The 57,671-nt window shown below is 35.7% G+C and carries 42 protein-coding genes, 1 pseudogene and 1 riboswitch (1 of these 44 cut by a window edge); of the genes and pseudogenes, 13 read left to right on the top strand and 30 right to left on the bottom strand.

The genetic code is table 11. From position 1 onward, the window contains the following. A pseudogene (locus FEU33_RS19010) lies at positions 1-260 on the bottom strand (hypothetical protein); the annotation flags it as partial. 85 nt (positions 261-345) lie between these two features. After that, the gene (locus FEU33_RS09410) at positions 346-894 is read right to left on the bottom strand and encodes a hypothetical protein (protein ID WP_146549121.1); all 549 of its coding nucleotides are present in this window, start codon (positions 892-894) and stop codon (positions 346-348) included. 184 nt (positions 895-1,078) lie between these two features. Between FEU33_RS09410 and istA the strand changes: the two genes are divergently transcribed. After that, the gene (gene istA, locus FEU33_RS09415; protein ID WP_146548493.1) at positions 1,079-2,578 is read left to right on the top strand and encodes an IS21 family transposase; all 1,500 of its coding nucleotides are present in this window, start codon (positions 1,079-1,081) and stop codon (positions 2,576-2,578) included. Next, positions 2,578-3,315, top strand: a complete 738-nt coding sequence (gene istB / locus FEU33_RS09420; RefSeq protein WP_370467591.1) for an IS21-like element helper ATPase IstB — start codon at positions 2,578-2,580, stop codon at positions 3,313-3,315. The genes istA and istB overlap by 1 nt, the downstream gene beginning before the upstream one ends. Here istB and FEU33_RS09425 read toward each other — a convergent pair. From FEU33_RS09425 to FEU33_RS09455, 7 genes are all read right to left on the bottom strand, one after another. Beyond that, on the bottom strand, positions 3,251-9,292 hold the full coding sequence (locus FEU33_RS09425; RefSeq protein ID WP_146549122.1) for a DNRLRE domain-containing protein: 6,042 nt from the start codon (positions 9,290-9,292) through the stop codon (positions 3,251-3,253). The genes istB and FEU33_RS09425 overlap by 65 nt on opposite strands. 782 nt (positions 9,293-10,074) lie before the next feature. Continuing rightward, positions 10,075-11,214: a cation:proton antiporter gene (locus FEU33_RS09430; RefSeq protein ID WP_146549123.1), complete on the bottom strand. Its 1,140-nt coding sequence runs from the start codon at positions 11,212-11,214 to the stop codon at positions 10,075-10,077. 562 nt (positions 11,215-11,776) lie between these two features. Continuing rightward, positions 11,777-15,001, bottom strand: coding sequence for an SMC family protein (locus tag FEU33_RS09435; protein ID WP_146549124.1), 3,225 nt, complete (start codon positions 14,999-15,001; stop codon positions 11,777-11,779). Further along, entirely contained in the window at positions 14,998-15,687 is a 690-nt protein-coding gene (locus FEU33_RS09440; RefSeq protein ID WP_146549125.1) for a hypothetical protein, read from the bottom strand. Before FEU33_RS09440 ends, FEU33_RS09435 begins: the two co-directional genes overlap by 4 nt. Beyond that, the gene (locus FEU33_RS09445; protein ID WP_146549126.1) at positions 15,614-17,056 is read right to left on the bottom strand and encodes a hypothetical protein; all 1,443 of its coding nucleotides are present in this window, start codon (positions 17,054-17,056) and stop codon (positions 15,614-15,616) included. The genes FEU33_RS09440 and FEU33_RS09445 overlap by 74 nt, the downstream gene beginning before the upstream one ends. A gap of 120 nt (positions 17,057-17,176) precedes the next feature. Further along, the gene (locus tag FEU33_RS09450) at positions 17,177-17,422 is read right to left on the bottom strand and encodes a hypothetical protein (RefSeq protein WP_146549127.1); all 246 of its coding nucleotides are present in this window, start codon (positions 17,420-17,422) and stop codon (positions 17,177-17,179) included. A gap of 80 nt (positions 17,423-17,502) precedes the next feature. Continuing rightward, the gene (locus FEU33_RS09455) at positions 17,503-18,099 is read right to left on the bottom strand and encodes a DJ-1/PfpI family protein (RefSeq protein ID WP_146549128.1); all 597 of its coding nucleotides are present in this window, start codon (positions 18,097-18,099) and stop codon (positions 17,503-17,505) included. A 142-nt stretch (positions 18,100-18,241) separates the two neighbouring features. Then, positions 18,242-18,356, top strand: a riboswitch (TPP riboswitch). Positions 18,357-18,493: 137 nt separating this feature from the next. Here FEU33_RS09455 and thiC point away from each other — a divergent pair. Then, positions 18,494-20,272, top strand: coding sequence for a phosphomethylpyrimidine synthase ThiC (gene thiC, locus FEU33_RS09460; protein WP_146549129.1), 1,779 nt, complete (start codon positions 18,494-18,496; stop codon positions 20,270-20,272). Positions 20,273-20,572: 300 nt separating this feature from the next. Here the strand turns inward: thiC and FEU33_RS09465 are convergent, their stop codons facing one another. Both FEU33_RS09465 and FEU33_RS09470 read right to left on the bottom strand, forming a co-directional pair. Beyond that, positions 20,573-21,763 carry an SET domain-containing protein gene (locus FEU33_RS09465; RefSeq protein ID WP_146549130.1) on the bottom strand — a complete coding sequence of 397 codons (1,191 nt, stop codon included), beginning with the start codon at positions 21,761-21,763 and terminating at the stop codon, positions 20,573-20,575. 441 nt (positions 21,764-22,204) lie between these two features. Continuing rightward, positions 22,205-22,768: a GNAT family N-acetyltransferase gene (locus FEU33_RS09470; RefSeq protein WP_146549131.1), complete on the bottom strand. Its 564-nt coding sequence runs from the start codon at positions 22,766-22,768 to the stop codon at positions 22,205-22,207. A 246-nt stretch (positions 22,769-23,014) separates the two neighbouring features. Here FEU33_RS09470 and FEU33_RS09475 point away from each other — a divergent pair, with 246 nt between their 5' ends. Next, a complete protein-coding gene (locus FEU33_RS09475; protein WP_146549132.1) occupies positions 23,015-23,203 on the top strand; it encodes a hypothetical protein in 189 nt (62 codons plus the stop codon). A 263-nt stretch (positions 23,204-23,466) separates the two neighbouring features. Here FEU33_RS09475 and FEU33_RS09480 read toward each other — a convergent pair whose 3' ends face one another. The 4 genes from FEU33_RS09480 to FEU33_RS09495 all read right to left on the bottom strand — a co-directional run bounded on the left by FEU33_RS09480 (position 23,467) and on the right by FEU33_RS09495 (position 28,982). Then, complete coding sequence (locus FEU33_RS09480) at positions 23,467-23,754, bottom strand: hypothetical protein (protein ID WP_146549133.1); 288 nt, start codon at positions 23,752-23,754, stop codon at positions 23,467-23,469. 247 nt (positions 23,755-24,001) lie between these two features. Continuing rightward, positions 24,002-25,129 carry a conserved virulence factor C family protein gene (locus FEU33_RS09485; RefSeq protein WP_146549134.1) on the bottom strand — a complete coding sequence of 376 codons (1,128 nt, stop codon included), beginning with the start codon at positions 25,127-25,129 and terminating at the stop codon, positions 24,002-24,004. Positions 25,130-25,147: 18 nt separating this feature from the next. Then, on the bottom strand, positions 25,148-27,031 hold the full coding sequence (locus FEU33_RS09490; RefSeq protein ID WP_146549135.1) for an ABC-F family ATP-binding cassette domain-containing protein: 1,884 nt from the start codon (positions 27,029-27,031) through the stop codon (positions 25,148-25,150). Between the two features lie 271 nt (positions 27,032-27,302). Next, positions 27,303-28,982, bottom strand: a complete 1,680-nt coding sequence (locus tag FEU33_RS09495) for a formate--tetrahydrofolate ligase (RefSeq protein ID WP_280524842.1) — start codon at positions 28,980-28,982, stop codon at positions 27,303-27,305. A gap of 559 nt (positions 28,983-29,541) precedes the next feature. On the opposite strand from FEU33_RS09495, the gene FEU33_RS09500 reads away from it, so the two are divergent. Further along, positions 29,542-29,742, top strand: coding sequence for a cold-shock protein (locus tag FEU33_RS09500; RefSeq protein WP_146549137.1), 201 nt, complete (start codon positions 29,542-29,544; stop codon positions 29,740-29,742). 271 nt (positions 29,743-30,013) lie between these two features. Here FEU33_RS09500 and FEU33_RS09505 read toward each other — a convergent pair whose 3' ends face one another. From FEU33_RS09505 to FEU33_RS09515, 3 genes are all read right to left on the bottom strand, one after another. Next, positions 30,014-31,321 carry a hemolysin family protein gene (locus FEU33_RS09505; protein ID WP_146549138.1) on the bottom strand — a complete coding sequence of 436 codons (1,308 nt, stop codon included), beginning with the start codon at positions 31,319-31,321 and terminating at the stop codon, positions 30,014-30,016. Between the two features lie 666 nt (positions 31,322-31,987). Then, positions 31,988-33,355 (bottom strand): aspartate kinase, encoded by a 1,368-nt coding sequence (locus tag FEU33_RS09510; RefSeq protein WP_146549139.1) that lies wholly within the window; start codon positions 33,353-33,355, stop codon positions 31,988-31,990. Positions 33,356-33,896: 541 nt separating this feature from the next. Beyond that, positions 33,897-34,091, bottom strand: a complete 195-nt coding sequence (locus FEU33_RS09515) for a zinc-finger domain-containing protein (RefSeq protein ID WP_146549957.1) — start codon at positions 34,089-34,091, stop codon at positions 33,897-33,899. A 547-nt stretch (positions 34,092-34,638) separates the two neighbouring features. On the opposite strand from FEU33_RS09515, the gene FEU33_RS09520 reads away from it, so the two are divergent. Next, the gene (locus FEU33_RS09520; RefSeq protein WP_146549140.1) at positions 34,639-35,040 is read left to right on the top strand and encodes a ribonuclease HI family protein; all 402 of its coding nucleotides are present in this window, start codon (positions 34,639-34,641) and stop codon (positions 35,038-35,040) included. A 287-nt stretch (positions 35,041-35,327) separates the two neighbouring features. Here FEU33_RS09520 and coaW read toward each other — a convergent pair whose 3' ends face one another. Next, the gene (gene coaW, locus FEU33_RS09525) at positions 35,328-36,155 is read right to left on the bottom strand and encodes a type II pantothenate kinase (RefSeq protein WP_146549141.1); all 828 of its coding nucleotides are present in this window, start codon (positions 36,153-36,155) and stop codon (positions 35,328-35,330) included. A 502-nt stretch (positions 36,156-36,657) separates the two neighbouring features. Between coaW and FEU33_RS09530 the strand changes: the two genes are divergently transcribed. Both FEU33_RS09530 and FEU33_RS09535 read left to right on the top strand, forming a co-directional pair. Then, a complete protein-coding gene (locus FEU33_RS09530; protein WP_146549142.1) occupies positions 36,658-37,074 on the top strand; it encodes a hypothetical protein in 417 nt (138 codons plus the stop codon). Positions 37,075-37,485: 411 nt separating this feature from the next. Then, positions 37,486-38,304 carry a squalene/phytoene synthase family protein gene (locus FEU33_RS09535; RefSeq protein WP_186731373.1) on the top strand — a complete coding sequence of 273 codons (819 nt, stop codon included), beginning with the start codon at positions 37,486-37,488 and terminating at the stop codon, positions 38,302-38,304. A gap of 229 nt (positions 38,305-38,533) precedes the next feature. Here FEU33_RS09535 and FEU33_RS09540 read toward each other — a convergent pair whose 3' ends face one another. Further along, positions 38,534-39,004, bottom strand: a complete 471-nt coding sequence (locus FEU33_RS09540) for a YaiI/YqxD family protein (protein WP_146549144.1) — start codon at positions 39,002-39,004, stop codon at positions 38,534-38,536. Positions 39,005-39,586: 582 nt separating this feature from the next. On the opposite strand from FEU33_RS09540, the gene gdhA reads away from it, so the two are divergent. Beyond that, positions 39,587-40,960 (top strand): NADP-specific glutamate dehydrogenase, encoded by a 1,374-nt coding sequence (gene gdhA, locus FEU33_RS09545; RefSeq protein ID WP_186731374.1) that lies wholly within the window; start codon positions 39,587-39,589, stop codon positions 40,958-40,960. 913 nt (positions 40,961-41,873) lie between these two features. Next, positions 41,874-43,688, top strand: a complete 1,815-nt coding sequence (gene pepF, locus FEU33_RS09550) for an oligoendopeptidase F (RefSeq protein ID WP_425328591.1) — start codon at positions 41,874-41,876, stop codon at positions 43,686-43,688. A 134-nt stretch (positions 43,689-43,822) separates the two neighbouring features. Here the strand turns inward: pepF and FEU33_RS09555 are convergent, their stop codons facing one another. Further along, positions 43,823-44,500 (bottom strand): TerC family protein, encoded by a 678-nt coding sequence (locus FEU33_RS09555; RefSeq protein ID WP_146549145.1) that lies wholly within the window; start codon positions 44,498-44,500, stop codon positions 43,823-43,825. Between the two features lie 1,164 nt (positions 44,501-45,664). Here FEU33_RS09555 and FEU33_RS09560 point away from each other — a divergent pair. After that, positions 45,665-46,633, top strand: coding sequence for a 2-hydroxyacid dehydrogenase (locus FEU33_RS09560; RefSeq protein ID WP_146549146.1), 969 nt, complete (start codon positions 45,665-45,667; stop codon positions 46,631-46,633). Here the strand turns inward: FEU33_RS09560 and FEU33_RS09565 are convergent. After that, positions 46,566-46,781: a hypothetical protein gene (locus FEU33_RS09565; protein WP_146549147.1), complete on the bottom strand. Its 216-nt coding sequence runs from the start codon at positions 46,779-46,781 to the stop codon at positions 46,566-46,568. The genes FEU33_RS09560 and FEU33_RS09565 overlap by 68 nt on opposite strands. A 199-nt stretch (positions 46,782-46,980) precedes the next feature. On the opposite strand from FEU33_RS09565, the gene FEU33_RS09570 reads away from it, so the two are divergent. Next, positions 46,981-47,220 (top strand): hypothetical protein, encoded by a 240-nt coding sequence (locus FEU33_RS09570; RefSeq protein ID WP_146549148.1) that lies wholly within the window; start codon positions 46,981-46,983, stop codon positions 47,218-47,220. A gap of 332 nt (positions 47,221-47,552) precedes the next feature. Here FEU33_RS09570 and FEU33_RS09575 read toward each other — a convergent pair whose 3' ends face one another. The 6 genes from FEU33_RS09575 to FEU33_RS09600 all read right to left on the bottom strand — a co-directional run bounded on the left by FEU33_RS09575 (position 47,553) and on the right by FEU33_RS09600 (position 55,662). Continuing rightward, positions 47,553-48,197, bottom strand: a complete 645-nt coding sequence (locus tag FEU33_RS09575; protein WP_146549149.1) for a Yip1 family protein — start codon at positions 48,195-48,197, stop codon at positions 47,553-47,555. 78 nt (positions 48,198-48,275) lie between these two features. Further along, on the bottom strand, positions 48,276-48,569 hold the full coding sequence (locus FEU33_RS09580; RefSeq protein WP_146549150.1) for a hypothetical protein: 294 nt from the start codon (positions 48,567-48,569) through the stop codon (positions 48,276-48,278). Between the two features lie 217 nt (positions 48,570-48,786). Then, positions 48,787-49,998: a hypothetical protein gene (locus FEU33_RS09585; protein ID WP_146549151.1), complete on the bottom strand. Its 1,212-nt coding sequence runs from the start codon at positions 49,996-49,998 to the stop codon at positions 48,787-48,789. Between the two features lie 266 nt (positions 49,999-50,264). Further along, positions 50,265-51,197 carry a C39 family peptidase gene (locus FEU33_RS09590; RefSeq protein ID WP_146549152.1) on the bottom strand — a complete coding sequence of 311 codons (933 nt, stop codon included), beginning with the start codon at positions 51,195-51,197 and terminating at the stop codon, positions 50,265-50,267. A 23-nt stretch (positions 51,198-51,220) separates the two neighbouring features. After that, a complete protein-coding gene (locus FEU33_RS09595; protein WP_146549153.1) occupies positions 51,221-52,036 on the bottom strand; it encodes a sulfurtransferase in 816 nt (271 codons plus the stop codon). Further along, positions 52,036-55,662, bottom strand: coding sequence for a dynamin family protein (locus FEU33_RS09600; protein ID WP_146549154.1), 3,627 nt, complete (start codon positions 55,660-55,662; stop codon positions 52,036-52,038). Before FEU33_RS09600 ends, FEU33_RS09595 begins: the two co-directional genes overlap by 1 nt. Before the next feature lie 359 nt (positions 55,663-56,021). On the opposite strand from FEU33_RS09600, the gene FEU33_RS09605 reads away from it, so the two are divergent. Next, positions 56,022-56,483, top strand: a complete 462-nt coding sequence (locus FEU33_RS09605) for a chemotaxis protein CheX (RefSeq protein ID WP_146549155.1) — start codon at positions 56,022-56,024, stop codon at positions 56,481-56,483. Positions 56,484-56,692: 209 nt separating this feature from the next. Here the strand turns inward: FEU33_RS09605 and FEU33_RS09610 are convergent, their stop codons facing one another. Next, the gene (locus FEU33_RS09610; RefSeq protein ID WP_146549156.1) at positions 56,693-57,625 is read right to left on the bottom strand and encodes an ABC transporter permease; all 933 of its coding nucleotides are present in this window, start codon (positions 57,623-57,625) and stop codon (positions 56,693-56,695) included. Continuing rightward, positions 57,603-57,671 carry the 3' portion of an ABC transporter ATP-binding protein gene (locus FEU33_RS09615; RefSeq protein WP_244951006.1) on the bottom strand. The gene runs 846 nt beyond the window's last position, so 69 of the gene's 915 nt are visible here — the last part of the coding sequence; its start codon lies off the right edge, out of view; the stop codon is at positions 57,603-57,605. The genes FEU33_RS09610 and FEU33_RS09615 overlap by 23 nt, the downstream gene beginning before the upstream one ends.

Here is a 57,671-nt window from a genome sequence, read left to right on the forward strand (position 1 = left end):
TATTCATGGGTTGTATCGCCCACTGTTTTCATGAGGCGAAGTCCATTTTCATCATAGGTATAAGAGGCTACTGTGTTGCCTTCTAATGTTTGAACACTTGTTAAGCGCTGTGCTTCATTATAGGTGTACTTAAAATGTTCATCCTGTAATAGGTTTCCATCTGCATCATATTGGTAGTCCGTATCGTTTTTCTTTTCAATTTGATTGGCATCGTTAAATTGTGCGACTTGTTTTAACTCTATCCACCTGATATGATACACATTTAGATATTTCTATAGGATATATGATCTTTCTTCTATAACTGCCACCCATTTATATTTCACATACATGATTAGACTTTTATTTTCATAAGTCCATTTCATTTTTAATAGGTAATTCATTATAAGGATAATCGGTAAAGTTAGCGATAAAATCCCAGCCTATTCCATCAAAACCAATCCACAGATAAAATCTTTCTTCTAAATGATTCATCCTATAATCAAAAATGAAACGATACTGACCAACTTCACCGTTTGGATCAATTTCTACATATTTTTCGGAAGATAGTAAAACATTTTCGTTATTAAAGGCATCTAAATAAATCTTTTGAAAATGTTGAACTAATTCCACTTCATTTTCTATTTTTGCAAAATGATAAAATTTCCCTGGACCAACTTTTTTCATTTCGGCTATTTCTGAGATATTGATGTCATTTGATTCATCAAGTACATGTATATATAGTGGATATCTATCTAATTTTCTCAAAAACTGTTGTAAAAACACCTTATATCTCTCACATAAATGGTCTTCAGTAGGAGAAATAATAAAAGAAAATTCAACCAATCCTCTTTTTTCATTTTTGAAAATATAAGAAAAGTCATCACCTATTAAAAAGTTGCTTAAAAAAAATTTCATTTACCACACCACCTTATATTTGGAGGATGTCTTTATAAACACGTTTGTTTATTGCAAAATAAAAGTACAGAGGTTTGCGAGAAATTTGTGCAGAACTCAACTGCATAAAAAAAGGCTTGCCAGCCCCATAATAATTCCCTACTGTATTGATTGAGAGACCACAACAGTAGGAGGACATGAAAGGATGCTAGCGATGCCTGAAGTAAATTATATCAAACATTTAAGAGAAGAAGAAGATTTATCTATAAACGAGATTGCAAGAAAAACTGGTTGTAATTGGAGGACTGTTAAAAAATACGCAGATGGAGAAAGTTTTCAAGAAACACTCAAGTTCACTAAAAGAGGAATGATGTATGAGGAGGGGTTCGGAGAAATTGTTGACTGTTGGCTTGAGGAGGACATGAAACTCAAGAGAAAAAACCGAAGAACTAGCAAGAAGATCCATGAAGAACTTAGAAACAACCATGATTTTAAAGGTTCGTATCGGACCGTATGCGAATATATCCAACACCGAAAGCCCCAACTCAAAGCAGCCAAGGTTGAAAGACATGAGCGTTTAGAACACCCTCCGGGTGAAGCACAAGTGGACTTCGGAAACATGACTGTGGTAAAAGACGGAGCGTATAAAGATGTCAAAGCCCTAATCTTGAGTTTTCCACATAGTAATGCTGGATTTAGCTACCCTCTTCCAAGCGAAAATACGGAGTGTTTCCTTGAAGGGCTAAAGGAGTTGTTTCACCAGGCTGGAGGGGTCCCAACCTATCTACGTATTGATAACTTGTCTGCGGCAGTAATTTCAATTGGCAAAGGGGACAAACGGACCTACACTGACGCATTTTTGAGATTCAAGTGCCATTATGGTTTTGAAGTGCAGCCATGTAATCCGTCAAGCGGGCATGAGAAAGGAAATGTGGAAAAGAAGGTTGGTTATACAAGGAATAATCTATTTACAACAGCACCGATAATGAAGAGTTTTCCACAATTAGCGGACTGGTTGAAGGAGGGAATGGAAAAGGATCGGCAACGCCTCCACTATGAAAAAAATGTGTTGATTGATGAGTTGTGGAAAGAGGATAAAAAACATTTGAAAGCCTTGCCTTTAACGGATCTTCCGATTTATTCTGTAAAATCCACAAAGGTTAATAAATATGGGGAAATTGAAGTTGACGGTGAAAAAATTGTTATCCACAAAGCGAAAATGAAACAAGGATTGGTCCTCAAAATGGAATGGGATCGATTCACCTGTTTTACGAATGGCGGAGAAATTGTTTACCAGGAAGACCGCCCTTATATGAATACAACAAGAGCGATACCATGGAATGATATTTTAATAGATTGGGAGAAGAAGCCTCGGTCTGTCAAGTATTCACGATTCTTTAAATATTTGCCTGAGAGGGTTCAAGCGTATCTGACGATACACCCGGAAGAAACCCGAGCAAGGGTTAAAGGTATAAAGAAACTATTAGAGAAGCATACACTAGATGATATTCACTCCTCTCTGGAAACAGAAGAACGGCTTGAAAGAGCTCCACATGAACTGGGATATATCCTAGAAGCTAAGGAGGCTGCTTATCCAGAAAAATTAACCGAAGTACACACACCTGAGATTTTGCTTAACTACGAAACAGATTTGCACACTTATGATAAAAAACTTTGTCCTTCCTTGGAAGGAGGTGTTTCCTGATGAACGATTTAAAGGCCATTTGTAAAACACTCCACCTTGCCCATATTATCGAGGAATTTGAGGAGATACCTTTTGAAAGCAAAGAACAGTTTTTACGTGATATTCTATCGATTGAAGTCAATTCCAGACAAACCACCAAAATCGCTAGACTGATAAAAAAGGCTAAATTTAGAGAGCTTAAATGGCTTAGGGATTATGAATGGTCCGACCAGCTGCACTTACCAGCAACAACCTCGAAAGAGGAAATCTGTGACCTCCGTTTTATAAAGAAAAAACAGAATCTTCTACTTTTAGGAACGCCAGGCACTGGGAAAACTCATCTAGGAACGGCTTTAGGTGTGAAGGCATGTGAACTGGGATTTGAGGTCCGTTTCTTTAGGGTGGCTGATTTGGTGGGACAATTAGAAGAAGCGATGAAAGAAGGCACCTTGCAGAGATTAAAACGACAGATTGAGAAGTGCGATTTGCTTATACTGGATGAATTGGGATACGTTCCTTTTCAAAAGCAAGGATCGGAATTATTGTTTCACATTATTGCAGACTGTTACGAGCATAAAAGTGTGATTGTAACCTCCAATTTGGAGTTTGGTCAGTGGAATCGGGTTTTTGGGGATAACCGTCTAACTTCCGCCCTTGTGGACAGACTAGTTCACCACGCGCATGTCATAGCGTTCACAGGGGAAAGCTACCGGTTGAAAAATGCCTTATCCTCCGTAAAAACGGATACTGGGATTTAATGTAAAAGAAAAGCTGCAAGCCTATGTAAATTTCTCTGCAATTTTCTGCACTTTTTGCTTGCAAAAAACACACGTTTTTAGGAATTAACTCAGCAATAATGTAATGGGTATCACTTTTAAAGTGATAATGCCATATACCTTTACTATATTGTTTCTTTGTTTTCTTACCGTACTTTTTAATATATGCAATTCCAGGCAACCTATGAAAATCTATGGAGAATACACGTCCTTTTCCTTTTTCTATAATTTTTAATAATACCCCACCATTCGACTCAATCCTATACTTTGAACCCCATTTTTTTAAATATTTTCGAGCCTTTTTCACCATATACTTACGAGCTTTATTAAGAGCTTTACCTCCATATTTTCTTATTAAAGGTTTCGCTAAAAATAACAAAACTTGTGCAATATATTTTGCAATACGTCCATTCGGATCCACATGCATCACTGGATCATTATTCGCATACGTATACCCATTCTGCGACAACGGTTCATCGTCATCTCCAGGATGTGGATCTAACGCTAGAAATGCACCGTTCTCTGGATTATAGTACCGAGCTTGTAAATAATAATTTTTGGTTTCCTCATCGTAATAGTAACCTGCATAGCGGATAGGGTTGTCTTTTGCCACATCGCCTTCTACGGATAAGACATTTCCATAAGCATCGTAACGATAAGAACCTACTTCTTGGTCCTCTTGATCACGAATGCTTAACACATCTCCTCGTTGATTGGTAATGTATTGGTACGTTTTGGTTTGGTAGTTTCCGGATGCCTCTTTTTCTTTCACGATCAGTCCAAGTGGTGTGTAGCCATCCCATTCATAGGAACGATATTGGGTAACTTCACCGTTTTTCTTGACGACTTCCATGTCCAATACTTCGTCATTATAGAAATATTCATGGGTTGTATCGTCCACTGTTTTCGTGAGGCGAAGTCCATTTTCATCATAGGTATAAGAGGCTACTATGTTGCCTTCTAATGTTTGAACGCTTGTTAAGCGCTGTGCTTCATTATAGGTGTACTGAAAGTGTTCATCCTGTAAGAGGTTGCCATCTGCATCATATTGGTAGTTCGTATCGTTTTTCTTTTGAATTTGATTCGCATCATTATAAGAGAAAGTGAAGTCTTTTCCATTTACATGTGCTGCTGTCCGATTTCCGACGGCATCATATTCATACGTATTGGCATCGCCATTTGCGAACGTTTCTTTTGTTAGTTGGTTATTGCCATCGTATTCATAGGTTGTGGCTGTTCCTTGAATGGTTTCTTTTGAAATATTGCCGTTTTTCGTATAATCATAGGCAATCTCAAATGGTTGTTGTGCCTTTGTGGTGTATGTCAAAGAAGCTAATAAGTTAGCATCATTGAATTGTGCGACTTGTTTTAGTAAATCCTGATTGAGTGTTATGGTATTTTGATTGTCCGCTGTATTTTGATCATATTGATAATCATGGAATACTTCATCATTTACACCATATTTGACATGATCAACGTCATCGCTGTTTTCTTTATAATTGGTTTGTTCTTGAACAGTCAAAGCATTGTCGTAGGCGGTTGTACGTTTTGTTAGACGTTCTTGATCATCATACTCATAATTTTGTGTAAATAGCTTTAAGTCGTATTTAGCTAGTATGTTGGACTCATCTGTATAGCTATAGTTTTTTAAAACTTGGTCGTCTTGTGCGACTTGGCTCACATTTCCTAAGTCATCATATTGGTAATGTGTTGAAGCAACCACATCACCGTCCTTGTTTGTCACTTGGACTGTATCTACTTGGTCATCTTCGGTATAACTATAGAGTGTTGCAATGCCTGACGGTAACAGTGACTTACTCAATTCACCGTTTAAATCGTATTCATACTGGAAGGTCATTTGCGGCATTGTTACTTTTGTTACTTGATCATTGTCATTATAATTATACGTTTTCGTGCGTCCGAGTGCATCTGTCAGCGAAGACATATTATTGTTGTCATCATACGTATAGGCTGTACTATGACCGTTTCCGTCTGTTACAGAAGTAAGCGTATCTTGATAGAGTGGATCATACGTATATTGTGTTGTATGTCCATCTGCATCAGTTACTTCTTTTTGCTGACCATAAATAGTATAAACCATTTTGGTATGATTCCCTTTTTTATCAGTGGAGGAAACCGCATAAAGATCATCATCATAAGTCGTTGTATCAAATGTATCATTTGGATAAATTGTCTTTGTTACACGACCAAACGAATCATACGTATAGGCTGTCGTTTCATCATTTACTGTCGATGATACTAAAGAAGGACCATCATACAAGTTTGTAGTCGTTTCTCCACTAGCTGCAACTGATTTAATAACCTGATTTTTTTCATTGTACGTATTCGTTACAGTACCTTCGTTGGATTTCGATGTTAGGATATTACCGTTTAAATCGTACGTATTTTCTACAGTCGTTCCATCTGGGTTTGTTACTTTTAACATATTATATTGGGAATCTAATTCATAGAAAGTTGTACGGTTATCAGTTTCAGAAGGTTCTGTTACTTGTGTAACTGCATACGTACCATTTGCCTTATCTCTTTTATAAATAGTTTCTGTATCATCTGTGGCAATCGATTTGAATTCGTTTTCCTTCTCATTAAACTGATACGTATTCGTAATAGATAATTCTTCATCTTCTGCTTGTTGGTCAAAAATGGTTAACTCATTTTCCGTGTACGAGAAAACAGTTTGGTTATTTTCACCATCTATATATTTGATAAGCTGCCCGTTATCATTGTAAGTGAAATTTTCAGTAATGGTACGAGTTGTTTTGTCACTGCCCATTTTGGTTTGAACAAGTAAATCCCCATTATAAGTGTAGGTTGTCCAATGGTCCGCGAATTGTACTTTACTTATCTTTCCATCGCTATACTCTATTTGAATTTTTTCTTGCTTTTCAATCCCTTTGGCTTCCGATACTGTGGTTAGTTGATCTTCTTCATCACGTGTGAAATCGATTTGATTTTGATATTCATCTTTATATGAAGTGATATAGAATACGTTATCCTTCCCTAATTGAAAGGTTTGGACAAATTGATTTGGATCAGTAAGTGTGTAGGTTGCATCATCTACTTTAAATAGCTTCTCATATAATCCCTTTGGTGAATGATATTGAGTGCCATCTTTTATAAATGTATGAACAGTGCCATCTTCGTCTGTATATAAAACATCTCCATTTTCTAAAACAGATAATGTCTCATTGCCAATGAACGTCCATCCTTTACCTAAAGCAGAGGTAGCTGTTGAACGAGAATTATACGTACGTGTGAAGTCATACCCTAAATCACTTCGTGTATAAAGAGACTCATCCGTAAATTGTAGTGCCATATTTCCTGTTGTGACATTCACACTAGAAGAGGCATTTCCAAATGTATCATCTTCATATGTGAAGTAGTCTTCTAAACCTATTAAATCTAAATGCTGGCTCGGTTTTATGCTATTTGATGAAGTTTTTGGACTCAAACCTCGTTTTCCTGAAATCTTATCTTCTTCAGTTTCAGGAGCCGTATCGTCATCATCAAAATACGCTTGCACTGTTGCGGTGTAACTTTTACTATTATCGTATTTTGCATCCGTCGTATAGCTTGTCTTCCCTTTAACTTTAATGGTTTCATCTTTACTGCCATCATTTAAAATAACATCATAATATTTTGCACCGGTAGATTCCTTCCATTCGATATCAAAACTTGTTTTATTTTGGACTAGGTTATCATCATTTGAAGTTATTTTGACATCTTTGGGCGCGTATAAAGGCATATAGCCATAGTTGACATCTGATGAAGGCGAATCACCCGCAGCCGACATGGCAATCACACGAACACTATAACGTTTTGATGTATTACCATATGTTGTACTTGGATCAATAGGTAGTTCGCTACCCGTTCCGACACTTGATGAATGATCTAATTCTACTTGATGAAGATCCGTTTTCCCTGCTTGTATTTCATCGTCAGTCGGCCAAATTTTCTTTCCTTTTGTGCTAACAGATAACGTATCTTTTCCTACTGTATAGTTTTCATACTTTGCACCATTCCAAATACGGACTTTATAGCCAGTAGCGTTAGCAACTTTTTTCCAATTAATATTTAACCAACCACGTCCTTTATTGACTGGATCTGTCTCAGGATAGCTTCCAGTTGTGATGGTTGGTAATTCTGGTTCACCCGCTGGTACAGGAATAGCTTTTGATACTGTTGAAGAAGTAGGACCATTACCAGTTGGATAAATCGGTATCACACGAAATTTATATTCTTTTGAAGTGACAGTTGAACCAGCTTTTACAGAATAAAACCCTGTTGGATCAAGTGGGAGTTCAACACCAGTTTGGTTTGTACTATAAGTACTTGTAGTTTTATAGGGGGATTTAGGAAATACTTTTTTCCCTTTAGAATTCCAACTAGTTGCCGTTCCTTTATATACACTTTCATAACCCTTGCCATCAAACATCTGCAAATCATAGCTTGTTGCTCCGTAAACCGACTTCCATTTTACATTTACTGAACCAGTTTTAGAAGCCGCATCATCAGCTGTGGCTGTCATTGTCGGTGTAGCCATTTTTTCGTAGTGATAAGCAATGACAACTTTTGCTTTTTTTGCGCTTTCACCAGCGGTTATCTTTTTCCAGTAGGTTTTGCCATGACCATTTGTATGAAATTTAAACCCATAGTTTGAACGTTCCCCTGAAACCCAAGCTTGCACGTTATTTGTCACGTTAAAATGCGCCCATTCGTCTCGTCCAACAGAGGTATAGGTGATCTTAGTAGAAGAAGGCTTGTTATTCCAAGTTAGTTCATCCGCATACCATTTTCCTTTAGCTTCATCTACCCATAATCCATTTTTTTGTGATGCATAATAGGCATGTGTCACATAAGTCTGTAAATCTGCACTGTCTATTGTGGCACCCTTTAAATCTCCTACAATGCTAAATTTAATAAATGGATAGTTTGTTCCTGATGTACTATCATAATAGCCTGTTTGTAAAACGTATTCTCCTTGTGTAGGATCCCATTGCTTGTTAAAGTTTGCTTTTGGATATTTACTAGATACATATGTATCACCTAAGTCATCTATAGTAACAGATGGATCTATATAGACCGGATATACACGTTCCTTAGATTTCAACCAGTTTTCATTTGCTTCTAGTGTTAAAGTGTATTTATTTTCCTTCAATTTCGTTAATTGATATTGAACTTTATCTGAATATACGCCTTCCCCTTTTGTATCGTTGATGTTAGAATCCATCATCATTGGCTTAGGAAGTGTAAAAATTCTTTCCTCTTTTGCATCATTTGTAAAAAATCCAATGGAACCATCAGATAATCGTTTGGCGTTTAAATCTGTTTCTAATGTATACGTAAACTGATGAATACCTGTATACTCATTAACGATCCAATCTTCCTTTACTTCTTCATTGAAAGTAATATGTCTTAAATCAATTTGCGGGTAAATATTCTTATATTGAATTTCATTCTCTTTGGTAGAGGTTTTACTTGCGGTTGATGGGCGTAATTTCTCCTCATCTTTAGTAGCAGAATCTAACTCAAAAACGAGTTTGTGACTTCCTTTACTGTATGTAATACTCTGATCATTTTTAATGGATTGCGGAAACTTTGATGCTAGCTGAGTGGTATCGGTAGCAACATAGCCTGTCCCAGTAGAGGTTAGATTCTCAGAAATATCTTTATACTGATTATTTTGCTCGATATGAACTTTTTCAGCATAGATTTCCTTGTAATAGTTTCCTTTTTCATCTGTGAATGTCTTACTTGTAGGCGTTCGTTTATCTTTTAATTCTTTTAAATTGTCAGTAGAAATCATTTCTTTTTCCGAATCAGTTGGTTCTTGTGATTCTTTTGATTCTGAGTATGCTAAACCGACATATTCAGGAATCATACTGACAATCAAAGTCGTGACTAAAAATAACGATAGCCATTTTTTGAAATATTGTTTCATTTTACTCCTCCAATAATACTTTTTATAACAAAAATGTTACAGAATTATTATACATAAGCAAAAAATTGTTATAAATGGGACCTTAATATGTTTTTATTTACTCTTTAAATAAAATATGTAAAATAAAGTTTAAAATTTGAGCCATAAATAACTTTTTCGCTATCTTCCATCCAAACCATTTTGTGCTTGATACTGGATGGATATGGAGGATTGTATAACTTTTTTTCAATATTTCTTCAAAATTTGTACCTTTTTGATAAAAATTCAGAGGTAAATGGTTTTAAGAATCTAGCACCTGAGAATTACCTTCTTGTTCTTTTTATAATAAAATTGGATGTTTAACGAAAGTAATTGAGGGATCAAAGAATTAATAAAGTGAAGCTTCCATCAGTGGGGGGTTTCCTTCATCCCCCAACTGAGCTAGAAGAACTCAGGTTAAAAGCGCCACGTCCTGTGGCAACACCTGAGGGACCAACATCCTGCCCGCCCAAACCAATCGGACGCATGCGGCAGTTAACCTCCATCTATCTTTCTCGTTTCTCTTTAAATCTTGAGGTCTTACTGCCCGTTAAAGCGGGATAAAATAAACGAAGGTATCATTATGAGAACAACTGAAGGAAATCCTTTAAAATACAGGATTTTAAAGGGGAATTTATGAAAGATAAGTTTGTTATGAAAGTTATTATTTCAGACGTGTTGATTAGGAAGAAATCAGCAAATATTTTTGCCATAATCCTTAAAAAGCATGTATTTATATGATTGCCCGTCCTTCATTTAACATTTTACTCGTCCACTCTTTTTCCAAAAATCCATTTTAATAGTGGTGGTGTTGCTAAGGTTGTAACGACAACGACGATAATCATGGGGGTATAATACGCCACTGGCAATAATTTATTGTCTAATCCCATAGCGGCAATAATAAGAGCTACTTCTCCTCGAGAAATCATGCCAGCTCCAACACCCATGGATGAACGCATATTGAGACCTGCTAATTTTGCGCCAATCCCTGCGCCGATAAATTTTGAAAGCAATGCAATGAAAGAGAATAGAACGATTAAGCCCATTTGGTTGCTGATCCCTTCAAACGTTACAGACAAACCGATACTTACAAAGAAAAATGGAACAAAAATGCCATTAGCAATTGGTTCAACTTTTTCCTCGATCTCTTTCTTAAATTTTGTCTGTGCCATTGCAATTCCTGCAAAGAACGATCCTATAATACCCGCAATACCTAAATATTCTCCAAAATATGCGAATGCAAAACAGATGATTAAAGCGCCACTTAATAAGGGTTCTGTAACTTTGACTTTAGAGAATAATCTTAAAAAGAATGGTACGAACCATTTGGATGCTAAGAAAAGGATCACAAAGAACAAAATCTTCTTTCCAATCAATAAAGAAATACTCACATCAGACCCAACAAAAAAGCTCATGGCTATTGCTAATAATACAACCACAATAATATCATCTAGTACAGCTGCTCCTAGTAAGGTTGCACCTTCTTTACTGTTCAACCATCCTAATTCTCGCAATGTTTGGACAGAAATACTAACAGAAGTTGCAGCTAATAACAATCCTATGAAGATACCTTCTGCTGTTGATAATCCATAATAATGCGCTCCAACGTATCCCATCACAATAGGTGCAATAATTCCCCCGATCGCGACAAACATGGCCGCTTTCCTATTGCGATCTAAATCCTCCAAATTTGTTTCAAGTCCTGCTAAAAACATTAATAACAGGACACCAATTTCGCTAAAAGTATGCATGATTTCAGAATCCTGTACCCACCCTAATAGAGCAGGCCCTAAAATAATGCCTATAACGATCTTGCCCAATACGGATGGCTGTCCAAGCCTTACACTCAAATGACCAGCTAATTTTGTCGCCAATAAAACAATAACGATTTGGAAAATGAACAAATGATTTCCTCCTTTTGATAGACAGTTCAATTCAATAGTGAATAGATGAAAAGCTTACTGCAACATGAGGAAGAGCCGAAAAAGTCAATCGTAGCTTAATAGAGCCATTAACAAAAAAACATGGCGGAGCCAGATTGACAGACTCCACCATGTTTTGCACTCAACTATTTGATTAACCTATATGTTATAGAAAATATTCATCTTTGTAAAGTGAAAGCTAGTAAACTGATCCATTACACCCTAGTATAATTGCTTCGGGGTTTTTCCGTGCTTGGTCAAAAAGCTCCTCTGATTCAGCAGGCGAATATACATCCGCTCAACTCAATAAAGATTAAAATCGCATTCATCTCACCAGCTATTGAGATGAACTTCTGTACCTATTGCTACGCTTTCGATACAAAAAAGATTTGGCTCCTGCCACTACGTTTTCAGCGCATAAAACATTTGCTTCGCATAAAACATTTGCTCCTGCCGCTTCGCTTTCGGCATAAAAAACATTTGCTCCTGTCGCTACGCTCTCGTCGCATAAGACATTGCTGAATAAGGATAATCCATCTGTTTTCTATCCATTCATACTTACTGCTTCCTTTTGATGCTTGATCTGAATGCCCTTTATCGTGCTTTCAACTCTTGAAGGATCATGTTGTACGATGAAAACTTTACTATACTTTGCATAATAATCGTTGTCGTGTGCTTTCGGCGATAAGATGATAAGCTTGCGATTTAGTTCACTAGCGTATAGTTCAAACACTTTTTCTTTACGAATTTCATCTAATGCACTATCGAATTCATCTAGTATGATATAGCCTGGTGTTGTATCAAGATGCTGCAGCAAGGTCAAAGCAAATAGAAGGGAGCTCAATGATTCCTCTCCTCCAGACATGCCTTTCCCATGTTTACCATTTCTAGCTTTTACGCTGACATCCTCTAATCGACTGCCGTGACCGTTTTTATGTGCTTTTACATATAATTTAAAAATCACCCGACCGCGTTTATCTTCAAAACGCTCCCATGAAATTTCGCTTTCAAAGTTAAATTGCTCCATATAATGTTGAAATCGTTTATGAAGTGCTAACACATGCACATTGATGGTCGTTTCTAACTTTTGTTCGTTTTCTGTAACGACAATTTTATGTTGTTCTAGTAACTCTTCCATTTTGAATGCATCTGCTCTTTTTTTATCATATTCTGCTTTGCGTGTATTATAATTTTCTTCAGCATGAGGATCTACATCCGCATTTCTTGCTGTTTCGAATGCAATTTTTGCGCGTTCATTTTGTGATAACAACGCAGACATTGACACTTCCTTTACAACTTCTTCTTTCATAGCTGCTTCGTATAATTGAGGGATAATTTGTTGCAGATCCTTTAGGATGATTTCATTTTGTGTGATTTCGGCTTTAATCGTTTGAAGTTTTTCCGAAATCTCTACACTTTTTTTCCTTCTATCTTGGATCGCTTGCTCATTATTTTCTTTATCGTTAGCTAATCTTCCAATATTTCGTGATAAACTAGCGATCAAATCCTGCAAATTTTGATATTGAAGCTGTTTCTCTCTTTTCGTTTGGTCAATTTCTTTGATTTTTCGGTTCAATTGTATTTCTTCTTTTTCTAATTGAAGAAGTTTTTGTTGTTCATCTTTCAAAGCACCGATTTGTTGGTAAATGTCTAATTGTTCTTGCAATAATTGTTGTCGTTGCAACGAAACAGCTTGCTGTCTTTGAATTTCTATCATTTCATCTTGAAGATGTTCATTTGCTTGATTTGTTTGAATAATGTCCAGTTGGAGATTGTCTATTAACTTTTGGTACTCCTCCTTTTTATCCAATTCAAGCGTAAAAGCTTCTGCTTTTTTTACATCTTTGATAATATTTTGTAAATCCGTGATTTTCTTTTCATATTCAGAGATGGCTAAATAGTCTTGCTGAAGCTGTTCTTCATACTTGGTGAAGCGATTTTGTAATTCGATCAAACGATTTTCTACTGCTCTTTTACTTAAAATAAAAGTATCTCTTTCTTGTGCCCCACGCAATCCACGCCCATCGATCAATATCTGGTTTTCAAGTTTAGGGGATTTTTCAAAGAATTGGTCAATCCAAAAAAGAACTTTCGTTGCCATAATCACTTGTTCCTCAGATAATTGATCTCTTATTTTCAACTTCCATACAGATAAATGGTCTATATATTTTGTTGGTATAATCGTTAACAGTGAAACATGATATAAGTCATTTACTGGTTTGCATGAACGTGCATGATAAAAAATCGTATATTTAATCGGATCCAGTGCTTTTTCATCCTTTAAAGTGGCGTTGTCCTCTAATTCGATAAAATCACGTAACGTGTAGGCTTGGATCCCTTGTTTTTTTAGTTGTTGAATAGCTTCTTGTTGACGAACGGACATGACTTTGTTTTGCTGTAACATGGTGATTTCATTTTTTAATTGTTTGCACTTTTCTTCTTCATGAGGAATTGTCTTAGCGAGTGTTTTAAAAGCTTGTTTATTTTTTTCTAAAGATTCTTCCACATGATAGCTGCTGACATAGATAGCAAGAATATTTCTGTATTCATCTTCTTGTTCAATAATTCCTTTTAGTTTGTATTCCTCGTCTACCTTTTTATATTGAAGCTCTTCTATTTTTTTCGTATTCTCTCGGATTTGTTTCCTATGTCTTTCAAGTTCAGCTTCTAATGTGGACATTTTCCTACTATTTTCTTCTAAATACTTTTTCGTGTCTTCTTCACTATATCGAAGTCGTTTTCGTAATTCTTGCGTGCTTTCTAGCTTTTCTTGAAGGTATTCGATTTCATCCTTTAATCGCTTTTGTTGATTATAGAACGAAATTTCTTGATTTTTTAGTTGCCGTATCTCTAGATCATATTGATGACTTTGCTGTTCCTTTTGTTTTTTTCTTTCTTTTAATTCTGCTATTTGATTGACAATGACTTGTGCTTTCTCTTGCAATCCCTGTAATTGCTGCTCTTTTTTCTTCATATCCTGTTCGAATTCGTTTTGCTCCATTTCTAGTTTTGCTTTGATACTTCGAGTAAAAAGGACATGATTTTTACCATTGGTATGAAGATTTTTTTCATTTATTTGAAAGCGTTTATAGGCATCATGTGCGATCGTCATTTGACTCTCCATGTATTTAACGTTGGTTTTTGTTTGCTGCAATTCCGCTTCTAGCTCTTTCAAATTTTCAACGCTTATTTCCCATTCCTTTTGTATTTCTTCGATATGGTACATTTCACTGAATCGGCGAAAACGTTCTTCTGGCGACATGGTAGCAAACTGATTAACCTCTTTTTGATACCAAATAAGGTAAAACATATCAGGGTGAATTTTATATTTATATTGTAGATCATCTCGATACATCGAAAGATTTCGCTGATTTTGATCCCCTGAACGATATGTGGCGATTTCTTTTAACTCTTCTGGCGAATCACCTGTATATACCTTGAATAACCGTTGGATAACAGAACTAGGTTGTTGTTTGATCAGAAGTTGAAAGGCAATATAAGGTGCTGCATCCACACGAGAGGAGCCAATATTATGAAAGGTTAATAAGATTTCAGCATTCCATATTTGTCCCGGTCTTAAATTGGCTGAACGCAATCCTTCAATATCCACCTTTGCTGAATAGAGGACCGCCCCCATGACAAAAGTAATGGTTGATTTTCCAGCTCCATTTGGTCCTGAGATCAAGACATGCTCGCCTTCACCGCCAAATGTTATTTTCACTGGTTTGTAATCACGAATACCACTAAATTGTAAGCTATATGGAATCATTGCTCTTCCTCCTGCCTATACAGATTATGTCGTTTGAAAAATTTCACGACCTCTTCCTTACTTAATTGAGCAGACTGCGCAAATTCCGTTGTTCTTCGTAAAAATGAATTTGAAAACATATGAACCCCAATAGATGTTACTTTATACGCTTGCTCCGATTGGGAAAGTTGAAAGTCTTCAACAGCACCGATTTTTTTTAATATCTCGATATTATTTTGTAGCTTTCGGCTTGCGTGCTGCATTTCATGACCAAAATCAGTCAGTAATTGCTGTAATAATGTGAATTCATGATTCAGCACTTCTTGTTGATAGAACATGTATAGCAATATAGCAAGTGCTTCTTTATTTAAAGTAGATTTTGCTTGTTTTGCAGGGACACGCATCATCGCGATAAGCTGATCTCTTTTATCGTCATAAATGATTTTAAAATATCTTGCAATTGCTTGATTCAAACGGTTTATAAAAGAATAAAAAGCCGTTTCATCATTTTTGATATTTAGCATTTTTTCTACTTCTTTTCGCTTCAAACCATAATTTTGACCCTTGATAGCTGATGAAGAAGAAAAGAGTAATTGCATGAAGACTAATTCTTCTTCTGTAGACAAAAATGCTTTAAGATTTTGCATCACCATCAAAGGATTTAGGTTTTGCTGTTCGTTGTCGTACAATATGTTTTCTGTCGTCATCATTGATCCACTCCCATTCTTTTTCAAAAGCTTGTACTTCTCTTTTTCGGTCTTCTTCTACATTTTGATTTCCCATTAATGCTGATATGGCAAGCATTGTTCGAATACTATCTCCCCAATTTGGCGAGCCTGCCTCAATGATCAATTGTTCTAGTTCGGCAACATTTTCTTTCTCTAGATACCTTTCTACTTCTTCCGTATGAATGACGGCCTTCGTCATTTGCCAGGAAGCTTCAGAAAATGCGGTGCGAATATTATCTTCTTCGATTAGATCTTCAACATACTGAATCGGCTCTCCTGCAATATCTTCTGAACTCACTTGAGGTTCATAGTTTTCTAAATAATCAATGCCATCTTCAATGTCTTGCTTACTGATGGGCGCTGTAAATTTAATAGGAACCCAAATACCATCCATTGCTTCATCCTCATATTCTTGTTGTTCCATAAAACTAAAGATGTCATGCGCATTTGGAATATTTGAATCAATCGGTGGTTCATACATATTTATGATAAATTGTCGAACCTTTTCTGGAGAAATATTGGTCGTAATAGGTGTATTTTTCATCATGACAAATCGATTATATTTATTGAGTATGCCAAGACTTAAACCAGTTCCCTTCGTTAAAGCTGCGGTCCCTCTCCTTACTAAAGGAGTCATCCCTAAACTTTCATCAACCATTTTAAACAGATTTAAGCGGTCATTCATCTTGTCATCTAAATCCGCCATTAATGCATGAATTTTCTCAAGCTGTGGTAAAGCATTTTTTTCTGCCAAAAATTCTAATTGACGCAATTCAATTTGCTCGATAGCGTCTTCTACATTTTGGATCATGGAAGCAATTTTATTTCCTCCCGAAATCCCTCTGTCATCATATGCTTCACTTAACTCTGCATCACGACGAGCCTGAAATAATAGACGTGAAATATCATCCTGCATGTGGTAAGCTAATGAATCATTTGCCAGGCGAATAAGTGCGTCGATCATTCGTTTTCCTCTATCTAATAGCTTTAGTTTTTTGGCTTGCTTTGAAATCCAACTATGTTTAGCTAATGTATGAACAATTTGCCCAACCTTTTCTAATGATGGTGGTTCCTCGTCATTATAACGGTGAAGATAGCGATAAAATAGTTCTTCCGCATTTCCAATCGGACGACGCGTTGAGTTTATTCCCAGAGCTTCCTCATTTAATAACTGCAACAACCTTAAAAATCGGAGGATTTCAATTGGAGATTGGTAGACTTGTTGTGAATGCAAATCGTTTAAAACACCGGAAAGTGATGCAATATCGCGCATTGTTTTGTTCATATCCACTTGATGTAAGTTTTCATCAAATATAGATATGGGCTTTTTTTCTATTGATAAATCCATTCCTCTACACCCCCTAATGTTCTTTCTTGCTCATGCATCCCCTGTGAGAATTCATTCATTATCCATTGAGCATACGATGAAAAAGTGGTGAAATTATTGAATAATCTAAAAATTATGATGTCATTGTTTTTGACTATTTTCCTTGAAGTGATATTTTTCTAATTCTCCATCACATACCGAAAATCCTATCGTTTCGCCCATTCGAATTTTAGAAGTAATCCGATAGGTTCTGGCAGTTTTTTTAATAATGGTAAACTCATATATTCCAGGAAATTTTAGTGTAGGTTTCTGCTCTAATTGTTCTCCACGTTTTACTATTTTGTTTTCTAAAAATAGGGTATCGATCATTTCATCACCTGTATTCATTGATGTCCATTGTCCTTAGAAAAGAATCTCATACAAAAAACGCAAGAATGCAAAATGCTGACATTCTTGCGTCCGTTTTCTTATTTTTGAGTGATTATTTCTTTTTGAGATAGCCCTAAAGGGTCGTTTTGCAGTTTTTCTAAAAATCTCTTCATCAATCCTGGTAAATCTGGCCACGCATGACCACTTACCAAATTACCTTCTGTATGCAAATGTTCATCGACGTACGTTCCTCCTGCAGCTTGTACTTCGGGTTTGCAAGCAATATATGCGGTAAGCTCACGGCCTTTAATCACATCAGGAACAACTGCAAAAATTTGGGCTGCATGGCAGACTGCTGCAATCGGTTTATCCGCTTCAAAAAAATGACTGACAATACGAGGAATATATTCATTTAAACGAATATATTCAGGTGCACGTCCTCCTGGGATGATTAAGCCATCAAATTCTTCCGGCTTAACCTCTTCAAAACTAGCATCAACTTGTAAACCGTAACCACTTTTTTCCGTATACGTATCAATCCCATCAACAAAATCATGTATGACCGTTTGAATCTTTTTTACACTAGGAGCGGCTATCGTTACATGAAGGCCCTCTTCAAGGCAACGATAATAAGGATAATAAATCTCTAATGCTTCTACTGCGTCTCCAGCCAAAATCAAAATTTTCTTTGCCATTTTTATCCCCTCCATCAAAATACTGTATACTTCCTATTTCGCCATGTACTCAATAAATCCTTTTAAAGTCAGATGAATCTATCAATTATTGCATATTTACTTTTTTTGTTTATTAATCTATAATTTAGATGTAAAATTTTATATTGATAACAAGGGGTGTCCAGTGAGTTGGGCTGAGAGAGAAACACAATGACGTTTCTTAACCCTCGGGACCTGATCTGGTTCATACCAGCGTGGGGATGTTACATCACTTGAGCAAAGTAGATCATTATATCTATGTTTATATCGCCGGGTCCATTTGATAAATAAAATGGGGCTGGCTTTTTTGTTCTTTTGAATATTCGCTGTCAAACAAGATCTATCCCTATTATCAATAAGAAAAGAGGAAAATTGTATGAAAAAAACGAATGAAGAATTAAATTTCACCATTATGTCCAATTTTTCAGGAAGTCAGAAAGTATATGTAGAAGGATCACGTCCAGATATAAAGGTGCCAATGCGTGAAATTACTTTAACGCCAACACATAACAATACGGACGTTATGAAAAATCCTCCATTGCGTGTCTACGACACAAGTGGCCCATATACAGATAAACATCGCTCCGTTCATATTCGAGAAGGCTTATCCCCCCTTCGTCGTGATTGGGTTTTAGAGAGAAATGATGTAGAGGAATATGTAGGCAGAAATATCAGACCTGAAGATAATGGCTATCAAAAAGAAAATCGGACTCATTCTATGGAGCAATTTCCTTACATCAATGGTCAACCATTGCGTGCTCAAAAAGGAAGAAATGTCACACAACTTCACTATGCACGGAATGGGCTGATCACACCTGAAATGGAGTTTATCGCCATAAGAGAAAGTGTAGAACCCGAATTTGTTCGTCGAGAAGTCGCTGAAGGGAGAGCAATTATACCAGCCAATATTAATCATCCTGAAATTGAACCTATGATCATAGGAAGGAATTTCTATGTGAAGATCAATGCTAATATTGGAAACTCGGCTGTCTCATCTTCTATCGAAGATGAAGTCGAAAAAATGACTTGGGCGACTCGCTGGGGTGCTGATACAATTATGGACCTTTCTACAGGTAAAAATATTCATACAACTAGAGAATGGATTATTCGAAATTCTCCAGTACCTGTTGGAACAGTTCCTATTTACCAAGCCTTAGAAAAAGTTGGTGGAATCGCTGAGGATCTAACTTGGGAAGTCTTTCAAGATACTTTAATCGAACAAGCAGAACAAGGTGTAGACTATTTTACGATTCATGCAGGTGTACTTTTGCGCTATATCCCATTGACCGTTCATCGTATGACTGGAATCGTATCTCGTGGGGGTTCAATCCTTGCACAATGGTGTTTAGCACATCATGAAGAAAATTTTCTCTATAGTCATTTTGAAGAAATTTGTGAAATTGCAAAATCGTATGATATTGCTCTCTCATTAGGTGATGGTTTACGCCCAGGGTCCATTGCGGATGCGAATGATGCAGCGCAATTTGCTGAGCTCGAAACACTTGGAGAACTGACCAAGATTGCTTGGAAGCACGACGTACAAGTCATGATCGAAGGCCCAGGACATATCCCCATGCATTTGATCAAAGAAAATGTAGATAAACAAATGGAAATCTGTCAAGAAGCTCCTTTTTATACATTAGGTCCACTTACTACAGATATTGCACCTGGCTATGACCATGTCACCTCTGTAATTGGTGCCGCGATGATTGGATGGTTTGGCACAGCGATGTTATGCTATGTAACACCAAAAGAGCATCTAGGTTTGCCCAATAAAGAAGACGTACGTACTGGTGTGATTACGTATAAAATTGCTGCACACGCTGCTGACTTAGCAAAGGGACATAAAGGTGCCCAACAACGAGATGATGCCTTATCAAAGGCACGCTTCGAGTTCCGTTGGAGAGACCAATTCAACCTATCTCTCGATCCTGAAAGAGCATTAGAATACCATGATGAAACATTACCAGCTGAGGGCGCTAAAACGGCGCATTTCTGTTCAATGTGTGGTCCTAAATTTTGCAGTATGCGTATTTCACAGGATATTCGAAATTTAGCAAAAGATAAGAAACTTACGGTTGAAGATGTCATTGGAGAAGGCATGAAGGATAAAGCTTCTGAATTTCGTCATCAAGGAAGTCAAATTTATCAATAAGAAGAACTTCACACAGGGGAGAATTTCTCATCTCCTACTGTGTGTTAGTTGAAAGAATCAAATCTATACTGGCAGTTGCTCCTTGTTTATTCCCTGCAGCTTGGTATAGTAGAAGTTTGCTACCTGTTCATGCAGATTCAACCAATCGTTTATCATAACAGCGCTGCTAAAAATTCTTTTAAAAGAAGATCCCTTTAACGCAAAATAGTATGCTAGGATTAGAAATAGCCCTTAGCATACTATTTTTATTATACGAATAAAAATCCTCACATACTTCTTCTACAAGGAAAGACGAAATGATTATTTCAGCACTTCTAGACTTGTTAGAAAGTAATTCTTATCGTCCATTGGCAAAAGACGATCTAAATTTTGTATTTCTACAGTGTTGGTCGGTTTTTTTAAAGATAAATCATATGTCTCTAAATAAAATTGTTGTTTTTCGTTCGAGTAGATATGATGAATGTGATTATTTTGAAACGTAATTTGTTCAAAACGACTATTCCCCTTTTCGATATGACTAAGTTGCAATATCTTTTGGATATCTCCAGCAGCAACGTGATACTCATACACTTCACCTAGTCCATTGACATAATAAAAATGCCCATCATTCACATAAGCTGAACGATTAAAATTAAACGGTAATCCATTTTCAACTTGATATTTTGAACGATATTGGATAAACGGTACAGTCTTCACTTTTTGCGTATCTCGATTAACAACCACCAATTGCAGATCTTCCCGATTTTCCGCCTGATAATGCGACATGATGAAATAATAGTTCTGATCATCTGCAACAACTGGTGTAATCGCATCTAACTCTTCCGTCTTTTCTAATGATAGATCTAGCAGCTTTCGTGTCTTTACTTTAGGCGTAAGCTCTACTTTTTGTAAAGCAAACTCTCCAGAAATTAAATCTTGCGTCACAATCATCAAGCTGTCCGATAATTGGCCAGCAGTTGATATAAAGTAAGGAATATGTGCAGAGTGTATACCTTTCTTCCCACCATAACGAATTGTAGAAACATAATCATCCTTTTTACTAAAACCTGTGTTATATAAACTATAAAACTGTTTTGTTGTTGTAAGATAACCAGTTTGAATACCTCGTAATTCTTCAGATGGCATATCATATGTATTCAGTCCACTTCCATCGAGCATCATTGCCCGATCCGATTCCTCCATGAAAAGTCCCTGTGTATGAAAATATGTACTGCCGCTTTCCAAGCCCGAAAGTGTCAGCCCACGTGCATGTCCTCGCTGATCGATAAAGATGACTTGACTATTGCCTTTTTCTTTCTGTAATACTTCCGTCGTAGATGAAGCATAAAGGACCACTTGCTGATGATTCAGAAAGTTTTGGTGTTTCAAATCATTTATTGACAGCGTTGCATCATTGAATTTTGATGTTTTTTTATAATTGGCAATTACAAATATTCCAACGATTAACAACACAATCATCGAAACTAAAATAAAACTCTTCTTGTATTTCATGCTTCCTCCTCAATATTTTTATATTGAATGATCCCAACTATATCTTACCATAAATTCTAAGTAAAATTATGTAAAAATGATTTCTACAAAAATAATTGTACTATGTAAAAAAACAGGATATCTATAAATGAATCAATTTCATAAATCATTTTCTTCTTAAAAAATCCGAACATTTAATAATAACCAATTTTGATAGTTGTGGAGCGGAAGACGGCGACTCCTACGGGAAAAGCTTGAGCTGAAAGCCCCGCAGGAACGTAGTGACGAGGAGATTGAAGCCAAGCCCGTGGAAAGCGCCGTCTGTAGCGGAACAAAAATTTCTGAATATTAACGTCCATGTCGATTTAAAATGTTCGTGTTTTCCATCTAAATTTTGCATTGTGAAATTGATTCAAATACAGTTAAAATAAAAAAAGGTTGATTCTCCTTCATCGAATCAACCTAACTAACAGCTATATCTTGGTAATACCAATTTAAAAAATCTTCCCTTCTGACAACATTTAGGATGCAAGGCGTTTGTTCTAACCATTCGAGTTTTTTCCATTCACGATAAAACTGCTGACCCACATTAAGTGTCATATATGGCAGTTTAGCTTGAGCCTTCTGTGAGCGGATATTTGCCAAACGCGCTCCTGCGAATACATAATTTAATTGAAATCTTTCAAACGCTATTTTTAACATTTCCATTTTGGCAACTTGGTTATATCCTTTTCCCCAATATTGTCGCCCTAGCCATGTACCGATATGGCATATTTTTTGTTTTTCATCCATACCTTTTAATGAAATAACACCGATTAACTCATTGTCCTCATTAAAAATCATTCGTGAAAATTGTTGACCAAGTTTTTCTTCTAATTGCATCAAACGAATATAGTCTCTTGTTCCTGCAATTGAGCATTGTGTATCGGACAATCCAAGAGCATTACGTATAGCTGGAGCACTTGTCATTTTCGAGATCTCTTCGGCATACTGAACATCATGAGGAACTAAAGTAATACATACCATATAAAAACCTCCTTGCAGTAATATTTGCCCCCAATTTACTTATTCTCAAACTTTGCATCCAACTTTCATTGGATTGCACTCATTATAGACATAAAATCGTCACATTTCAAATATTTCTCATCATTTTCAAAAATATTCCTTCTAATTAGTTTTCTTAGTAAAATGGGTAAAATTCAGATAAAAAGAGGATTAAGAATTAAAAATATAGAAATAATAGTGTTACAAACGCATAAGGAGAGGATATACATGAAGGATATAAATACGGCGATTTTTCTTTTAATATTAGGGATCATCTTATTATTTTCAGGACTCTTTGCACCCATTCATAGTATTGAAATCCGTTGGTTAGTAGGAATTTTAAGCATTCCTTCTTTTTATACTAGCTATGTGTTAACAGCAAAAAATAAACGTCAGGAAAACATGATTCGTTCGTGAAACTAAACAGGAATTATAGTTATATCAGGACAACGTATTTCGTCAACAAAAGGACCTCTTAAAAATTTTTCAACATTATAAGATGACCCAATTATTTATCTATTGATAAGTGAAACTTCACACAGTGTTGGTTTTCTTCTTTCCCTACTCACTGTGTGTTAGTTGACCGATCGGGCTTTTCACAGACAGTTTACCCCCACGTTGTCAACTTGCAATTTGTGTCTTGATGTGGGGTCTATTGCCGGATGATATTGGCTAAAGCTTTAAATGTCTTCAAATTGAATATGAGTAATTCCTGAAGAATTTGTTGTAGCGCAATAATTACTAATTTCCATTAAAACCGATTGTGGCACTATTGTTTCACACTCACACATTATCGCAGGAATATTATGAATATGAACATGTCCATTAGTCGTTTGAAAACTTTGCGATAAATGGACATTTTTCTTTTCACAATTACATTTTCCACAAATCATAAATACGCCCCTTACTGCATCTTTTAGAAAGGCAATTTTAAAATAAATTGCAACAATAGACTTATCAAGGACCATTATATTAGTTCTTTATTCTCAATGTCAATAATTAAAAACAGTTCTAAATCCCCTAAATTATTTACAAAATATCCATTTATTAAAATAAGTTCAAACTTTTTAGCTCATTATCGTAACCTAGGATTAACTTACACCTTGCGAACGTTTCAAGAGAAAAGCGAGAAAGATAGTGGGGAATGAAGGAACCCCCCACTGATAGAAGCTTCGCTTTATGTCAAGAACAGATTTTGATGTAGATTCTAAAAATCTATTCTTTTTTCTTAGCAGTCGCGCGTGCTTCCGTCATTTGTTTCCAAACAGATCCCATTGCTTCTTCCCCATGTGAAATGCGGGCAACTGCCATCTTCGCTTGTAATTTCACTTCAAATTCTGCATCATCACTTGCTGCCTCTAATGCTCCTAAACAAGCTTCCGTCCCTGTTTCATAGAGGAACATAGCCGCACGCCAACGAACAAGTTTATTGCGGTCTTTCAAAGCTTGCATCATAGCTGTTTCAAACTCTACAAAGCCTAAATCACTCATACAATCACCCGCTGTACGACGAACAGCAGCACTTTTATCTTGTAGTGCTTGTACTAAACTAGGAACAACCGCTTTATCTTTAATCATGCCTAAATATACAGTTGCAAGGCGGCGAATAGACATTTTTTCATCTTGCAAGGCTTTTTGCAGCAATGGTAAATCGCTTACTTCCGGATCAGCCATCTGATCAAGCAATTGGAAACGAGTTTCCCAATCTTCAACATCAAAATCCTGTAACGATACTTTTCGTTTATGATTGTCAATTGCTATTTTTTGATTATTGCTAGCCGAAACAAGCTCTGTTATTCTGCGCTCTGGAAATGCTGCTTCCAATTCATCAACTACGCTTTGACCGATTTCGTCTTTTTCACCATATCTAACGCCATAATCTACCCATTTACGCTGTAAAATATAATTTTCATCACTTTGCATCGCTTGGTTAAATGCATCGATAAAGCGTTTAGCTAAACCAAATCGTTGTTCAGACATATTATCGAACACTTTTACTTGTAGTGGAATTCCTTTAAACATTTGCACATGAACATAAACTTCCCCATAGTGCTCGTTCACCTGCTCACCTGCTGATGTGCTGTTTTGTTCACCAAAAGCATTACGAACAGCCGCTAATATATTTTCCCATTCATATTTTGCAATACGTTCAACTGCAAGAAAATCCGCAACGTGATAAACACCTTTCACACCTTCAATAGCAAGAATATCTTGAATCTCTTTCGGAGCATCCTGCTTGTTTTTTTCATTGTAATTATTGGCCGTTCCAAAAGGCAACTCTTGATCTAATATTACTTTCATCGTGTTTGGACTTGGAGTGGGTTCAATCGTTACTATTTTCATCTCTTTTACCTCCTCATTTTACCCGTTCACTATATCTTGTAAGTATTCCCATCGTTCAATAAGATGTTCGTATTTTGCATTCAAGTCATCTAACTCTGCTGTTAAGTTTTGTAGTAAAGTGAAGTCAGAGCCTGCCGCTGCGATTCTTTCTTCCTTATCTATAATTGCTTCCTCCACTTTGGCAATATCATCTTCGATTGTTTCCCATTCTTTTTGCTCTTTAAATGACAATTTTTTCTTTTGCACTTTCACTTTTTGTTCTTTCTTTTTTTCTACTTTTACTTCCTTGACTTGAGATGGCAGTTGAGTTTGCCTTGATAGATAATCACTATACATTTCCAAGCTTTCTTCGACATGACCATTGCCATCTAAAATCCATAGTTTTTTCGCTATTCGATCGAGGAAAAATCGATCATGAGAAATCGTCACTATGACACCGGGAAACTGCTCGATAAAATCTTCTAATACTGAAAGTGTTTCGATATCTAAATCATTTGTCGGTTCATCTAGTAATAGCACATTTGGCTGTTCCATTAATAATTTCAGCAAGTATAAACGTTTTCGTTCACCACCAGATAATTTTCCAATTGGTGTCCCATGTGTATGCAATGGGAATAAAAAACGTTCTAACATAGATGCCGCTGAATGATGTTCGCCAGTGGCATCTTCAATATCATTGGCGGTTTCACGAATATACTCAATCATTCGTTGATGGATATCCATCGTAGGAAGATGTTGTGTGAAATGTGCAATTCGTACAGTTGAACCTGCATCAATAACACCTGCATCCGGCTGAAGATCACCGGCAATTATATTCAATAATGTACTTTTCCCTACACCATTAGCACCAATAATGCCAATTCGATCCCCTTGTTGTAAAAGAAACGAGAAATGTTCGATCAGTTGTTTATGTTGATAACCTTTTGAAATATCTTTCGCTTCAATTACTTTTTTACCTAGTCTTGATGTTGCTAATCCCAATTCAAGATGACTATCTTCCGTTTTATGTTCAAGTTTTTCTGATAGTTCATCAAAACGTTGAATTCTTGCCTTTTGTTTTGTTGAACGAGCTTGTGCACCACGTCTTATCCATTTTAGTTCAGAACGATAACGATTACGCATCTTGGCTTGTGTTGCAACCGTCATTTCCTCTGTTATCGCTTTTGCTTCTAAATAAGCCGCGTAATTTCCATTATGCCTGTACAATGTTTGATCAGCTAATTCATAAATATGAGTTGAAGTCGCATCGAGAAAGTAACGATCATGTGTGATGAAAATGACTGCACCCTTAAGTCTCATTACCATTTCTTGTAACCATTCAGTAGCCTGTACATCTAAATGGTTCGTCGGTTCATCTAATAAATATAAATCAGCTGGTTCTATTAATACTTTTGCTAAAGCTACTCGTTTTTGTTGACCGCCAGAAAGGTTCACCACTTGTGCTTCAAATGTACTTATTCCTAGTTTCGTCAATGCGGTTTTTGCCAAAGCATTGACATCCCAAGCATGTTGTTGATCCATTTGCTGCTGTAAACGAAATAGTTTTTCCTGCAAAGAATTCGATTGAGGATCACTACTTAACGCAGCAACCGTTTCTTCATATTCACGATTAAGTTTTAAAATGGGAGAATCTCCAGCAAAAACCGCTTGTAAAACAGTTTCTCCATCCGCAAAGATAGGATTTTGTGGCAAATAAGCAATGTGATATTTATTAGGATGATCTAATTCAATTGAATCTGCTTCTAATTTTTCAGCTAAAATGGCCATTAAGGTGGACTTTCCTGTTCCATTTATACCGATTAATCCTACTCTTTCCCCTTCTACGATTGTAAATTCTATATTTTCAAATAGGGTTTTATCCCCTACTGTTTTCGTACAATTTGAAACAATTAAATGACTCATAATTTCCCTTCTCTTTCTAACCTCTATTAATATAAAAAGTCTACCACAAATCGATGCTATCCTTCAGCCATTTGCTTTTCAACTTAAATTTTCAAAGTGAAAGTGAAATTCACCTTGCCACTCCGCTTTCATCGTAAAAACTTCTACCGGATAAAGACAAAAAATCTGCCCATCTTTCCCATTAGATTGAGCAGATTTTTCCTAATTTATGGAAGCCTTATTTTGTACAAACGTTCTTTTTAGACATACTATCAACTATTCATGCTAGTCTCTAAAACAACCCTACAGCATTTCCGTTGTCATCTACATCCATTTTCAATGCAGCAGGTGCTTTTGGAAGTCCTGGCATTGTCATAATATCACCTGTTAGGCACACCAAAAATTTCGCCCCTAGCTTTGGAATAATTTCTCGAACAGTTATTGTAAATCCTTCAGGACGTCCCAATAGTTTAGGTTGGTCAGAAAGCGAATACTGTGTTTTTGCCATACATATTGGCATTGTATCCCAACCAAACTTTTCAATCTCAACCATTTGTTTCCACGCTTTGTCTGTAAAATTCACATCTCGACCGCCATAAACTTTTTGAACAATTGTCCGAACCTTGTTTTCAATGGAGTCTGTTACATCATAAATGGGTTTAAAATGATTTTCGGTTTGAATGACTTCTAATACAGCTTTCGCAAGATCGATTCCTCCTGCTCCGCCCTCCTCCCATACATTTGTAAGAGCAATTTTAATATGATGCTCTTGACACCATGTGATGATTTCATCCATTTCCGCTTCTGTATCTGTCACGAAACGGTTCAATGCCACGATTGGTTCTACTCCAAATTGACGTACAGTATCGATATGTTTGGCAAGGTTCGCAATCCCTGCTTTAACTGCTTCAACATTCTCTATTTTTAACTGTTCTTTATCCATACCACCATGCATTTTTAGTGCACGTACAGTTGCAACAATCACGACTGCATCAGGCTTAAGGTTTCCTTGAACAGATTTTATATCCATAAATTTTTCTGCGCCCAAATCCGCACCAAAACCAGCTTCTGTCACAACAATATCTGCCAGTTTACGTGCAGTATTGGTTGCTTGTATGGAGTTACAACCATGTGCAATGTTTGCAAATGGACCACCATGAATAACAGCAGGCGTTCCTTCAATTGTTTGTACAAGATTTGGTTTGAAAGCATCTTTTAAAAGAAGCGTAAGTGCTCCTTGTACACCTAAATCTCTTACAAATACAGGATTTTTATCATAAGTATAACCGATAACTATATCAGAAAGTCTCTTTTTCAAATCTTGAAGATCTGACGCTAAACAGAAAATAGCCATTATTTCTGAAGCAACTGTAATATCAAAGCCATCTTCACGAGGTGTACCTTGTCCAGCTCCACCTAGACCAATAACAATATGACGCAATGCACGATCATTCATATCTAATACGCGCTTCCAAATAATTCTTCGCGGATCAATCCCTAACTTGTTTCCTTGCTGGATATGATTGTCGATTAATGCTGCGAGGGCATTATTAGCTGTTGTAATTGCATGAATATCACCTGTAAAGTGAAGATTGATATCATCCATTGGTAAAACCTGAGCATGCCCCCCACCAGTTGCGCCACCTTTTATCCCCATAACAGGACCTAAAGAGGGCTCACGAAGAGCGACCATCACATTTTGTTGCAATTGATGCAAAGCATCAGCAAGACCAACTGTGACGGTCGATTTTCCCTCTCCAGCTGGTGTAGGATTCGTTGCAGTTACAAGAATTACTTTTGCATCAGGAACATGGTTAGATAGTTTGCTAACATCGATTTTTGCCTTATATTTGCCATAAAGTTCTAATGCTTCTTCCGGAATTCCTGCTTTTTTAGCTATTTCCACTATTGGTTGCATCGTTGCATTTCTAGCGATTTCTAAATCTGATAGAGTTCGAACAGTTTTTGACACAGCAGTTCCTACTTTCGTTTCAAATATTAAAGGTGGATAAGGTGATACTAACGAAAATAGAGTTTTCTTCATCTCCTCTACTTTTGTTAGCTGAACCAATCGAGCTTTTACAGGCAGTTGATCTTACGCCGATCCTTCTGCTTATTCATGCTGGATCTTCTATAAAATCAAAATAAAGTGAAGCTTCCATCAGTGGGGGTTTTCTTCATCCCCCACTGACCTAGAAGAACGGAAGTGAAAAGCGCCACGTCCTGTGGCAACACCTGAGGGATCAACATCCTGCCCGCCCAAACCAATCGGACTTTTATAGGCAGTTCATCCCATCTATCTTTCTCGTTTCTCTCTAAATCTTGAGATGGGGGTCTTACTGCCCGTTAAAGCGAGATAAATTTTACGCACCTTTTTGCTAAATTAACCATACTATAAAATAGATTATTCATCAATTAGGGCTAAATATCGACAAATAATTGACATTGTATAAATATTCATGTATAGTTTATCCAACATTAATTGTTCAATAGATGTAAAAAAATTGAATTTGTTGTTGGGAGGAACGCGTATGCACCAAGGAAAAGTAAAATGGTTCGATAACGAAAAAGGTTACGGTTTTATTGAGTACAATAATGGTGATGACGTTTTTGTCCATTTCACAGGCATTCAAGAAGAAGGATTCCGCACATTGGAAGAAGGACAAGATGTGAGTTTCGATATTATCGAAGGAAACCGTGGGCCTCAAGCGGCAAATGTGATTAAATTATAAAGTGAAACTCCATCAGTGGGGGTTTTCTTCATCCACCCACTTGAAATAGAAGAACTCAGGTTAAAAGCGCCACGTCCTGTGGCAACACCTGAGTGACCAACATCCTGTTGACCCGAACCAATCGGACTTTTACGGGCAGTTGATCCCCCATCTATCTTTTTCGTTTCTCTCTAAATCTTGAGATGGGAATCTTACTGCCCGTTAAAGCGGGATAAAATAGTCATAATTAATAGTAGAGCTATTCAAGTCATACGACTGAATAGCTCTTATTTTATGCTCCTAACTTTTTTGCTTCAATTCTGACGATTTGATGTTTATTGACTTGATTTACGATAAATTGAAATCCATCTACCTCAAAAAAATCCCCTTCTTTTGCATTATCTTGATGTGACATAAACCAGCCACCGATTGTGTCAATGTCTTCCTCTATGATTTGAACACCTAACATATTGCTTACTTGATTAAGTAATACTTTACCATCGAAGCTGAAATGCCCATCGCTCACCTTTTGGATTTCTGGTAATTCATCATTATCGAATTCATCACGAATTTCACCAACAATTTCTTCGATAATATCTTCAATTGTTACAAGTCCGGAAGTACCACCATATTCATCAAGTAATACAGCCATATGGATTCTTTCTTTTTGGAATTTTATGAGAAGATTATTGATGGGCACAGTTTCTATAATACGAATAATAGGCTGCATATAATCTTGCACTGTTTTAGAGCCACAATTTTCATCTACAATCAGTGCTGATAAAAGTTGTTTCATATTAACAATTCCAATTATATGATCTTTATCACCATCTATAACGGGGTAGCGAGTATATTGCTCCACATTCATCAGCTCGAAAACTTCATTTAACGTCATTTCTTTATCGAAACTTACGATTTCCGTCCGAGGTACCATAATTTCTTTGGCAATCCGTTCATCAAACTCAAAAATTCGGTTCACTAATTTATATTCGGAAGGATTGATTTCACCATTCTTATAACTGTCTGATAAAATCATTCGCAATTCTTCCTCACTGTGAACCTCTTCACCCTCAGATTGCATTTTCAAGCCAAAGATACTCGTCAAAGCTCTTGCTGAACCATTCAATAATTTGATCACAGGATACATGATATTGTGAAAAAGTATGAGAGTGCCTGAAAAATTTAAAGTAATTAATTCTGCTTGCTGAATCGCTAATGTTTTTGGTGCTAATTCACCTACCACGACATGTAAAAAAGTAACAACAGAAAATGCAACTATAAAGGATAGAATGGAAGCAGTATTCCCTTCAATACTCAGCATTTCAAAAAGTGGATGTAATAATTTTGCCGCTGTTGGTTCACCAATCCACCCTAAACCTAGTGCTGTAATCGTAATCCCTAGTTGACATGCTGATAAGTATTCATCTAGATGCGTGATCACTTTTTTTGCTTTGTTGGCTTTCTTGTTACCATCGGATATCAACTGATCAACTCGTGTGGGTCTCACCTTTACAATAGCGAATTCAGTTGCTACAAAAAATCCAGTCATTGCAATTAAAATAACAAACAGAACTAAATTACTGGCTATCTCAATGTCCAAATATGGTCTCTCTACGCTGATTTTTCAACGTAGAGAATTCACCTCCCGTTTTCTTACTATTCTAAATTTATAGGAAATCCTATTAAAAAAGCAACTTTAAGGCATTATTAGTTTATTAATTTTTGATCAAAAATAGAAACAAGTTTATGATGATCTGAAGAAATTTCAACCATCTTTTTCATAATATCAAAATACAGTTGATGATGAACTGATAAGATGCTTATGCAATCTCATGTAAAAACAGTTGAAAGAGAAAATCACTTTTCCCATCCAACTGTTTCATAGATTGATTCCTTATTTACTATTTCAAGCCTTATCCCATATTATATGGCTGTAGGCTCTTCCCATTCAAGACGCCAAAAACAAGTAAGATATCTGCCTGTAAAGTGAAGCTTCCATCAGTGGGGGTTTTCTTCATCCCCCACTGAGCTAGAAGAACTCAGGTTAAAAGCGCCACTTCCTGTGGCAACACCTGAGGGGCCAACATCTTGTTGGTCCAAACCAATCGGACTTTTACGGGCAGTTGATCCCCCATCTATCTTTTTTGTTTCTCTCTATATCTTGAGATGGGGATCTTACTGCCCGTTAAAGCGGGATAAAAGCTCGTTTGACTCAACTAACACACAGTGTAAGCTGAAGAAAATACACACTTGTGTGAGTTTCACCTTATCTTACTGCTGCAACTGCAAAAAACTCGTCATATAAAGCTTGTAAAATAACATTTTCAAACTTCTCTTGTACGCCAAAGGACAAACTTACCTCTGATGAACCTTGATTGATCATTTCAATATTCGCACCAGTTTTTGCGATAGCAGCTGTTGCACGAGCTGCTAAACCCGTATTGTTATTCATTCCTTCCCCTACAATCACAATCATTGAGAAACCGTGACGGAAGTAAACATCATCAGCATGCAATTCATTATATACACGTTTGACAATACGTTCTTCTTTTTCTGGTGATAATTGATGGCTTCGAATGATGACGGAAATATCATCCAAGCCTGATGGTGTATGCTCATAAGAAATATGTTCTTCTTCTAAGATTTGTAGTAATTTACGTCCAAATCCTATTTCTCTGTTCATCAAATATTTACTTACATATAAAATAGAAAAGCCTGAATCTGCCGAAATACCTGTAACAGGTCGATGGTTCTCTTTACGTTTTGAAACTATTTTCGTACCCTCCACTTGCGGATTATTTGTGTTTTTAATATTTACTGGAATTCCTAATTTTACGACAGGCATCAATGCTTCATCATGGAATACAGAAAAACCTGCATAGGATAATTCGCGCATTTCTCTATATGTGATTTCTTGAATTTCTGCCGGATGGTTCACCACTTTAGGATTTGCGCTAAATACACAATCTACATCTGTAAAGTTTTCATATAAATCTGCTTGAACAGCGGCAGCTAAAATGGAACCTGTGATATCAGAACCGCCACGATCAAAAGTACGCAATACACCAGATTTTGTATATCCAAAGAATCCAGGAAAAACGATTACTTCTTTCGAATTTTTCAATGAACTTAAATTGTCATAAGCATCAGGCAACGCCATTGCTCGTTCTGGTGCATCGTTCACAATAAGCCCAGCCTCTTTGGGACTAACGTATTTCGCATTTACACCAACACTTTTAAAATAAGCGGCAATCATTTTTGCATTATTATCTTCACCGCTTGCTTTTAATGTGTCAAGTAAATATTCCTCACTAACTTTTGAAGCTTCATGAATACGAGCATGTAAATCTGTCGTGATTTCTTCAATAATGGCAAAATCAAGACCTAGACCTTCTGCATTTTCTTTATATCTCGAAACAACCTTTTGTAATTTATCTTCATATTTTTCGCCTGCAATAACTGCTTTTGCTAACTGGATCAATAAGTCAGTCACTTTTATGTCTTCACTAAATCGTTTCCCCGGTGCAGAAACAACAACAATTTTCCGCGTAGCATCCGACTTTACAATAGCCACTACTTTTTTGACTTGTTCTGCACTCGCCACAGAAGTTCCACCGAATTTACATACTTTCATCTCATCAGATCCTTACGTTTTATTTATATTAAGTATTTATATTTGTATTTTTATAAGAAACAACTGTTTTTTCACAGTGTACAAATTATCCTGATAATAGTCAATACCTTTAAAGAAACTATTGTTATAAGATTCAAAAAAATAATCATAAGAAGTAACGTCCCGTCATTTCTTTTTTATTGATCAATTATATCCAAAGTTCTTCAAGCTTGCTCGAAAAGTGCCTCTTCCGGATCCGTGGCTTCCGCCGTTCGGAGGCATCTTGATTTAACTGACGTTTATACACCTGCTCAATAGAGAATAAAGACGTATTCTTCTGCTGAATCAAGATAAAAACACCATAAGATTATCATTCTTAGGGTGTTTTTATCAATATTATTTTTATCCCGCGTTAACGGGAAGTACGACCCCGATTGGTTTGGGCCAACAAGATGTTGGCCCCTTAGGTGTTGCCACAGGACATGGCGCTTTTAACCTGAGTTCTTCTAGCTCAGTAGGGAATGAAGAAAACCCCACTAATAGAAGCTTCACTTTATATGAATTATGCTTTTGTATATACTTTTAGTAATTCTTCGCCTAAAAACTGTAATTGTTCTCCAACTGTGCAAGATGCGATACAAAATTTATGAGCACCGGTTTTCCCCCGCTCTTTCCGCATTTGTTTTTTCACCAAACAGTCTGAACAATAGTTTTCTAATAGTTCATCAATTTCCTTGATGATGGTGCTCTGCTCTATCAAATGAAATCACCTCATTTTGCAATGTTTATCTATTCTACTACCAGTATGTGTTAAAATGCAAGTATCATTTATGCCCTTGCGTAATGACGTCCGAATTTTTTCGAGTTTGCTCGAAAAGCTCTTCTTCAAAGTTCGCGACATCCGCCAGAGGCTTTAGGGCAACACGATATTGATTACCCAGGCATCACTATAGGATATGGCTCTTTTGGCCTGAGTTCCACTGTTTCAGCGGAAGTTTATACATCTGCCGAATAGGAATCAAAATCTCATTCAGCTAGCCAGCTATCGATATAGAAGTATTCTGTACCTGCTATGCTTTCGGTACAAAAAAGATTTGCTACTACCTCTGCGCTTTCGTCGCATAAAACATTTGCTGAATCAAGATAAAATAAAAAATTCTACAGTGGGTGTCTTTTCACCTTCATCGTGAGGGAGTTGAACTAATCTTTTTTGGATCCAGAAGATGCCTCTGTTTATAATCGGCATTTTGTAGTAGGATCTTACTGTCCGTTAATGCGGGATCAAATGTGGGAGTGATCATGTGATGTTAGAAGTGTATATTGATGCAGCAAGTGCCGGAAATCCTGGTCCTAGCGCTATTGGTATCTTTATAAAGGGTGAAGGCCACCAAGTGAAAATCAGTGAATCCGTTGGCATAACGAATAATCATATAGCTGAATTTATGGCACTTATTCGAGGATTACAAGAAGCCGCCAAGCTATCAACAGGAATCATTTCTGTGCGCTCTGATTCAAAAATTGTCGTAGCTTCGATTGAAAAGGAATTTGTAAAAAATGAAGAATATAAACCCTATTTAAACCAAGCATTACAGTTAATCGAACCATTTGAATTATTCTTTATAAAATGGATTCCGGACTCTCAAAACAAAGCAGCAGATGCCCTTGCGCGAGAAGGTATTCAAAAAGGAAAATATAAAAATAAGTAAGCAGGATCAAATTTTACTTTATGCAAGATTTCGTCAAGTTATTTTCACCTTCTTCAAAAAACTACTATTATTAATTCTACCTATTTTTTGTTTAACAAGTTAGAAGAGAAAATGTTTTTCAGAACCTCTTTTATTCGTCAACTTAAGCTTGATACAAATGCTCACTTTTATGCCTAAACTGAAGAGTCACGCAGTGGAGGGGTTCTTCATTCCCCACTGCGTATTCATTGAGCTAATCATCGTACTTTTACTCACTTATTTTTTCTTCAATCATTAATTTTTTTCGATTATTCAAGAATATTCATTAACGCACCGATGGCTCCGCTGAAACCATGATCTTGCAAAAAAACCGGTGTTTTCTTTTTTAATATCGTATAACGAGAAATTATCTCTCGTAATTTATCATTATTATCTAAAGTTGTACCGATATAAATAATATGTTCCGTATCCCGCTGTTCTGCTAATTGAATACTCAGTGTAGTAATGACTTCACCAACCAAACCTTGCACAGTTGCCAAAACATCTTCAGGCTCATATTTTATGACTTCTTTTATTCCAACTTTTCCAAAATTACTAGCTGTTAATGTAGGTTTCAGCTCAGCTGGCGTATCCATACCTTGGTAAATATCCTGCACCAATAAATCAATACCATGACGTTTGCCACTTTTGGCAAGTTGAAGAACTTCTTCATAATCATGAATACCTGTTATTAATGATGCAAGCCCAATTAATGTCCCCCCACCAACACCTGTTCCTCCAACTCTCATATGTTTTTCAGTATCCATATAATGTATAGACGTTCCCGTACCAATATTCGTAATGATGCTTTTTTCAAAAAGATGGCCTTCTTTTTCTAGTTGGTACCGGACTCCTTTGAGTGTTGCCTCGAACTCTACTAGATAATGAACAGAATCGACCATATCTAACATCATCTTGATTTGTTCCGTTCGACCACCCGTTAATCCAATTTCACGTATATCATATTGATGAATCCAATTTAAAACAGCTGATAAGTCACTGGATGGAAAATGTTGTAATTGGAGTTCATGCTGATCATTTAAATATGCCAACTTTGTAAGCGTTCCTCCAGCATCTATTCCAATTGTCTTTGTCATACAAATCTGCCCCTTTTTAATCGCCACTAACACTTTAATCCGTTATAACCGAATGTGCAATTTGTTTTTGAAAATGATTGTCCCCTGTTTTTTTATTACGTTAATCCGTAATGCTAAAACAATATTTAAAATGAAAATTCACACAGTAGAGGTGTTTTTCATCTCCCATTGTATGTATGTTGAACCAATCGGACATTTACAGACAGTCGTGCCCCACTTATCCCCCTCTTTTTGCTGGAGTTTTGGTGTGAATGCCTTATGCCCATTACTGTAGAATCCATTTTTGATTTCATACCAAGGATATGGATCATCCACTAGAAATCGAAAATAGTTTGCTTGAATTCACATTTTAGACAAATTAAATTTTACCCATTATAGCATAATAGACAATCTTTGAAAATGCTTTCAAAAATGAATATAAGAAATATATAGACACCCTATCATTTTTGCAGAATAATAAGAGTATACATTATATTTATTTTTTGAGGTGACTATGCACAATATGAATACATTAAACAATAATGAGGAAAAAAAGGCAAGAATTGCAAAGGAAAGAGAGCTAGTACTTTCAAAAGCTCAAAATAGTCTATCAACTATTTTCTACTTTAATTTAGAGGAAACTTATAAACATGAACGCACTATACGCACATTACAAAGAGGGGCAAAATTAGAATTAGATAATCGTCGTGATGAAATTATTGTAAAATATGGTTTACACATCATTGGCAAAGTTCCTAAAGACTTCGTACAAGAAATTTCTGAATCATTAATGAGAAGTCATAGTTATCAAGTAACCGTCTTAAATATACTGGGACGAGATGGTATGGATTATCAAACAACAACTGTCATTGATAATAATGAAGAAAAAATATTGAAGCACCTAGGTGTTGAAATCTTAATCGAATTTCCAATGGCTTAAAGTTTTTTTATAAATATCTACTGTGCTGATAAAGCGAAGTCTCCTATTTAAAGTCTCAACATACTACGCTTTTCAAGATGAAGCCAGCAAAATAACACCCTTTTTAAATGAACGATCTCGAGCATAGCAATTGCCCCAAAAGGTTATTTTTTATCTTTTAGGGCAACTTTTTTTAGATAAATAGAATAACACTCTTTTACACAAGAACCACCGTTTTTTCACCTCAAACACGTAAAAAAGTTAACATCATCATAATAGATCATGTGTTTTCAATGATTACCTCTAAATCAGCAGTATGTGAAAGTAGTTTTCCTAAAAAGATTGAGTATGATGGGTAGATTTGATTTTCTATTTTGCTAAATTTGATATACGATATAGTTAATGTTTTATTTTGAACGGAGGAAGTTTTCATTGAAACATCAAAAAGAATTATATAAAGAAGCCATGACCGTTTTAAAAGCAACAAGTCGTACTTTTTTTATCCCTATAACATTTTTAGAAAAAGAATTAAAAACTACCGTTGGAACAGCCTATCTGTGTATGCGTGCCATTGATGAAATTGAAGATGACGAAAAATTACCGAATACTATAAAAGCCGAGTTATTACATGCGACGAGTCAATTATTATTGAAACCTTTTGACCGTAATGCCTATTTGAAATTATTAGAACCCTATAGACATCAATTACCTGAAGTAACATTAAGACTAAGCGATTGGTTAGCTCTTTGCCCAGAAGGAATTCGAAATACTGTTGCTTCTTCAACAAGTGAGATGGCAGACGGTATGGCAAAGTGGGCATCGAAAGGTTGGCATATTCAGACAAAAGAAGATCTAGATGAATATACCTACTATGTTGCAGGTCTTGTCGGTACTATGCTTTCAGATATATGGCTTTGGGGAGCAGGTATTAAAACCGACCGCGAACTAGCAATTGGTTACGGTCGTGGATTACAAGCCGTAAATATTTTGCGTAATCAATCGGAAGATAAAGAGCGTGGAGTGCAATTTATTCCAGATGGTTGGACACGCAATGACTTGTTCCAATATGCAGAAGAAAATTTAGCGAAAGCAGATCAATACAATAAAAGTATTTCAAAGCGAAGCATTTTAATGTTTTGTAAAATTCCTCTAGCATTAGCTCACAAAACACTTGATACGATGCGCAAGGGAAACAACAAAATGACACGTAAAGAAGTTGAACAAACGGTTGAAGAAATTACATCTGAATGATTATGTCCCATTTTATCAAGATATAAAATCTTCTAAAACAAGCGAAAAGCAGTTGGAGCAGTAATCTTTCTCCAACCGCTTTTTTTCATTGGAATTTGTGATAGTTACAGAATCATAGGATATTGTTAACTTTTCCAACCAATCGATTACACTCGATATCATTATGACCACACTTTGAATCGCACTCAAAACCTGAATCCACAATTTATTGTGGAGTAATCTCTCTGATTTAATCACTCCCAGATGAAGGATAATGATTACTTGTCACATACTCGCATAGTCTACGAAAATGATTGATAAATTGATCATCCGCTTCTTTTGTTCTTTTTTTAGGTCCCTTTGTTCGTCCACCTATTTGACGGATTTTTTGATTAATATGACGTGAATATAAAAGTTGATCGATATTATGAGCTGTGTACTGTAAGCCATTTTGATTCATCACATAGCCACCTTTAGCTAACACCATTGCGGCAAGTCCATAATCTTGAGTAATTGCAATATCTCCTTTTTGTATTTGATTGACTAATGCAAAATCAACCGCATCTGCCCCTTTAGATACCATTACGGTTTGTACCCCTTCTATTTCAAATTGATGTGAGGTATCACAAAAAATAATCACCTTCATTTGAAATTCTTTTGCAATTTGAATGATCTCTTTAACGACAGGACATCCGTCTGCATCTATACATATTTTTGACATCTGTCTTACCTCCTACATACTAACTTTTCTCAGTTTTAACCTAACATGAAAATGCTGAATTGTTACAATTTTATTGCTTTCAAGGTGAATTTTCTATTAATTTTGTATTTTTATAATATTAATTGATTGTAAATTCACATAACTATGTCTAAAATACACTTATATGCATCAATTTCATAAATCCACTTTTATTCTAAAAACACGAACATTTCAAAAAAAATCTTCTTTAATATTCATATTTTATATTTTACAACAGATGGCACTTCCACAGGTTTGACGGTTGTCTCCTCGGTCCAACCTATCGTTGAACCCAAAGCTATTATCACAGGACATGGTGCAGGATAGCTTTATTTTTTAACCTTTCTACGAGGTTTTTCAGTTCAAGCTTTTCTGGCAGACGTCTGAATGAGCTTCACTGCATCAGCATCGTACGAAGAAAATACGCATGTATTTTAGAGATTCGCCGTCTTTCACTACACATTTATCAAAATTGGATATCACTAAACGTTCGTATTTTCAGATGAATTTTGTGTTATGAAATGGATTCATATCATAAATAAAAATTCATGGAGGGTCTTCATAATGGTCACAGCGATGTCAGATTCACAAAAAGTAGCAACTGAATATATTGATACAGTATATAACAATCTTAAAGAAAAACATGGTCATGAACCTGAATTCTTACAAGCGGTAAAAGAAATTCTTTACTCTTTAACTCCAGTTTTTGCACAACGTCCTGAATATATGGAAGCAAGTCTTTTAGAAAGAATCGTTGAGCCAGAACGTGTCGTAAAATTCCGTGTATCCTGGGAAGATGATCATGGTAAAATCCAAGTAAACCGTGGTTATCGCGTACAATATAGCTCTGCAATTGGTCCTTATAAAGGTGGTCTTCGCTTCCACCCTTCTGTAAATGAAAGTATTATCAAATTCCTAGGCTTTGAACAGATCTTTAAAAACTCATTAACAGGTCAACCAATCGGTGGCGCCAAGGGTGGTTCAGACTTTGATCCAAAAGGTAAATCAGATGCTGAAATCATGCGTTTCTGCCAAGCATTTATGACCGAATTACACAAGTATATCGGACCAGACGTTGACGTTCCAGCTGGTGACATCGGCGTGGGAGCACGTGAAATCGGTTTCTTATTTGGACAATATAATCGTATCCGTGGTGCATATGAACCTGGCGTGATCACAGGCAAATTACCACGTTTTGGTGGTTCGTTAGCTCGTAAAGAAGCAACTGGATATGGCTGCGTTTACTTCGTACAAGAAATGTTAAAAGAAATTAATCTATCATTTGCTGGGGCAACTGTTGTTGTATCGGGTTCTGGTAATGTTTCAACATATGCGATTGAAAAAGCACAACAACTAGGTGCGAAAGTCGTCGCATGTTCTGATTCAAATGGCTATATTTATGATCCAAATGGTATCGACTTGGATACAGTGAAAGAAATTAAAGAAGTACAACATGGTCGTATTAAAGAATATGTTGAAACTCATTCAAATGCAACTTATACAGAAGGTTGCCAAGGTATCTGGACTATTCCTTGTGATATTGCCCTTCCATGTGCGACACAAAATGAAATCAACGAAGAAGCAGCAAAAACCCTTGTCAAGAATGGTGTCAAAGCTGTTGGTGAAGGTGCCAATATGCCTTCCACACTTCAAGCGATTGACGTTTATTTCGCAAACGATGTATTGTTTGCTCCTGCTAAAGCTGCAAATGCAGGAGGTGTAGCTGTTTCAGCTTTAGAAATGGCTCAAAATAGCATGCGCCTATTCTGGACGTTTGAAGAAGTAGATCAAAAATTACATGTCATCATGACATCCATTTACAATAACTGCGTGAAGGCTGCCAAAGAATTTGATCATGAAGGAAACCTGTTAATTGGTGCAAATATTGCTGGCTTCCTAAAAGTTGCAGATGCAATGATTGCTCAAGGTGTTATCTAATCAGTCTGTAACCTTTAGGCAAAGTATTGCACAGGTTTCATTCGTTTAGTTTGCTAAAAACTTATACCAAAACATACTTCTGTTAGTAACTCTAAAAGCGCGAATGGGTGCTATTCACTCATTATTCGCGCTTTTTTCGATGACGCTACATATTTATCCTGTTTTTTCTAATCAATACATCTGTTAAATTATATTCTACTCCAACGGAACTTTCACACTTTTAGAAAATGTTATACCTTGAATTAGCCAAGATAGAATAATCAATCACCTTAATCATCGTTAAGATCAGTTAAGTTCATATATGCCCTACTACAATAAAGTGAAGCTTCCATCAGGGGTGGTTTTCTTCATCCCCCACTCTGAAATAGAGGAACGGAAGTGAAAAGCGCCCCGTCTTGTGGCAACACCTGAGTGACCAACATCTTGTTTGTTCGAACCAATCGGGCTTTTACGGGCAGTTCATCCCCATGAGATGGGGGTCTTACTGCCTGTTAAAGCGGGATAAATTTGTAATTGTCAGGTGTACTGATTATCTAATTTTGTCCATGAAAATAGGAAGAATACGTTGATTTCTGCTACGGCTTGCTCGTTTTGTCCTTTATCATATTGAGCTATCACTTAACTGGAATAATTTCTTTTAGTAGGTGTAAGGTGTAATTTCCAATTATAACTTCATACATTATCTGAAATATTTTACTTTACAAAATATACGATTTATAATGAAAATAATTCGTGCTACGTAATAAAGTGAAGCTTCCATCAGTGGGGGTTTTCTTCATCCCCCACTGATAGTTAGCTAAACCAATCGGACTTATACGGGCAGTTCATCCCCCATCTATCTTTCTCGTTTCTCTCTATATCTTGAGATGGGGTCTTACTGCCCGTTAAAGCGGGATAAAAGGAGGGCTTTTACTTGATCGATCATGTACTAAAACGGAAAGATATTCCTGTTGCTGAAACTTGGGATTTAACAGATCTTGTATTAAATGAAGAGGCATATAATGAGGGAATCCAACAAATCATTGAAGATGCGAAAACATTCAATGACAAATATCAAGGCCATATTACTGATGCACAACAGATTGTCAATGTCATCACGGACTATGAAGCTTTAATCACATCTATAATCCCATATGATGCATTTATGTCCCTAGACCTTGAAACAGATCAAACAAATGATGCTGCACAAATTCGTGCAAGTAAATTTGGTACAGTTTCCTCCCAAATCGCTAGTTTAGTATCATTTGTGCACAGCGAAATTCTACAATTACCTGTAGAATCATTAGAAGAAGCTATTAAACTGGCACCGACTTATACACATTACATCAAACGCTTGATCACAAAAAAAGCTCATCAATTGCATCCAGAAGTGGAAAAAACGTTAGCCGCACTTGGCTCTACATTTGATGCGCCATATGGTTTATACAATACAACCAAATTAGTAGATATGAAATTTGAAAATTTCACTGTCGGTGATAAAAGCTATCCGCTTAGCTACAATCTTTTTGAAGGTGATTGGGAATTAGAATCCGATACTGCCATACGTCGTGAAGCCTTTAAAGCTTTTTCTAAAAAGTTGGCAGACTATCAACATACAACGGCGAAAACGTATAACACGCATGTACAAACTGAGAAAACAATTGCTACTTTACGTGGTTATGAATCTGTCATTGATTATTTGCTATTTGATCAAGAAGTGGACCGTGATTTATATAATCGTCAAATTGATATCATTATGAAAGAATTAGCACCGCATATGCGTCGTTATGCAAAACTTCTTCAAAGGGAACACGGTTTAGACAAAATTACTTTTGCCGATTTAAAAATTTCACTTGATCCAGATTATGAACCATCTGTCACAATTGAAGAATCACGCAACTATATGAAAAAGGCTCTGGGTGTCATGGGAGAAGACTATTTAGAAATGATCGATAGTGCATTTGATGATCGCTGGATTGACTTTGCTAATAATGAAGGAAAATCTACGGGTGCGTTTTGTTCTAGCCCATACGGATCTCATTCTTATATTTTAATTTCTTGGACACAACGAATGAATGAAGTATTCGTATTAGCACATGAACTTGGTCACGCAGGTCATTTTAGAAATGCGCATAAATATCAATCATATTTTAACAGCGAAGCTTCTACGTATTTTGTAGAATCTCCATCCACTATGAATGAGATGTTGATGGCCAATTATTTACTAGAACATTCAGATGATCCCCGTTTTAAACGTTGGGTTATTTCAACAATTGTTGCTCGTACTTACTACCATAACTTTGTTACACATCTGTTAGAGGCTGCTTATCAACGCAAAGTATATGAACTCATAGATGCTGGCGAAAGTGTCAACGCAACGATTCTAAACCATTTAAAACGTTCTGTTTTAGAGGAATTCTGGGGAGAAGATGTAGAGATAAATGAAGGGGCTGAATTGACTTGGATGCGTCAGCCACATTACTACATGGGCTTATATCCTTATACGTATAGTGCCGGTCTTACTATTTCTACTCAAGTATCACAACGGATTTTACATGAAGGTCAAACTGCTGTAGATGATTGGCTAAAAGTACTGCAAGCAGGCGGTACGAAAACACCTGTCGAATTAGCACAAATGGCTGGCGTTGACATTTCAACGGATAAACCTCTTCAAGATACAATTGCTTTTATCGGCACATTGATCGATCAATTAGAAGAGTTGACTGAAGAAATTTATCAAGCCAAATAGTAAGTCCTATCTTGTCCTAAAAAATACTGTGAACAAAATCGGTCATCAAAAAAGTACAATTCAAAGATCCATTTGAATTGTACTTTTTTTACCTTTAGAACATTTTTGTTTTCTTTCGCTAAATACTATACTTACTACTTCTTGGTGATATTTCGTACTTGGCGGTTTTTAGTCCATAAACCAACAATCATTAACAATACCACGCTGACGATCGGTATAATATGTTCCATCATTGGGAATGTAAAGTCAACAAGTCGATGTCCATACTTATCGTCCACGATCATGGTTCCTGCAGTATAGGCAATCAATAGCGCGCCAACCCAAATAAGAATCGGAAATTTTTCCATTAATTTAATAATAATTTGGCTACCGAATATAATCAAAGGGATACTAACTAGTAAACCTAGTGCTACAAGTCCAATATGACCATTCGCAACACCTGCAATTGCTAAGACATTATCTAAACTCATGACAAAGTCTGCAACTATAATGGTGCGAACTGCGGTAAATAAGCTACTACTACTTTTAACATCTGGATCACCTTCACCAGATCTTAGCAAGTCAAATGCAATATAGAATAACAATAAACCACCGACAACTTTGACAAATGGTATTTCTAAAAGCCAAACTGCTATAAAAGTTAAAAGAACTCGTAAAATAATAGCACCAGCTGTACCAAGAAGAATAGCCTTTTTACGTTGACTTTTTGCTAAATTGCGGCAAGCAAGAGCAATAACAACTGCATTATCCCCACTTAATACGATATCTAACAAAATAATTGAAGCTATTTTTGCTAGGAATTCTGCTTCCATTTCTTCTCCTACTTTCTAAAGTCCTATCCTTGTACTATTCTACTCTTTTCCTCTAAAATGAAAAAGGGAAAACTATTTTTTAGAAAAAAATTTGTGATTGAATCCATTTCATAATGCAAAATTCAGATAAGAAATGCGAACGCTGAATAAGCCTCCTTGAACTAACACCGCACGAAGGAAATGCGCATGCATTTTCGAGGAGCCGCCGTCTTCCGCTCCACAACTATCAAAATTAGTGATGATTAAATATTCGCATTTTTAAAGAAGAAAATGATTTATGAAATTGATTTGATTGTATATTTATACTTTTTCTTTTATTTAATCAGTTTACGATTCACGTTTGCTTTTTATTCTTCATTACCTATAACTTTCTGAATCGTATAATAAATCTGTTGATTAAATTCAGGTCAAATAAGTATCCATCTTCAAGATTTTGTTTGTGAATCTTACTGGATAGAAACTACTTTCCATAGGCAAATAAAGAGTGACCCATTATTTTATTTGAACTATTGATTGAGTAACTTGTATATCTTAAAAGTTGATGAAAACTTGACGATCTTAAAGCAGATAGAGTGGGGTCACACGATAGTTTCTTTCGTCCACAAGTCCGCCACATTAATTGGAACAATCTTTTTTATGGGCAGCAGGAACTCATTCTCAGCTTATTTACCTACTTATAGTGAAGCTGTTGGTCTTACTACCTGGTTAATACGAGAGGAAGAGGTTGAAGCATAACGGAACAAACACACTTTATAAATCCTAGCTTTCAAATAATGTCCTTCAAATCAATTGTTTAATTATTCTTTCTCCATATTATTTATTATGTTTATGTTGTGTTAAAACTACAATTTTATAAGAGGTTGCTACTGCATAACCTATTAGAACAATATATAAGAAATATCTTTGCATTTGATTGAGAAAGATAATATACGTAATACATATCACTAATATCGTATACATGAATAGATCAAACCAAATTTGACGTTCTTTATCTTCCATGACAAATCACCTTCCGCAAAAGGATTCATTATTCATAGCTATACCTGATAAATTCGACAATATGCATTCAAATTTCCTCTTAATAATAAGCATTTTTAGATTTTATACATAATCTTCATATATACTTAATATAACATTAACATTTTCCAATGGAGGAGTGTTTTGATGAAACCAAAACTTTTAATTATACGCGATATCAAAAGGGATATCATCAACAAATTAGCTGAGCATTTTGAAATTGATTACCAACCTTCGTGCTCAAGAAAACAATTACTGAAGTCGCTACAAGGAGCTTATGCTTTACTAAACTATGGGATAAAAATAGATGAAGAACTCATTCAACATGCTCCTAATTTAAAGCTTGTTAGCAATATCAGTGTTGGATATGATAATTTTGATACGAATGCCATGAAAAAGGCTGGAATTATCGGGACACATACTCCCTATATTTTAAATGATAGTGTTGTAGATTTAACATTTGGTCTTATGCTAAGTGCTGCTAGAAGGATTAGCGAACTTGATGCCAAGATCAAAAAGGGACTCTGGACAGTAAAAGATGATGTAAATTATTACGGATTAAATGTTCATCACAAAAAATTAGGTATTATCGGTATGGGACGTATCGGCGAAGATTTAGCTAGACGTGCAAAACTAGGCTTTTTAATGGATGTTAGCTATTATAATCGTCGAGAAAAACCTGAATTAGAAGAACAACATATCTATTGGAAACCTTTAGAAAAATTACTCGCGGAATCTGATTTTATTGTTATGCTGACACCACTCACTGCGGAAACCAAAAATATGATCGATGCATCGAAATTTAAACAAATGAAAAATACCTCTGTATTTATTAATATGTCGAGGGGTGCAACTGTAGACGAAAAAGCTATGTACCTTGCACTGAAAAATAAAGAAATTTATGCAGCCGCTTCAGATGTATTTGTTCAAGAACCCATTAATACGGATAATCCTTTACTCCAATTAGAGAATTTTACGGCAGCACCCCATATCGGTTCCGCAATCTATGAGACAAGAGATGACATGGCGCAACTCGCTGCTGAAAACATTATTGAAGTGTTGATCCATGGAAAAAGGCAAAATGTAGTACCTGAATTACAGATACTTTTAAAATAAAGTGAAACTTCCATCCGTGGGGGTTTTCTTCATCCCCCACTGAACTAGAGGAACTCAGGTTAAAGGCACCACGTCCTGTGGCAACACCTGAGGGACCAACATCTTGTTGACCCGAACCAATCGGACTTTTACGGGCAGTTCTTCCCATACCTATCTTTCTTATTTCTCTCTAAATTTTGAGATGGGATCTTACTGCCCGTTAACGCGGGATAATTTCAATATTCATCATCAAAATTGTCTAACTATAGCTATCGGCCTCTTTGTTTTAAACAACATCAAATTGTATTGTATACTTATTAGGAAAGACATATTGTTCATAAGATTTTTAGACAAAGGATGTAACCATAATGGATGTAAATAAAAACTCAGGTAAAAACCCTAGTGTACTTACTGAAGATGAATTAGCTGTCTATGAATTTGCGCTTCGAGATGAATTTAATGGGATGCATATTCCTCCAGAAAAGCAGGAATATTATCTTGAAAAAATCCTCAAAGCAGATGAAGAAGGCATATTGCATCTAAGAAAAAAGGGCGCCATTGCGATTTCTAGAGAAGTTGTCAATGAAGGAAATATATTCGGAGCATAATGAATAGTTATTTTAAAGAAAGGTATCTGTACTACTAATAAAGTGAAGCTTCCATCAGTGGGGGTTTTCTTCATCCCCCACTGATGGTGAGCTGAACCAATCGGACTTTTACGGGCAGTTGTTCCCCCATCTATCCTTTCTATTTCTCTCTAAATCTTGAGATGGAGGTTCTTTACTGCCCGTTAAAGCGGGATGAAAGTGATACATCGACCTTTCTTATGTTTAGTTCTTATAATCATTCTCTACTCAATCTTTTGACGATTGAGAAAACGTTAGGATCCTAAAACGATCATACAGATTCTTTTTATCTGTATAGCGCTGCGTCATTGTTATCATATCGTGGAAAATGCGATGAAGAACAATACACCAAACGTTAGACAAACTATTAATAGTAAAAATGTTGGGATGAAAATCGTAAAAAATGCTTTCCAATTTGAAAATCGATGTGCAACTGCCACTCCAGCGACATTAATAACAAATGTCCAAACTGAAATAATGATAGCTATAAGAAATGAAATAGTTGAAATTCCTATCATAACATTTGAAGTTACATAGTCTGTATCAAAAAAAGTTTGTGGTGAATTGGCCATCCACATAATCATAAATGGTGTAATCGTGATAGTTGGTATAAATAATGCACTTTTCACTCTTAAAATATCTTCAAAGCTACCTTTGCCTCCAAAGATTTTACCAACAAGCCAGGTAACAACCGTGCTTATTAATACAGTAAATATACCTATAAAAGGTCCCGATAAAATACAAGCCGTCAGCAATAGCCATGTGGCATAGAAAGGATACAGCTTTGTGTCTTCTAAACACATAATGCTACTTGCTATACCGCCTAGTAAAATAAGGAAAATTGTATATGTCCATTTTTTTTGATTGATTAAATATTGAGCAGTCCTTTTGGGATGCCACCATATTGAAAAAAATGGTTGGATTTCATACTCGTGATGGTGATCTTGAGGTAAATTCATTAAATCTTTAATCTCTCCTTTTAGTATAATCTATCATTTAACGAAAATAATCTGCGACCATGAGCTTTTAGATTAAATTTATAACAATACTTCATTGAAATATGGTCCTATATGTTCAATATAAAGATTTGCATCTTCTTTTGAGTTTAATGTCAAAAGTGTACGTTGACCATCCACTTTAAAAGTGACACCTATTTTATACTGATCTAACTTTTCTTGAACTTGTTCTTTTGTGAGGATATGGAAATGTTCAAGAACGCCAATCTCAAGCAGATCAAATGGTTCCCCTTTTGTATTCACTGCATATATTTTTTCTATTTTTTGCGTTTCTTTTGAAACAAGAATTTGACTGACACGGAATTTATTTTTCAAAATGTTCATCCACTTTCTTTTTTCTTATCCATTTGCTTTTGTACTTTAGAAAAATGATTTTAGTGTTGATTCATCTACTCTATTGAAAATTACATAATCAATTGATTTCCACTTTGGTCCACTCGCTTTTCGCACGATAATTGAACCCTACTCCAATCGAATGTTAGTCCTAAGCAATCAAGAGATGAAGAAGCCTCTTACCATGTGAAGTTTTACTTTAATCTGGCCAAGGAAAATCATTTTGATAATATTCTTCTTTTAAACGCCTTAAATCAAAACTCCATTTTTCAATTGCATTTGCATATCTTTTTTGATCTTCTTCTCTTCCCATTTTTAGTCTGATTCTTTTATGTAATTCATTGACTGTTGCTTGTAAGCTATACTCTTTCATAAATTCCAGTAAAGCTGCCCAGCGTTGTTCATCTGTACGGTTCGTTATTTGATAGCCAAAGTTCCGAAGCTCACTATAATGTGGATGGCGATATCTATAATCTTTAAGGCTCATATATTGTGTCTTTTTTCCAATATTATAGTGATGTCCAATTTCTTCTTTAAAAAATTTTTTCAAAATACTTTGTGCCATTTCTATTTTCAATAAGTCAATACATAACTCTTTCTCATGAAAAAGCTTCATCATTGAATAGAAGCAACTTCTGTCTTTTTTATATAAGTACAGTTTATATAAACTATAAAATCTTTTGGCATAATAATTCTCATCTTTATTGTAAAAAAACTGAAATTGTTCGTTGTCTTGATGCTCTTTTATTTTATTGTAATAGATTATGTATAAAAGAATATTTAACGCATCTTCATCATTATATGAATATAATCTATTAGATCGTATAAGTTCATCCAATAAATGTTTAATCATATCTTTCATTTTATCAGAATGGTAGGCAAATAGGATTTTTCTGACGGAATGCGATTGTGCTGTTATAAATAATTGGTGAAAGAATAGATAGTTCTTTTTTATCTCTCTTTTAATGACTCTTTTTTGATAATAATCAAAAAAAGCAAATGCATCACTGATAATTTGCATCAATTCCTTGATATATCCTTCTATTTGCTCTTCTTTCACAGCCAGTTTAAGGAGTTGTTTGATCAGCTCTACTTTGTCATCATTGGTAATTTCATCTTCGCATAATAAAACAGTTATGATGCCAATGACAGTTGTCCTCTCTTGTTTCGCATTCAATTTTTTTAACAGTAATTCTCTACTGTTATTCAAATCTAAGTTTACTTTTTTTAAAGTTTCCACATTTTCAAGTAAAGATGAGATTTTCTCTTTTAACTTATGGATTTGATGTATTTGATTCTCGTTTTCAATTTCTAAAATTTTGATTCTTTTGCTATAAATATTCTCCATTTCCCATAAACCCTGTTTAAGCTGCATGACAATCGATTCTAGTAGATTTTCTTTTGTTCCCAATACATCACCTCATTAAGAGCTTTATTATGATGAATATACCCTTTAGAACAACGGTTTTTTAAAGAACTTCTGAAAACTAACTATAGATAATGCAAGAAAATGTCATCTAGTTTTTTCTATTTCTGACATTATTCTATTATTCGACAAAATAAGCGATTCTCCTTTTTAATCAGGATTTTTTTGATAATATGTAGAGGAGGACACTGCCCTATTAAGGAGTGATTTATGCAGTTCCAGTCGATAAGATAAAATTCCCTTTGTATCACTTAGCGTACTACAACAGCATATTTTAAAGCATTATAGGCGCGTTCAAATTCATATTTGTTTACCCAATATTCACCTTTGTTATTTGGATCTATAACCTTGTAACGTTTTGTCTTACTACTATAGCCTGCCAATGTCATCACATGAAGATTATCAACCATTTTAACGTTTTTCCCGGCAGAACCCATATTCCATTTTGTCCATTTAGGTTTTGAGAAATTCAAAGTGACATACACGACAATTGGATTGCCATTAGCAAGCTCTTGACGTAAAGTACTTGCAGATGCACCTGAAATATCTTTGACCGTATTACTATATTTCTTTCCATACTTCGTTAAAGGCTTTGGAAAAATAGATTGAAATACACCATCAATAGAATGGTATGGAGAACCAGCGAAACCCTTAAACGGATTACGGGTAGTCTTTGGCATATTATTCAAGAATTTTTTATAGCTCGTCTTTTTAGCATATCCCTTGTAACGTAACGCTTGTAACAGACTTGCACCTTCACATCCAAAAGGGGCGTAAACCGGTTTTAGCTGATTGATATAAGGTACATTTAAGGAAATGGCTTTCTTGTCACCACTTGTTTTATAAATAAATTTTTTAGTCAAAAGGTTTCCTGAAATCCAACCATATGTTGAATCGATTTTTATTTTATACCAATAGATTTTATCCTTATTTTGTTTACGAACAACAGGTTTAATCGTTGTGCCTTTTTTGAGCGTTTTTAAAATTTTATGATTTGTTCCAATTCCCGAGCGCACATGACTATTCACTTTTAAAATATATTCATTTGATACTTTTTCCGATGCCGATGCAGCTTGTACGGTTAATGGCTGTACGATATTGGCAAGATTTGTCGCCAATAATGTTGAACTTAATGCTGTAACAGCCAGCAATTTCCTGCTATTTTTCGTCATATTTAACAGCAACTGAAAACCCTCTTTCTATGGTTTTATTCTCCTTTTTCTACTTCATATTCAGTGATCCAATCACTATAGCTTCCTGTATACAATTGCACATTTTGATAATCCATTTCTTTTAAAACGGCATAAAGTGGTGATGCTGTTACACCGCTTCCGCAGTATACAGTAATAGGTTCATCTTTAGATACAACTTCTAGCAGACTATCATTAGGTGCTAAGTACCCTTTTGTTTTTAACTGTTCCCAATCATAATTTAATGCTCCTGGAATATGCCCCGCTACTTTATCGATTGGTTCTATTTGCCCTTTATAACGATTATGCGCTCTTGCATCTAGTAATGTACGTTTTACTTTTCCGTCTACAATATCCTTTACCCCATTACGATCTGTATATAAATGGTCTTGCCAGTCGATTTCTAATGAAGTCGTTTTCACTTTTGACTTCTCATTCGATATTTTAAAGCCAACTTGCTCTAATGCTTGATAGCCTTCTTGAACAACTTTTACATTCTTGAATCCACCATATTGCAGCATCCACCAAGCTCTTGTTGCAAATGGTGCGCCACCTTGATCATAGATGAGAATATTTTGTTCTTGTTGTAAGCCGCTTCTCTCAAAAAGTGCCTTTAGCTGCTCTTTATCAGGCATTGGATGTCTACCTGCAGCTTTGTTCATATCAGATAAATCTTTTTCTAAATCCCAATAGACAGCTTGATCGATATGACTGTTTTCAAACAGATGATGTCCTTCTGCTGAATCCTGCAAATTAAAACGTGCGTCAATCCATTTATACGCATACTGGTTGTTCAATTCTAAATCTTTTACTGAAACGAATACATTTCCCATTAATTTTTCACTCCATTCATTAATGATTCATAGATTAACTTCCATTCATCCAATTTACTGCTTTCTTGAAGCAATGATCTCTCTGTTTCAATTTGTTCAATCGCTTGTTTACTAATGTACAAACGTAATTCTTCTGCTTCTTTCGTAATCACATCTTCTGACCATTTTTTCATCCGTTCAGCTTGCTCATCTAGATAGGATTTTGCAGCTGGCTTTGTTAATTCTTCAAGTGCTTCACGCAATTGAATACTATCCCCTTTTTCAAAGAATGATTTACTATTTTTGAAATAGGATTTGACAGATTCATAAGGTTTTGTACTTGTAAAAGGACCTGTAAACTCTAATATGGCTGGTTCTTCAACCTCAAATGGCATAAATGAAAAACTTGCATTGAGATCCTTTAATTGTTTTGTATCATAAACATAATGCTCTTGAATTTTTTTCAAAATAAATTTAGCTAAACGGAAGTTTGTAACACGCATTTCTTGTTCAAAGTCAAAACTTAAACTTGCTAATACTTCTTTCAAGGCAATATCTAACGCAACTGATGATGATTTCGAAGCAAACGTCGTTGGATTATAGCCCTCTTTAAAGAAATCTGGATAACGATAGTAAACTCGTTGTAAAACATAGTACACTAGTTCACTCAATTCTTGCCATGCATCTTTTTCGATCGTTTGTGCCGCAGAGTACATAAAATGAGTATGGATATATTGCTCTAATTTTGCTAATTCAGCAAGCCGTTTTTCTTTATCCTTTAAATTTTCTTCTGTATGTTGGATCAGCATCCGTAAGCGTTCTTGTGCTTTTTCTGTTTCTTCCACTAAAGCCTGTACGGCAAGTGCTGTCAGTTCCTCAGATAAAAAGTGATGGAAATTCTCTTCAAACATTGACATACCTGAATCTAACGCTTTGTCTTCAACTTTTTCTTGCAATGCCAGTATACTTGAAACGCCGAATAATCTTGGTTTACGAATACCAAAACGTTGTAATTCCTGTTTTACATATGTTTTCACATCTTCTGCTTCCTCATTATTGGAGGCAAGATCAATGGCATTGACAACAAAGAACATTTTATCGAGTTCAAAGGCATCTTTGACACGCCCTAACTGGATTAAAAATTCACGGTCTGCTTTTGCAAATGCATGGTTATAGTAAGTAATAAATAAAATAGCATCCGCATTTCGGATATATTCAAAGGCTACTCCAGTATGGCGAGCATTAATCGAATCTGCTCCTGGGGTATCCACTAACGTAACACCCATACGTGTCAATTCACAATCAAAATAAAAATCAATGGTATCGACGAAACAACTTCGATTTTCCTGTGCTACAAATTTTTCAAATTCCACACGGTTTGTACGTATTGTGTTTCCTAATTGCTCTTTAAAAATTGGATATCCTTCTTTAAAAGCACGGATAAAAGATTTATGGACATGCAGTCTTTCATTCTCTAGTTTTTTTGCCAATGCTTCCTCTGTTTTATGATAAGCATCTTCTAAAGATGAAACTCGAAGGCCGATCGCGCCAAAGCTTGCAATGATATCTTCTTGTAATTGCTGTACTGTTTTTAAATGGACATCTGCTGTTTCATGTGGATGTTCCGATGAAACTGGACGTATTTTATTAATAGCAGCTGTTGTTGGATTAGGCGAAACTGGTAGTACTTTTTGTCCCATCAAAGCATTTGAAAAAGAAGATTTGCCAGCACTAAATGCGCCAAATAAAGCAATCGTGAAATCCTTTTTCTCCAAACGTTGCACTTTATTTTTCAAAAAGTTTGCGACTTCTGAAAAGCCTTGGATGGATGCAACTTCATTAGCTGTTGTTAGCGCATTTTGAAGAGCCGTTGTTGTATGAATGGATACTCCTTTGTCAATTTGCTCATCTTCTACGCCTTCAATCTCTGATTCTTTTTCCTTTGCCAGCATAGAAGGATCAAATTTACGTATCTTGTCAAAAGCTTCAGCATGTTCTTTCGACCAAGTAGAAACAAATTGATCTGCTTCTGGGTTAACAGTTTCGATTGATACAGATTTTTGAATTTCAAAATACTTTTGTTGTTGTTCAATAGCTTCAGCAGCTGTAATAATTTCAGCTTTTTCTTTTAATGCTGCGCTTTTTTTCTTAAGCGGTTCGATAATGGTAACTGATAATTCTTTAATATATGCAGCTTTTTCAAATTTCCAATCATCCGTACTTTGTTTGTACCATCTTTTCGTTGCATCTGCTACACGATTGGCAAAATTCAACAATGCATCCCCTGTAATGCCAGAGTCTAATTTGACTTGTTCTTCAATAACACGCATTGGTGGTTTTAAAGTCATTTCATCAATCTCATGAGCCATTTCATCTGTCAGTGCATTAACCTCTTTCAAGGATTGCTTCATAAGTGCTCTCAAATGCCCGGAAATTTGAGATGTTGTGATCGAACTATATAATTCATAAAGGCTCTCTTTACGTGCCAATTGTTCCGCTTGTGTTTTCTTCCCTGAAAAAAAGGTTCCCACTTTAAAATTAGGTTGGATACTTTCTAAATAGAGTGTTAGTTTTTCCCGTAACTCAAACGGCATAATGGCTGCGCCTGCATTTTCTAAAAGCTCATCACGATGATCATCAAAGCTTTGCTGCCAATTGGAAGACGAATAGAGCTTTAGTTGATGCAAAACAGTGGCATAATCTTCGGTGATGGCTTGACGGTTTTCCCATTCTTCACTTGACAATTTGTCTTCATTATTCACCAACAGCTCTTGTTTATTCGTCGTCAAATATTGGTCATGTTCCATATTTAACTGTTGCAATGTCTTTTCTGCTACCTGAAGCAAACGTTCCTGCCAGCCATCCATACTATTCATCACGATTTCTTTTACTTGTTCGAAATCATTATGACTATTGGCTGGATCACGTAACGACGTAAAGAAGATCCCTTTTGGATTTACACCCCAGTTGGCAAAAGAGGTGTAAACGGAATTAGAAAAATCGTTGAATGATAATTCATTTTCTTTATGTTTATCAATTTGGTTCACGATCAAATAGACATTCGGATTATACTTCATCAAATTTTTTGTGAATTGAAAGTTCAGTTCTGATTGAACATGGTTATAGTCCATGACATAAAAAACAATATCTGCTAAATGTAATGCGGATTCAGTTGATAGTCGATGTGCATCATCCGTAGAATCGACCCCCGGTGTATCCATTACTGTGATTCCTTCTGGTAGAACCGAATCTTGATGACCGATTTCTATTTGTGAAACAAGCGCACCATTTTTCGCAAATTCTTTCACTGTACGGATATCATAGTTTTCATCAAACAAAACAGGCGCCTGATCTGTTAAATAAGCAATTGCATAATCTTTGTCAGATTTATGTACTTTCACAACATTTGCACTTGTAGGAATTGGACTTGAAGGTAAAAGTTCTTCTCCAGTTAATGCATTGATCATACTGGATTTACCTGCAGAAAAATGGCCAGCAAATGCAATCATATATTCCTTATTTAGAAGCTTTTCAGCAAATAATTTTGTTTTTTGTAGTCGTTCTTCATCTTCATTATGTTGATAAATTAAATATTGAACTGCAGTCTGCTTTAAAAGTTTCTGTAATTGCGGTTCGAATTCTGTCATAACAATCATTTACCCCTTTTAATAAGTGATAAACTTATTTTACCATGCCCAAACAAAAAAAACCCTCCCATTTTTACATAGAAGGATTTAAGAAATTATTTTATATGTGCGGTTATTTGATTTAAAACATATTTTCCTATTGCTCCATAAATCAATAATGTTGCACCTATAAATGCATATACCATCATTACCGCTCCTTTTTATAATGATTCTTATTTAAAATTATTTATTGAATATGAAAATCATTCTCATTAGTTGGTTTTATCATAATAAAAAATCAAAAGTTCGTCAAGGTTCGCTATTCAATTTTATTCAAGCGTGATATTATAATATAAAGGTCACACTTAAAGGAGATAAAAATGAGCACATCGACGCAAATACAAGCTATTTTGAATGGTACTATACTTTCGCTCAAAGCTGTTTTACCTAAAGAAGTTCATGTTTCATCTCCATCCATTACTTCAGACCCTTATGAACAGACAGAAATTGGTGTTTTAATCGGGATGGTTGGAGATATGAAGGGACGTATTATCATTGATTCAACTCCAACGACATTTAGTGCAATTGGTGAAGCAATGTATGGAATGCAACTTGATGGTGCAATGTTAGAATCTTTTACAGGTGAATTCGGGAATATGATCGCAGGAAATCTTTGTACATATGTAGCAGAACAAAATTTAGAACTTGATATTACACCACCAACTGTAATGGTTGGACACACAAAGCTTTTTGGCTTTAAGCATGCCTTCAAACTTCCTGTGATTGCGGATGGAATAGGTGATTTAACCATTTTGTTAACAATAGATCCCGTTGATGAATAACATATAACTCAAAAGAATGACTATAACAGGTGTGTTGATTAGAAATGAATCAAGACGAACTTGTGGGCTTACACACATCTGCGATTATAACAAAAAATAGAAGTCAACTATACCTTTGGTATGTTGACTTCTATTTTTCTATTTAAAACTTTTTTCATGTACAGTTTAGAAGCATATGCTCTTAAATGTTGATTTTCATTAATAAACGATTATGCGGTTACATCACGTTTTATAAAGGTAACAAAGCTTGCTACTAAGAAAATAACAGCATAAACGGCTAATATAGTTAGAGAAAATGGCATGGTTAATCCCTCTACGATAGAGTAATCTGATTCAAACTGGGTTAAATCTGTGTTAGCTATCCATAAATATTTTACAAATTCATATTTACTTAAAAACACAACAAGGCTTGATCCCATAAAGTTGATAAAAAGCGTAAGTCCAATTGCCAAAGAGCTAGAACGGAAAATACTGCCGATCATAAATGCGAAAATAACTGACATGAAAATCTCACCCATACTTAATAGATACATATAGAGGGAATGCGTGATAGGAGATGATTCTACAATTTTATTTCCTTCCATAACTAAATCTGTTCCGGAGGCAAAACCATACAAAATAATACCCATGATGAAATTTAACACCCATGAAAGGACTGCCATAAGGATAACAAAAATAAAAACCGTTAAAAGTTTGGATGTTAAGATTTTTGCTCGACTAATCGGTCTTGTTAAAAGCATTTTAATCGTTCCAGCAGAAAATTCGTTCGACACAATGCTTGCCCCAATAATCGTCCCAAAAAGACTGATCAAAGCTAATAAGAATGAACCATTATCCAAATAAGCTTCTGCACTATCTGTTTCTATAGGAGGTTCATTATTCTTTAAACGATAGTTAGATATTTGAATAGAATCTTTTGCATCCTTTAATTCTTCTTTTGTCAATCCACCTGCATCGATACTCTGTTGCTGCTCTTTTATAGACTGTTGTTCAACCGTTTTCCAATTTTCTGTTTCTAAATGATCCACCCATTTATAAATCCCAGCCACTGCAAATACTGCTAAGATCAACAGGATGAACATGACCCAAGTCCCTTTTTTGTTCCATAATTTCATCCACTCATTTTGCAGAAGTTTGAGCAATTTGTCCACCCCCTGTCAATTCTAAGAATTGATCTTCTAATGATTG

This window comes from Rummeliibacillus suwonensis (assembly GCF_007896435.1).
Taxonomy (GTDB): Bacteria; Bacillota; Bacilli; order Bacillales_A; family Planococcaceae; genus Rummeliibacillus; species Rummeliibacillus suwonensis.

Excerpts from the sequence above, each read along its gene's own strand:
- FEU33_RS09410 (WP_146549121.1), bottom strand. The coding sequence starts at position 894 with ATGAAATTTTTTTTAAGCAACTTTTTAATAGGTGATGACTTTTCTTAT.
- istA (WP_146548493.1), top strand. The coding sequence starts at position 1,079 with ATGCTAGCGATGCCTGAAGTAAATTATATCAAACATTTAAGAGAAGAA.
- istB (WP_370467591.1), top strand. The coding sequence starts at position 2,578 with ATGAACGATTTAAAGGCCATTTGTAAAACACTCCACCTTGCCCATATT.
- FEU33_RS09425 (WP_146549122.1), bottom strand. The coding sequence starts at position 9,292 with ATGAAACAATATTTCAAAAAATGGCTATCGTTATTTTTAGTCACGACT.
- FEU33_RS09435 (WP_146549124.1), bottom strand. The coding sequence starts at position 15,001 with ATGATTCCATATAGCTTACAATTTAGTGGTATTCGTGATTACAAACCA.
- FEU33_RS09440 (WP_146549125.1), bottom strand. The coding sequence starts at position 15,687 with ATGACGACAGAAAACATATTGTACGACAACGAACAGCAAAACCTAAAT.
- FEU33_RS09445 (WP_146549126.1), bottom strand. The coding sequence starts at position 17,056 with ATGGATTTATCAATAGAAAAAAAGCCCATATCTATATTTGATGAAAAC.
- FEU33_RS09450 (WP_146549127.1), bottom strand. The coding sequence starts at position 17,422 with ATGAATACAGGTGATGAAATGATCGATACCCTATTTTTAGAAAACAAA.
- FEU33_RS09455 (WP_146549128.1), bottom strand. The coding sequence starts at position 18,099 with ATGGCAAAGAAAATTTTGATTTTGGCTGGAGACGCAGTAGAAGCATTA.
- thiC (WP_146549129.1), top strand. The coding sequence starts at position 18,494 with ATGAAAAAAACGAATGAAGAATTAAATTTCACCATTATGTCCAATTTT.
- FEU33_RS09465 (WP_146549130.1), bottom strand. The coding sequence starts at position 21,763 with ATGAAATACAAGAAGAGTTTTATTTTAGTTTCGATGATTGTGTTGTTA.
- FEU33_RS09470 (WP_146549131.1), bottom strand. The coding sequence starts at position 22,768 with ATGGTATGTATTACTTTAGTTCCTCATGATGTTCAGTATGCCGAAGAG.
- FEU33_RS09475 (WP_146549132.1), top strand. The coding sequence starts at position 23,015 with ATGAAGGATATAAATACGGCGATTTTTCTTTTAATATTAGGGATCATC.
- FEU33_RS09480 (WP_146549133.1), bottom strand. The coding sequence starts at position 23,754 with ATGGTCCTTGATAAGTCTATTGTTGCAATTTATTTTAAAATTGCCTTT.
- FEU33_RS09485 (WP_146549134.1), bottom strand. The coding sequence starts at position 25,129 with ATGAAAATAGTAACGATTGAACCCACTCCAAGTCCAAACACGATGAAA.
- FEU33_RS09490 (WP_146549135.1), bottom strand. The coding sequence starts at position 27,031 with ATGAGTCATTTAATTGTTTCAAATTGTACGAAAACAGTAGGGGATAAA.
- FEU33_RS09500 (WP_146549137.1), top strand. The coding sequence starts at position 29,542 with ATGCACCAAGGAAAAGTAAAATGGTTCGATAACGAAAAAGGTTACGGT.
- FEU33_RS09510 (WP_146549139.1), bottom strand. The coding sequence starts at position 33,355 with ATGAAAGTATGTAAATTCGGTGGAACTTCTGTGGCGAGTGCAGAACAA.
- FEU33_RS09520 (WP_146549140.1), top strand. The coding sequence starts at position 34,639 with ATGTTAGAAGTGTATATTGATGCAGCAAGTGCCGGAAATCCTGGTCCT.
- coaW (WP_146549141.1), bottom strand. The coding sequence starts at position 36,155 with ATGACAAAGACAATTGGAATAGATGCTGGAGGAACGCTTACAAAGTTG.
- FEU33_RS09530 (WP_146549142.1), top strand. The coding sequence starts at position 36,658 with ATGAATACATTAAACAATAATGAGGAAAAAAAGGCAAGAATTGCAAAG.
- FEU33_RS09540 (WP_146549144.1), bottom strand. The coding sequence starts at position 39,004 with ATGTCAAAAATATGTATAGATGCAGACGGATGTCCTGTCGTTAAAGAG.
- gdhA (WP_186731374.1), top strand. The coding sequence starts at position 39,587 with ATGGTCACAGCGATGTCAGATTCACAAAAAGTAGCAACTGAATATATT.
- FEU33_RS09555 (WP_146549145.1), bottom strand. The coding sequence starts at position 44,500 with ATGGAAGCAGAATTCCTAGCAAAAATAGCTTCAATTATTTTGTTAGAT.
- FEU33_RS09560 (WP_146549146.1), top strand. The coding sequence starts at position 45,665 with ATGAAACCAAAACTTTTAATTATACGCGATATCAAAAGGGATATCATC.
- FEU33_RS09565 (WP_146549147.1), bottom strand. The coding sequence starts at position 46,781 with ATGGGAAGAACTGCCCGTAAAAGTCCGATTGGTTCGGGTCAACAAGAT.
- FEU33_RS09570 (WP_146549148.1), top strand. The coding sequence starts at position 46,981 with ATGGATGTAAATAAAAACTCAGGTAAAAACCCTAGTGTACTTACTGAA.
- FEU33_RS09575 (WP_146549149.1), bottom strand. The coding sequence starts at position 48,197 with ATGAATTTACCTCAAGATCACCATCACGAGTATGAAATCCAACCATTT.
- FEU33_RS09595 (WP_146549153.1), bottom strand. The coding sequence starts at position 52,036 with ATGGGAAATGTATTCGTTTCAGTAAAAGATTTAGAATTGAACAACCAG.
- FEU33_RS09600 (WP_146549154.1), bottom strand. The coding sequence starts at position 55,662 with ATGACAGAATTCGAACCGCAATTACAGAAACTTTTAAAGCAGACTGCA.
- FEU33_RS09605 (WP_146549155.1), top strand. The coding sequence starts at position 56,022 with ATGAGCACATCGACGCAAATACAAGCTATTTTGAATGGTACTATACTT.